We start from the raw sequence: 57108 nt of genomic DNA, 5'->3' as shown, positions 1-57108 counted from the left end.
CGTTGAGGTCGAGGGCGCCACGCTGAAGAACGGCCTGCTCTTCGTCGACCTCAAGCGCAACATTCCGGAAGAGCTGAAGCCGCGCAAGATCGCGATCACCTCGTCTTCGGACAAGGCCAAGCAGATCGAGGCCAAGGCCGCCGCGTAAGCCGCGGGCTCCATGTTAAGAAACGTCTCCCTCCCGAGACGAAAGCGGCGCCGAAGGGCGCCGCTTGTTTGTGACATTAATCCTGCGCCAGAAAATCAACGCGGCGACATTTCGCCGATGTTTTCTGGCTTTTTTGATCCTGCTTGGCCTCGAACTGTCGCTGGGGCCTTTGCTCGCCTGATCATTGCGAGAGGTGTTGGCCGAGACGGTCGATCTCTTGGGTGGTGGTGGCGAAGCTGGCGACGAAACGGTAGATTGCTTCCTTGTCGCCGAGATGGCCATCGAAACCCTGCGGCACGCCCCATTCATAGAATTTGGCGCCGGCGGTCTGCAGCTTTTCGGCAAGAGCGCGGTCGAAGATTGCGAACACTTCGTTGGCCTGCGGCAGCCAGGCGAGCCTGCCCGCCGGCGCGTCCTCGATCGTCTCGGCGAGATGTGCCGCCATCGCATTGGCATGCCGCGCCATCCTCAGCCAAAGGTCGTCGGTGAAATAGGCTTCGAATTGCGCCGAGATGAAGCGCGCCTTGGAAAAGGTCTGTCCGGCGCGCTGGCGAAGCAGGCGCAGATCCCCGCCGACTTCCGGGTTGAAGATCACCACCGCGTCGGCCATCCAGCAACCGTTCTTGGTGCCGCCGAAGGAGATCAAGTCGACGCCGCTCCTCCAGGTCATTTCCGCCGGCGTGACGTCGGTCGCGGCAATCGCATTGGCAAAGCGCGCGCCATCCATATGCAGCGGCAGCTTGTGCCTACGGCTGACCTCGGCAATCGCCTTGACGTCGTCGACGGTGTAGACGGTGCCCACCTCGGTCGCCTGGGTGATCGTCACGGCCATCGGCTGGCCGGCCGGCGCAAGATCCTGCGAATAGCGCTTGATGGCATTGTCGAGAGCCTGCGGGTTGATGCGCCCCAGGGGACCCGCAACCGGCGCCGTACGAGCGCCGCCGGTGTAGAAGCCCATCGCGCCGAACTCGTCGACATTCATATGCGCTTCGGAATGACAAAGGGCGATGCCGCCGACACGGTTCAACGCCGCCATCGAAAGCGCGTTGGCCGCGGTGCCGGTGGCGACGAAGAACACCTGAACTTCCCGCTCGAAGATCTCGCTGAAGCGATGGTAGACGGTGCGGTCCAGGTCGCCGTCGCCATACGCGGTCGCGATGCCGGCCGCGTGGCGGGAGAGGTTCGCCGAAATGTCGGGATGAACGCCCGCCCAGTTGTCGGATGCAAAGAACATCGAGAGGTCCGTATTGTGATTGGCGGAAAGCGGCGCGACTTGACTGCTTTGGCGCGCGAAGCGCAAGGGCCAATCTTTCGCAAAACGGTGAAGCCAGCCGGGCCGTAACGACTGACTAGAGGTTGCGTTTTTTGATCCCTTCGCGAAATTTTGTGTCGCGGCACGCCCGAGAATTTTGTGAATCGGTCTTGTGCAGGTGCGGGATTTCTGCCATAAAAAATTTAGGACAGTAGTGCTGTCTTATTTTGTCGCACAAAACAGGCTGGACTGGCATATCATCGCTGCCATTCCGGCCATTGTCGCGAGCGGCGGGTAGACGGCACCGCTCTGGCCTGTACGATACCGGATGCGAACCGGGCGTATGGCCGCATGGTTCGGCAAGAATTTCGCGAGACGTGCAGCAAGGACGAAGGGAGGCATCGTGCTTCCCAAGGCAAACCAGCGCCCCGAGGGAAATCACCGCGAAGGGTGCGGAACGGAGGACAGGACGATGACGGAACTGACGCCATCTGCGATCAACGGCCAGGCCGCGCAGACGAAAGCGGCAGCCGTCAAAACTGGTACCACCGCCAATGGTTTGATCGCGCAGGGCCTCTACGATCCGCGCAACGAGCATGACGCCTGCGGCGTCGGCTTCATCGCCAACATGAAGGGCGTAAAGTCGCACCAGATCGTCGAGGACGGTCTGGCGATGCTGGAAAACCTCACCCATCGCGGCGCTGTCGGCGCCGATCCGCTGGTCGGCGACGGCGCCGGCGTGCTGGTGCAGATTCCGGATCGGTTCTTCCGCGATGAGATGGCCGCAAACGGCGTCGAACTGCCGCCGGCCGGCCAATATGGCGTCGGCCACTGGTTCATGCCGCAGGACGCAGCACTTCGCGCCCATATCGAGGACATCATCGCCGAATCGGCCCAGTCCGAAGGGCTGCCGCTGATCGGCTTCCGCGACGTGCCGGTCGATAATTCGTCGCTGTCGAAGGCGCCGGAGATTGTCGCCTCCGAGCCGTTCCATCGCCAGGTGTTCATCGGCCGCACGGCCGAGATTCCGGACGACGAGGAATACGAGGCGAGGCTCTACCTGCTGCGCAAGGTGATCTCGGGCCGCATCTATGCCGAGAACGACAACAAGGATGTCGGCGCCTATTGCGTGTCGCTGTCGGCGCGCACCATCGTCTACAAGGGCATGTTCCTCGCCTACCAAGTCGGCGCCTATTACAAGGACCTCAAGGATCCGCGCTTCGACACGGCGCTGATCCTCGTCCACCAGCGCTTCTCGACCAACACCTTCCCGTCATGGAAGCTGGCGCATCCCTATCGCATGGTCGCGCATAACGGCGAGATCAACACGGTGCGCGGCAACAACAACTGGATGGCGGCGCGTCAGGCCTCGGTCGATTCCGAGCTGTTCGGCAACAACATCTCGAAGCTGTGGCCGATATCCTATGAAGGCCAGTCCGACACGGCGTGCTTCGACAATGCGCTCGAATTCCTGTTTCAGGGCGGCTATAGCTTAAGCCACGCCATGATGATGCTGATCCCGGAAGCCTGGGCCGGCAACAAGCTCATGGATTCCGACCGCAAGGCGTTTTACGAATACCACGCCGCGCTGATGGAGCCGTGGGACGGGCCGGCGGCGGTCGTCTTCACCGACGGGCGGCAGATCGGCGCGACGCTCGATCGCAACGGCCTGCGTCCGGCTCGCTACATCGTCACCGACGACGACCGCGTCATCATGGCTTCGGAAGCCGGCGTGCTGCCGGTGCCGGAGGAAAAGATCGTGCAGAAGTGGCGGCTGCAGCCCGGCCGCATGCTTTTGATCGATCTGGCCAAGGGCCGCATCATCTCCGACGAGGAGATCAAGTCGGAGATCGCGACCAGGCACCCTTACAAGACCTGGCTCGCCAACACGCAGTTGATTCTTGAAGAGCTGAAGCCGGTCGAGCCGCGGGCGCTGCGCAAGGATGTCAGCCTGCTCGATCGCCAGCAGGCCTTCGGCTACACACAGGAAGACACGAAGCTTCTGATGGCGCCGATGGCCACTACCGGCCAGGAAGCGGTCGGCTCGATGGGCACCGACACGCCGATCTCGGCGATGTCGGACAAGTCGAAGCTGCTCTACACCTATTTCAAGCAGAACTTCGCTCAGGTCACCAATCCGCCGATCGACCCGATCCGTGAGGAACTGGTGATGAGCCTGGTGTCCTTCATCGGGCCGCGGCCGAACATCTTCGACCTGATCGGCACATCGCGCCGCAAGCGGCTTGAAGTGCGCCAGCCGATTCTCACCAACGGCGATCTCGAGAAGATCCGCTCCATCGGACACACCGAGGACCGCTTCGACACCAAGACGATCGACATCACCTACGGTTCGAACGAGGGCGCTGCCGGCATGCAAGGCGCCATCGACCGGCTCTGCGAGCGCGCCGAGGCGGCGGTCGCGGGCGGCTACAACATCATCATCCTGTCCGACCGCCAGGTCGGGCCGGACCGCATCGCCATTCCGGTTTTGCTGGCGACGGCGGCGGTGCACCATCACCTGATCCGCAAGGGCCTGCGCACCGCGGTCGGACTGGTCGTCGAATCCGGCGAGCCCCGCGAGGTGCATCATTTCTGCTGCCTGGCCGGCTACGGCGCCGAGGCGATCAACCCCTATCTCGCCTTCGACACGCTGCTCGACATGCACAGGCGCGGCGAACTGCCGGAGGAGGTCGACGCATACGAGGTCGTCTCCCGCTACATCAAGTCGATCGGCAAGGGCATCCTCAAAGTGATGTCCAAGATGGGCATCTCGACTTACCAGTCCTATTGCGGTGCGCAGATCTTCGACGCCATCGGGCTCAAGTCGGACTTCGTCGAGAAGTATTTCACCGGCACCGCGACGCTGATCGAAGGCGTCGGGCTGGACGAGATCGCGACCGAGACTCTCAGCCGCCATACCGATGCCTTCGGCAACGACCCGGTGCTGCGCAACAATCTCGAGGTCGGCGGCGAATACATGTTCCGCATGCGCGGCGAGGCGCATATGTGGTCGCCGGATGCGGTCGCCAGCCTGCAGCATGCCGTGCGCCAGGGCTCCTGGGACACGTTCAAGGAGTATTCGGCGCAGATCGACAGCGCGACAGCTAGAGCGCAGACCATCCGCGGCCTGTTCGAGATCAAGCTGGCGGAAGAGACCGGCCGCAAGAAGGTCGCGATCGAAGACGTCATGCCGGCGGCCGAGATCGTCAAGCGCTTCTCGACCGGGGCGATGTCCTTCGGCTCGATCTCCCGGGAAGCGCACACGACGCTGGCGCGCGCGATGAACGCCATCGGCGGCAAGTCGAACACCGGCGAGGGCGGCGAAGAGGCCGACCGCTATCTGCCGCTGCCCGGCGGCGGCAAGAATCCGGAACGCTCGGCGATCAAGCAGGTCGCGTCGGGGCGGTTCGGCGTGACGGCGGAGTATCTGGTCAATTCCGACGTCATGCAGATCAAGGTGGCCCAAGGCGCCAAGCCCGGCGAGGGCGGTCAGTTGCCCGGACACAAGGTCGACGCCACCATCGCCAAGGTCAGACACTCGACGCCAGGCGTCGGCCTGATCTCGCCGCCGCCGCATCACGACATCTATTCGATCGAGGATCTGGCTCAGCTGATCTACGACTTGAAGAACGTCAATCCGGCGGCCGATGTCTCGGTCAAGCTGGTCTCGGAGGTCGGCGTCGGCACGGTTGCGGCGGGCGTCGCCAAGGCGCGCGCCGATCACATCACCATCTCCGGCTACGACGGCGGCACCGGCGCTTCGCCGCTGACCTCACTCAAGCATGCCGGCAGCCCGTGGGAAATGGGCCTCGCCGAGACGCATCAGACCCTGGTGCTCAACGGCCTGCGCTCCCGCGTGGCGCTGCAGGTCGACGGCGGGTTGCGCACCGGCCGTGACGTCATCATCGGCGCGCTGCTCGGCGCCGACGAGTTCGGCTTCTCGACCGCGCCGCTGATTGCGGCCGGCTGCATCATGATGCGCAAGTGCCACCTGAACACCTGCCCGGTCGGGGTGGCGACGCAGGACCCGGTGCTGCGCAAGCGCTTCAAGGGCACGCCGGAGCATGTCATCAACTTCTTCTTCTACGTGGCGGAGGAGGTGCGCGCGCTGCTCGCCGAAATGGGCTTCACCCATCTCGACCAGATCATCGGCGACACCGACCTTCTGGAGAAGCGCGACGTGATCCAGCACTGGAAGGCGCGCGGGCTCGACTTCTCGAAGATGTTCTTCAAGCCGGAGGCGCCGGCTGAGGCGCAGCACTGGACCGAGCGGCAGAAGCATCCGATCGACGACGTGCTCGACCGCAAGCTGATCGAGCTGGCAAAGCCGGCGCTGGAAGCCAAGCAACCGGTCAGCATCGAGCTGCCGATCCGCAATGTCGACCGCTCTGCCGGCGCGATGCTGTCGGGCGAAGTCGCCAAGCGCTTCAAGCACAAAGGCCTGCGCGAGGACACGATCCAGGTTAAGCTCACCGGCACGGCTGGCCAGTCTTTCGGTGCGTTTCTCGCGCGCGGCGTTTCCTTCGAGCTGGTCGGCGCCGGCAACGATTATGTCGGCAAAGGCCTGTCGGGCGGCCGCATCGTCATCCGGCCGCCGGAAGAGGCCAAGATCGTCGCGGCCGACTCGATCATCGTCGGCAACACGGTGCTCTACGGCGCGACCGAGGGCGAGGCCTATTTCGCCGGCGTCGCCGGCGAGCGCTTCGCGGTGCGCAATTCCGGCGTCGTTGCCGTTGTCGAAGGCGTCGGCGACCATGGCTGCGAATACATGACCGGCGGCATCGTCGTGGTCATCGGCAAAACGGGCCGCAACTTCGCCGCCGGCATGTCGGGCGGCGTCGCCTATGTGCTCGACGAGAAGGGCGATTTCGCCGAACGCTGCAACATGGCGATGGTCGAGCTGGAGCCCGTTCCGGAAGAGGACGACCTGATGGAGAAGCTGCTCCATCATGGCGGTGACCTCGACCATAAGGGACGCGTCGACGTCTCCGGAGACATGACAAGCCATGACGAGGAGCGGCTCTATCAGCTGATCTCGAACCACGTCCATTACACGGGCTCGGTGCGCGGCCGCGAGATCCTCGACAATTGGGCAAGCTTCCGGCCGAAATTCCGGAAAATCATGCCGGTCGAGTATCGCCGCGCGCTGATCGAGATGGAGCGCATGCGCATGAGCGTGGCGGCGGAATAGGCTTTGGGCACGGCCGGGGAGGTAATCGCCCGGCCGGCATCCTCACCAACAATCCTGACCTCGGACCAAGGTTGCCACGGCGTCCTTATGAGGTTAACGGGTGCGCCGACAAGCTAGACTTGCGAGCGCGCCTTCGGACAGCAGGGACTGGACTATGGGCAAGGTAACAGGGTTTCTCGAAATCGACCGGCAGGTGCAGAAGTACCAGCCTGCCTCGGATCGCATCCGGCATTTCCGCGAATTCACGCTGCCGATGTCGGACAAGGAGGTCGAGAAACAGGCCGCGCGCTGCATGGATTGCGGCATCCCGTTTTGCCATGGGCCGACCGGCTGCCCGATCCACAACCAGATCCCGGACTGGAACGACCTCGTCTACAATGGCGACTGGGACAGCGCGATCCGCAACCTGCATTCGACCAACAATTTCCCGGAGTTTACCGGCCGCATCTGCCCGGCGCCTTGCGAGGAAGCCTGCACGCTGAACCTCGAGGACATTCCGGTCGCCATCAAGACGGTCGAGCAGGCGATCGCCGACAAGGCCTATGAAACCGGCCACATCCGGCCCTACCCGCCGGAAAAGAAGACCGGCAAGCGGGTTGCCGTCATCGGCTCCGGGCCGGCCGGCATGGCCGCCGCCCAGCAGCTCGGCCGCGCCGGCCACGATGTGCATGTCTATGAGCGCGAGAGCCGGCCGGGTGGGCTGATGCGCTACGGCATTCCCGACTTCAAGATCGAGAAGCATTACATCGATCGCCGCATCGAGCAGATGCAGGGCGAGGGCGTGAGTTTCCATTGCGGCGTCAATGTCGGCGTCGACAAGCCGGTTGCCGAGCTCCTCGCCGAGCACGACGCCGTGCTCTATTGCGGCGGCTCGGAAACGCCGCGCCCGGCCAACATTCCGGGCGACGATCTCAGCGGTGTCTATGATGCCATGCCGTATCTCGTGCAGCAGAACCGCCGCGTCGGCGGCGAGCCGATCCAATCGGTGGCCTGGCCGTCACATCCGATCATCGCCGGCGGCCAGCATGTCGTCGTCGTCGGCGGCGGCGACACCGCGTCCGACTGCATCGGCACCGCCTTCCGGCAAGGCGCGGTGCGCGTGACGCAGCTCGACATCCGTCCGCAGCCGCCGGAGAAGGAAGACAAGCTCGCCGTTTGGCCTTACTGGGCGACGAAGATGCGCACGTCTTCCTCGCAGGCCGAGGGCGCGGAGCGCGAATTCCAGGTGGCGACCCTCGAATTCATCGGCGAGGACGGACAGCTGACCGGCGTCCGCTGCTGCGAGGTCGATGAGAAGCGCAAGCCGATCGCCGGCACCGAGTTCGTCATCCGCGCCGATCTCGCCTTCATCGCCATCGGCTTTGCCGGTCCGGCGAATGATGGGGTCATGAAGGAGCTGGACGGCGAGATAAAGGTGGTCACCGACAGCCGCCGCTCGCGGAACGTCGAGGCCGACGACCGCGACTACAGAACCAGCATAGACAGGCTCTATGCCGCGGGCGACGTCCGTCGCGGCCAGTCGCTGGTGGTGTGGGCGATCCGCGAAGGCCGCCAGGCAGCGCGCGCGATCGACGAGGCGCTGATGGGGTCTAGCGTACTCCCCCGCTGAGTCTACCTGCAGCCACGATGTGCTCTTCCGTTGCGGCCCTACCGACGCACCGCTGTCGAGGTCTCCGATGAAGCGGTCGGCGTCTTCGGCGGCCAGGAAAAATCGTCGGCTCGGCCGGGCGAGGCGACGGGCGCCTTGCCCTCGACGGTCAGCTTTTCGCCTGGAAGATTCGGATCGGCCTTGGCTGGCGGTGCGGCACCCAGCAGCTCGGTCCCGCCGTCGAGCGCGGGGTCGCTGAGCAGCATCGGCGCGGTGCGGTCGACGATGACAGGGGCCGCGGCAGGCTTCGACGCCTCGACCGGAGCGCCCGCCGGCGCGGAAACCGTGGTGACGCTTCCGGGTGCCGCCAGCCCGAGGATTTTGGCCAGCGGCTTTTCGGTGTAGAAGGCAAGCTTGCGCTTGCCGGCCTTGGTCACGTTGATGCCGTCGTCGGAGCGCAGGCGCACCGGCTGGCCGTTGATGTCCGGACCGGAGGTGACGAAGGCGCCGTTCTCGTCGACGAAGCCGTCCCAGACATCGACGAACTCGCCGCCATGGGTCTGTGCGGCTGAATGATAGATGTCGTTGAAGGCGAGCATGTCCGAGGTCATTTTTGCCGCCCCGAACGCCGGCATGCCGACCCACAGGAACGGCACCTTTGCATCCTGAATGGCCTTGCCCAGCGCATCGGTGCGGTGCTCGTATTCCTTGGTCCAGTTCTCGGAGCGCGGCTGCTCGCGGACGTCGCCGACGCGCATCTGCTGGCGGTCGTTGGAGCCAAGCATGACCACCACCACGGACGGCTTCTCCGTCTCGATCAGAGACTTGATCTCGACCGGCCAATTGTAGAAATCGTCACGCACGAAGCCCGACGAGCCGTTGCTGCGCGAAACGATCCTGACCGCCGGATTGTCGGCAAAGGCGACGTCCAGACCCTCGGCGAGCCCGCCCGCCAGGAAATCGCCGACCACCAGCACGACGCGCGCATCCGGCGCCTTTTCGACGACCGGCGCCTCCGGCTCGGCCGGCGGGCGCGGCTTGGGTTTTCTGGCCTTCGGCTTCGGCCTCACCGGCTGGACATTGGCAGGGGGTTCAATGCGCTCGCTGCGGCGCGGGAAAAGAAGATCGCGCAGCGACCAGCCGCGGTTTCCGTCTTCCTGCGCGAAAGCCGGGGAATGAAAGGCGCTCGAGCCGGCGACGGCAAGCACAGCGATGGCCAGGACGAGAATCGGCAGGCGGCGAACGATCAGCCAGACACGCGCGACCGTAACCAATGAAAGTCTCCATCCTTGGCGCATGACAACGTAAAAAGCCGGCAAGTCATGCGCAGGCCGCAGCGCTACAGCATCCTTTCCGCTTTTGAAAGGATGCTTGACGCCATGGGCGGCTCTATTGCTTCCGGAGCCATTTCAGCACTTCCAGGCTCGGATAGCCATCCTGGCTCAAGCCTACCTTCGCCTGGTAGGCCATGATGGCGGCTTTCGACCCCTCGCCGATCTTGCCGTCGAACTTGCCGTCATAATAACCGTGCTCGGAAAGCCGCTTCTGCAGTTCCTGCCGTTGCTCAAAGCTGAGCTTGGTGAAAGGCCGCTGCCAGTCCTGCACAAGCCCGGTGCCACCGGCGATTTCGTCGGCGAGCAGGCCGACGGCCAAAGCATATTTGTCGGCATTGTTGTAAGCCTTGATGACCGAGAAATTCCTGATCATCAGGAAGGCCGGTCCGCCCCTGCCGTCCGGCACCTTGAGCGTCGCCTTGTCGCTCAGGTTCCTGAACGGCTTGCCATTGGCCCTGGCGACCCCGAGAGCCTGCCACTGCGCCAGCGTCTTCGATCCGGCGGGCAGCTTGCCCGGCGGCAAGGTCACTTCATAGCCCCAGGTCTTGCCGGCCTGCCAGCCGTTCTTCCTGAGCAGGTTGGCGGCAGTCGCCAACGCGTCGGGTATCGAATTCCAGATGTCGCGCCGGCCATTGCCGTCCATGTCCACCGCGTAGTGCTGATAGCTGGTCGGGATGAACTGCGTCTGACCCATTGCGCCCGCCCAGGAACCCATGAGATGGCTTTCGTCGATGTCGCCGGTCTGCAGGATCTTCAGCGCCGCGATCAGCTGGGTTCGGGCATATTTCGACCGCTTCGGGTCGCCATAGGCTAGGGTCGCCAGCGAACGGATGACATTGCGCATGATGTCGTCGCGCTTGAGGATCTCGCCATAGTTCGATTCCATCGACCAGATGGCGAGAAGGATATGGCGATCGACGCCGAACCGCGCCTCGATCCGATCCAGCCATGGCTTCCATTTGCGCGCCATTGCCTGACCGTTGGTCACCGACTGGTCATGCACCCGGTTGTCGAAATAATCCCAGGCGGGGGCGGTGAATTCCGGCTGGGTGCGGGCCTTTTCCAGCACGACCGGGTCGGGCTCGATGCCCCTCATGGCCTTGTCGTAGACTGCGCCGGAAACGCCGCCCGAAACCGCGGTGGCACGGAAGTCCGCGACCCACTGGCGGAAACCCGCATCGGCGAAAGCGGGTCCGGCGGGCATCAGCAAGGCAAGCGTGAGGCCCGCGGCCGTCACAAATGCCGTCAGGCGCCTTGCGCTGTTGCGAACGGACATCCTTTTCCTCCTTCGTCAAAATTAGGAAGGATCATTCAACGCCGAAGCCGGTTAGTATTTAGTTTACCATAGGTGCCATTAGGAACGAAAAGAGAGGTCGGTGCTTCAACTTTCGATTTTCAGGCCAGCCGCTCGGGTAATTCAACATTCCGGCGCGAAAATGTTCGGGGGGATTGCAGAGCGGATGGCCGCGCGGATAATGGGCTTAAACGTATGGGTGGAGCATGAAGCGAGTTCGCAAGGCAGTTTTCCCGGTCGCCGGTCTCGGCACACGGTTTCTTCCGGCCACCAAGGCCATCCCGAAGGAGATGCTGACGGTCGTCGACCGGCCGGTCATTCAATATGTGGTCGACGAGGCGCGCGACGCCGGCATCGAGCATTTCATTTTCGTGACCGGGCGCAACAAGGCGGTCATCGAGGATCACTTCGACGTCCAGTTCGAGCTCTACGATACGCTCGCCCAGCGCGGCAAGGACGACCAGCTCGCCCGCCTGCAGCGGCTGCAGCCAGCGCCTGGCCAGACCAGCTTCACCCGCCAGCAGGTGCCGATGGGCCTTGGCCATGCCGTCTGGTGCGCGCGTGAACTGGTCGGTGACGAACCGTTCGCGCTGCTTTTGCCCGACATGATCATGCAGTCGGAAAAAAGCTGCATGAAGGATATGGTCGAACTCTATGCCGAGACCGGGAACAACATCATCGCCGTACAGGAATGCGATCCGGCCGAGGCCCATAAATACGGCATCGTCGGCCGTGGCGAGGACACCCATCACGGTTTCCGCATCACCGGCATGGTGGAGAAGCCTAAGGCTGGCACGGCGCCCTCCAATCTCTTCATCAACGGGCGCTACATCCTGCAACCGGAGATTTTCGGCATCCTCGAAAGCCAGGAGCGCGGCGCCGGCAACGAGATCCAGCTGACGGATGCGATGCTGAAGCTGGAGAAGCAGCAGCCCTTCTACGGCTATCACTATAAGGGGCGCACCTTCGACTGCGGCTCGCCGGAAGGCTTCGTCGAGGCCAATGTCGCCTTCGCGCTCTGGCGCAGCGACATGAATGCGAGCATGGCTGGGGTCATCCGCACGCTGCTGGATGAGGTGCGGCCGGCGGAGCGGGTCGGCGCCGCTTCCTAGGTGCTGGCTAAGCGGCGTTGATCCTTCGGATCTCCGCGTCCGCGTCGCTGGCGCGAGGATGACGAAGCGTCAGCGCTGCACCTTCAGGCCGAGATAGACGCTGTTGGCGACATAATCGCGACCGGGAAGGTTGCTGGTGAGCTTCTCCGTCCTGATTCTTGTGGTGAGGCCGGCATAGCGGTTCAGCCACCAGGTCAGGCCGGCCTCGGCGCTCAGGACCAGATCGTGGCCATCGGAGCCGGTGTAGTCGCGCCAGTCGAGCCCGAGCGCTGTATTCGCCGTCAGGTTGGCGCGGACCTGCCGCTCGCCGGTGAGCCGGCCCGAATAGAGGAGGTCGCCGCTCTCGTTAGCGATGGTCGTGGTCTCGACCGTGGTTCTTCCGGTCAGCCCGATGATGGTGCCGCGCTCGGGCGACCATCTGAGGTCGGCGTTGACGTAGGGCCCCGCAATCGCCGGCAGACGGTCGTCGTCGATGCCTTCGCGCAGCCAGCCGACGGAGAACTCGCCGGAGAGCTTCTCGCGCATGTCGAGCTCGAGGCCGGCACGCGCGCCGAGCCGCGTCGAGGAGCGCTCGAAACCGTTGCTGTCGAGGCGCAGATCGTAGATCCGCCGGCCGGCTTCCACCTCAAGGAATGGCGTCATGGCCGGTGAGACCTGGTAGCCGGTACGCAAGGTCGCAGAGTAGAGTGTCGAGTCGCGATCCTTCAGCGACAAGACGGTGCCGTCCGAGAGCTTGGCGTCGCCGTAGAAGTCATGCGAGACCGCGCCGGTCAGCGCGTAGCGCATCTTGCCGACATCCTTCTCGATGCCGAGGCTGCCGTCGACGGTCTGCCGCAGCGGCTGTGAGGTGACGCCGGCAATCGCATCCGGCGAGGACGCCGATTCCGGCACCGCTTCATAGCCGAGCTTGGCGATGGCGCGCAGTTCATTGTCGAGGTCGACATTGAGCTGGCCTTCGATCCGTCCCTGCGCATCGTTGATCTTCTGGCCCGAAAGCGTGTTGCGAAAAAGGCCGTAGCCGTCGACGACGGCCGAATTCTCGCGCCAGTCGGAGGTGGCGGAGAAACGCAGCGCGGTTTCGGACAGCACAGCCGACCTGCCGCGGGCGCTGGCATCGGCATTGGAAGTCGCGGTGAGGCCTTGCTCGAGTGTCGGACGGAAGACAAAGGTCCCGACCTTGATGCCGGGGGCGGCGAAGGCATCGTCCTCCAGCTTCACTTTCTGGCCCTCGATCGATCCTGTGCGCTCCGCGCCGGGATCGAGCTTCTGCCGGTCGACGCTGTCGATGGTGACGGCGCGGCGGTTCGCGCCGTCATCCTCGGTGGCCGCCGTTTCGGCCGGATCGCCGGTGGCGGCCTTGGCCGTGCTGTCGGCCGTCTGGCCAGGCTTCTTGTTGGCGTTTTTCTTGTCGGCCGCCTTGGCATCGCTTTTCGCGCTGGCACCCGCCGAGCCCTGCCTGGCAGTCGAAGGCCGACGTGGCGCGGCAATTGTCTGATTGTCGGCGAAGGGGTCGTCGGTGGCTTGCGGCTGGTTGAAGATGCTGCCCTCCGCGCCCCCGGTCTGGTCGTCGTCGGGCACCGCGCCTGGGCTTGCCGGCTCATAAGGGTTGGCGGGCGTCTGGTCCTCAGCCATTTGGGTCGCCGGAACCGCTTGATCCAGCGATCCCTGCGGGCGCAACTGTCTCGCCTTGCGTTGCTGGTCGGCCAGGATTGCCGATTCGGAGACCTCGCCGCGCAACTCGGTTTCCTGCGAAAATGCCGGCACTGTGCGCAGCAAGGCGACGATGCTTGCCGTCAGCAAAAGCGCTGCAACGGCAATGCACTTCCGGCCCTTTTTCGTATCTGGCTCGCCGCCGAACATCATCACCACTGCTTGCGCGGCGCAGGCGCGCCATACTTACCGGACCGTAAATGCGGATGGTTAACGGAGGGTTGAAACAGGCCAAGGGCCCTTGTCCGCGACGCACGCGAGACGGGAATTCCGTTGGACAGGCGGGCGACATGGCGCTAATGGCATCTGCCATGCACGCGGGGTCCTCAGAAAGAAAGCAGCCGGACAGGCAGGCAGCGATTGAATCGGCGCTGAGAACGGTGGCGACGGAGCAGGCCGGCATGGCCGCGCTTGCAGCCGCTCTCGGCAACGGCTTGTCCGAACCGTTCGCTGCCGCAGTGGATGCCATCGCGCGGATCGAGGGCCGAGTCATCGTCACCGGCGTCGGCAAGAGCGGGCATATCGGCTCAAAGATTGCAGCGACGCTCGCCTCGACCGGCACGCCTGCCTTCTTCGTCCATCCGGCCGAGGCCAATCACGGCGATCTCGGCATGATCGCCGGGGACGACGCCATCATCGCCATGTCTTGGTCGGGCGAGAGCAAGGAACTGATGGGCATCGTCGCCTATTCCAGACGCTTTTCGATCCCACTGGTCGCCATCACCTCGGGCGAGAATTCGGCGCTGGCGCGCGCCGCCGACGTCGTGCTGTTGCTGCCGGCCTCGCCGGAGGCCTGTCCGCACGGGCTGGCGCCGACGACATCGGCGCTGCTGCAGCTGGTCATGGGCGATGCGCTGGCGATCGCGCTGCTCGAGGCGCGCGGCTTCACGCCGGACCATTTCCGCACCTTCCATCCCGGCGGTCAGCTCGGCGCCAATCTGATGCAACTGCGCGAGATCATGCATGTCGGCGAGCGGCTGCCGCTGGTACCGTCGGGCACGGGAATGCGCGAAGCGATCGTTGAGTTGTCGCGCAAGGGTTTTGGCTGCGTGGCGATCACCGGCGCCGACGGTGCGCTGATCGGCATCATCACCGATGGCGACATCCGCCGCCACATTGCCGATGATCTTCTGTCGATGAACGTCGATGAGGTGATGACAAAGAAGCCGAAGACGGCTGCCCCCGACACGCTGGTGGCGACGGCGCTGCAGACGATCAATACGTCGGCCATCACCAGCCTGATGGTGGTCGAGGCCGATCGCCCCGTGGGGCTGGTGCATCTGCACGATCTGCTGCGCATCGGCGCCGCCTGAGACGGGCGAGACTCAGGACACGCAGGCCTGATTCCCAAACGGCTTCAGAATAGGAAACCCGCAAACTCAGACGGCCTCCACCGTCAGCTCCAAATCGGTGTCGGCGGCGCCGGTCACACGCACCTGGGTGCCGACGGGCAGGTCCGGGCCGGAGACACGCCACAGCGTGTCGCCGAGGCGGATGCGGCCGCGGCCATTCTTGATGGGCTCCGCCAATGTCGCCGTGCGGCCGACCATCTGAGCGCCGCGGCGGTTGAGCAGCGGCTGGTCCGCATTGACGGCACGATCGCCCACCAGCTTCTTGCCGACGAAGGCTGAGACCAGAGAGAGCACGAGGAAGGCGAGCACCTGGAGCTGCCAGGTCCAGAAGGCAGCGTCCCAAATCAGCAGCGATACCGCGCCGATGATCAGCGCGGCGATGCCGATCCACAGCATGAACACGCCGGGCGCCACGATTTCCATCACCAGCAGCACGAAGCCGAGGACCATCCAGTTCCACGGCCCGAGTTCCGAGACGATGCGATCGATCATTGACGTTCTCCCACCCAGATGGCGTGACTCAATTGTCCGACGGTCGCACGAGCGGCGTGCGCGCCCCCTGACGTTGCGGGCCGGAAGGGCCGTCGGCCTTGAACACTTCGCGGGCGATCTCGCCGATGCCGCCGAGCGAACCGATCAGCGATGAGGCTTCGAACGGCATGAGCACGATCTTGTTGTTGCTGGACGAGCCGATCCTGGCCAGCGCCTCGGTGTATTTCTGCGCGATGAAGTAGTTGATCGCCTGCACGTCGCCCTTGGCGATGGCTTCCGACACCACCTGGGTCGCCTTGGCCTCCGCCTCGGCGGAACGCTCGCGCGCCTCGGCATCGCGGAAAGCGGCTTCCCTGCGGCCTTCGGCCTCGAGGATCTGCGACTGCTTCATGCCTTCGGCGGCCAGGATCTGGGCGCGCTTGTCGCGCTCGGCGATCATCTGGCGGCTCATCGAATCCACCAGATTGGCCGGCGGGTTGATGTCCTTGATCTCGACGCGGGTGATCTTGATGCCCCACGGGTGCGCGGCCTCATCGACGACGCGCAGCAGCCGTTCGTTGATCGCATCGCGGTTGGACAGCAATTCGTCGAGATCCATCGAGCCCATGACGGTACGGATGTTGGTCATGGTGAGGTTGAGGATGGCGTTCTGCAGCCCGGAGACCTGATAGGCGGCCTGCGGGGCATTCAGCACCTGGTAGAAGGCGACGCCGTCGACGCCCACGATTGCATTGTCGCGGGTGATGATCTCCTGCGTCGGGACATCGAGCACCTGCTCCATCATGTTCATCTTGGCGCCTACGCGCTCGAAGATCGGGTTGATGATGTTCAGGCCGGGCGTCAGCGTCTTGGTGTAGCGGCCGAAACGCTCCACCGTGTAGTTGTAGCCCTGCGGCACCGTTCTGATGCCTTTGAAAAGAAGGATGATGACGAGGAATACAAGAACAATGATGGCAATATCGAAACCGCTAAACCCCATTTCGTTTCTCCCTCAAAAGGCGGCGACCTCGCGGAATCACTTAAGTGTGTTTCCGAAGCGTTACAATCAGGTGATCGCGAATATTGGTTAGCGAAGGCTGTTGCGAACCGGTTTCGACGCCTATTATTGGACGTCAGACCCAGCCTGACAGTTCCCGCCGCACCAGCGCCTCGATCACCGCCATGCCCTCGGCTCTGTCGTTGAGGCAGGGGATGTGGGCGAAGTTCTTGCCGCCGGCATGGTGGAATGTCTCGGCGGCCTCGCGGCCGATCTCGTCCAGCGTCTCGATACAGTCGACGGAAAAACCCGGATTGACGACCGCGATCGATTTGACGCCGTCCTTCGCCAGCTTCTCGACAGTGACGTCGGTGTAGGGCTGCAGCCATTCCTGGGCGCCGAAGCGCGACTGGAAGGTGGTGATGAGCTTCTTCTCGTCCCAGCCGAGCCTTGCCCTGAGCAGCCGCGTCGTCTCGAGGCAATGCGCCTGGTAAGGATCACCCTTGTCGGAATAGGGTTTTGGGATGCCGTGGTAGGAGGTGATCACCACCTCCGGCACGAAATCGAGCGTCGCCAGGTTTTGCTCGATCGAGCGGGCGAGGGCGTCGATATAGACCGGCTCGTCATAATAGGGCGGCACACTGCGGATGGCCGGCGCTTGCCTGATCTTCATCAGCGCCCGGAACAGCTGGTCGTTCGCCGTCGCCGTGGTCGTCGCCGAGTATTGCGGATAGAGCGGAAAAGTGAGGATGCGCTCGCAGCCCTGCTCGACCAGCCGGCGGACGACGCTGCCGGTCGAGGGATTGCCGTAGCGCATGGCCCAGTCGACCACGACGGTTGGCAGATCAGCAAGCGCAGTGGCGAGCTTCTCCGCCTGCGAGCGGGTGAAGGTGCGCAGCGGCGACTCGTTCTTCTCCCGGTTCCAGATCCTGGCGTAGTTGGCGCCGGACTTTGTCGGCCGCGTTGTGAGAACCAGCGCGTAGAGGATCGGATACCAGATCGCCTTGTTGAGCTCGATGACGCGCGGATCGGAGAGAAATTCTCTGAGATAGTGCCACATTGGCTTGAAATCGGTGCCGTCGGGCGTGCCGAGATTGATCAGCATGATGCCGATCTTGCCCGCCTTCGCCGGCGCGGCACCCGCCGGCGCCGGACCGGCGGTCTTGGCGGCTTTCGCATCGGCAGGATTGGCAAGCGTCATCGACGGTCTCCGGTTGTCGGTGCGAAAACTAGCGATGCCATGCCGGTTTTGGAATGCTGCGTCTGGACGCACCTTACCGCGTTTGCGTCTGAAAACGGAACACCCGTCCGGTCTCCCGGACGGGCGCCATGAACTTCCGGCGAAAGGTTACTTTGCGGCCGGCGGAATTGTCAGCGTTGCTCCGAGCGGCAGACGGCGCGGCCTGTAGTCCTTGTTGGCCTCGGAGATCAGCTTCCATTTGCTGCCGTCGCCATAGTTTTTCTTGGCCAGATCCCAATAGGTGTCGCCGGCGGCGATCACATGGCTGGTCTCTGGGCTGGCCTCCGGACCGGTCGCGGCCGGCTTGGCCTCGGCGGGCGCTGTTTCGGCCGGCTTGGCGGATTCGGTCGCAGGGGCGGCGGTCGCCGGCGCAGTCTCGGCAGGTTTTGCTGTCTCCGACGTTGCCGGTGCCGTCTCGGTCGGAACGGCCGGCGGCGTCCCGGCGATGTCGCCGGAATTGGACGGCAAAGCCGGCATGGCAGGCTCGGTGGCCGCCGGCGCCGTCTCGGCCGGCTTCGCGGGTTGGGCGGCAGGCGGCGTCGGGGCGGTCTCGGCAGGTTTTGCCGGCTCCGCGGCCGCTGTCGTGGCGCCGATCTCGGTGATGCGGCCGTCGAGCTTCGGTGTGTAGGGGCGGTGCGCGCCGAGATAGTCGGCCACCACCTGCTCCAGGCCCGGGCCGTAGTCATAGGCGTCCGTGGCCTTTTCGGCGAAGACCTTGTAGCCGTCGCCGCCCTGGCGGATGTAGTTGTTGGTGGCGACGAGATACTGCTTGTCCGGATTGATCGGCACCCAGGCGCCGTTCTCCATCACCTCGACCGATTTGACGCGGCCGGCATTGGGCGCGACCGACTTGTCGAAGGCATATTTCAAGCCGGCCACCTGCGGGAAGCGACCGGCGCCGTCCTCGACCTGGCTGACGCCGCTTTCGAGACCGGCGACCAGGTCCTTGCCGGAGATCTTGAAGGTCGCCAGCGTGTTCTGGAACGGCAGCACCGTCAGCACTTCGCCCATGGTCACGGTGCCCTGGTCGATCGAGGCGCGCAGTCCGCCGCCATTCGAGATGACGATCTCGACGCCCTGGCCCTTGACCCGATCGAGGACGGCGTCGGAGACGAGATTGCCCATTTCGCATTCGCGGGTGCGGCAGCTTTCACGACTGCCATCGATCGGCTTGGTGGTCTCCGCCACTTCCTTGTTCTTCAGCGCCTCGATCGGCGCGCCAAGCTCCTTGATGCGGGCGAGCACCGCCGGATCGGGCGTGATCGACTTGTCGAGAAAGATCGGGTCGCCGCTGGCCGACTTGACGACGCCGTTGTCGTCGAAAACGACCTTGAATTCGCCGAGATATTTCGAATAGGACGCCGCCTGCACCACCGGCACCTTGTAGCCGTCGGGGTTGTCGACCATCGTCGGATAGGGGCCTGCCGCCTTCGGATCGGTGTTCGACAAAAGCGTGTGGCTGTGGCCGCCGACCACCACGTCGACGCCGGGGATTTTCGCGATGACGTCGCGCTCGCGGTTGTAGCCAATATGGGTGACGGCGATGATCTTGTTGATGCCCTGCGCCTTCAGTTTCTCGACCTCGGCGGTGATCGACTTGACGTCGTCCGCGATGGCAATATTGGGGCCGGGCGAGGCGAGTTCCGGAGTGTCGTTGGTGACGGCGCCGACGATGCCGATCTTCTGGCCGCCGACCTCGACCACGATGGACGGCTTGATCTTGCCGTGGGCGCCGGACTTGTCGTTGGGCACGACGTTGGCGCTGACCACCGGGAACTTCGCCTTGTCGAGGTAAGGCACAAGCGCGCTTTCGCCGTCGTCGAACTCATGGTTGCCGAGCGTCACCGCGTCGGGCTTGAGCTGATTGAGGAATTCCTCCTCCGCTGCTCCCTTGTAGGTGATGTAGAACAGCGATCCCTGGAAGCTGTCGCCTGCATTGAGCAGCAGCACGTTCTGACCTTCGAGCTTCTTGCGCTCCTGTGCGATCGCCGTGACCAGCCGGCCGGCGCCGCCAATGCACTCGCCTTTGGTCTCCTCCTCCGTGGAACATGTCGACTCGTATTTGTTGTTGCCTTCGATGCGGCTATGCCAATCGTTGAAATGCAGGATGTTCAGCGTGTAGTCGGCAAAAGACGCTCCGGCCGAGAGGCCAAGTGCTGATGCGGAAAGGGCGGCAATGGCGGCAAATTTCTTCATTCTCGTCTCCCGGATGAGCTGACTTGAAGTGCTTAAAGCCCTCGCTTGGCTGGAAGGTAACAGTCAGCTTCGGGTCATGTTCACATCGCGTTTTGGCCGATGCAAGCGGAAATCGGGAGGGGATTTTGCCGGCACAAAAAAGGACGGCGGCTCGCGCCGCCATCCCCAACAAAGTCGATCTATGTCTGCGCTCAGGCCCGGCGCGTCAGCACGAAATTCTGACCACTGGAGCTGGTGCAGTTGAGCTGGCTGGTGGAGACCATCAGGCAGTTGAAGCTGACCGGCGTCTGGCGGATCAGCGAGGTGCCGTGGATCTCGACCGAGGTCGCGCCGGTCATGGTGTAGCTGCCCTCGGACAGCTTCTGGCCGGTATCGGTTGCGACGGTGGTGAAGCTGCCGGCCGCGAAAGTCGAGAGGCCGGTGCCCTTGGCGTCGATCCAGTTGCCCTCGACGCCCTTGGGCGCCGCTGCGATCGGCTCCGAAGGGCCGGTGGTGGTGCAGGCGGCAGCGGCCAGAAGGCTTGCCGCGGCGCCTGCCGAAAGCAATTTGCGCGCAATGGTCATTTAAGAATCCTCTCCTCTCGCATCGGCCGGAAAATCGATCTCCGATCTTCGGAAAAGCACGATGCGTGCATTCAAAGTGCTAGAGCGTACTTTGTGCGTCCGACAGGACGCGCGTCGCTCTGGGCCGACCGTCTTCAATCGCCCGATTTCCGGGCGATTGCAAGGTGGAGACGCGGGTAGGCTTGGCTGCTATCGCACCAGGATGTTGCGGAACTGCCACGGATCGTCCTTGTCCAGATCCTCGGGGAAAAGCCCCGGGCGATTATCGAGCGGCGTCCAGTCGGTGTAGTAGCCCCTGACCGGCCCGAGATAGGGAAGCTGCACTTCCAGGCAGCGCCGGTAATCCATCTCGTCGGCCTCCACGATGCCGGCCATCGGGTTTTCCAACGCCCAGACCATGCCGGCGAGCACCGCCGAGGTGACCTGCAGGCCGGTGGCGTTCTGGTAAGGCGCCAGCTTGCGCGCCTCGGCCAGCGACAGCTGCGAGCCGTACCAATAGGCGTTCTTGGCATGGCCGTAGAGCAGCACGCCGAGCTCGTCGACGCCGTCGACCAGCTCGTTCTCGTCGAGCACGTGATGCACCGGTTGCGCCTTGCCGGCGGCGCCGAACATCTCGTGCAGCGACAGCACGGCATCGTTGCAGGGGTGATAGGCATAATGGCAGGTTGGGCGATACTGAACCTTGCCCTTCTTGCCGCGCACAGTGAAGAAATCGGCGATCGAGATCGCCTCGTTGTGGGTCACCAGGAAGCCATATTGCGGGCCGGGCGTCGGGCACCAGGAGCGCACGCGCGTGTTGGCGCCCGGCTGCTCCAGGTAGATCGCCGCCTGCGAGCCGTGCTTGTGCTTCTTGCCGTTCTTCGGCATCCAGGTCTCATGCGTGCCCCAGCCGAGCTCGGCCGGCTGCAGGCCTTCCGAGATGAAGCCCTCGACCGACCAGGTGTTCCAGAATACATCCATCGGCTTCGGCTTCTTGGTGCGCTGGGTATCGCGCTCGGCGATGTGGATGCCCTTGACTCCGGCCTTCTTCATCAGCTTCGCCCAGCCCTCGCGGTCGTGCTCCGGCGGGACCACAAACTCGAGCCCGAGATCGTTGGCGAGGTTGACCAGTGCCTGCTTGACGAACCAGGAGACCATGCCAGGATTGGCGCCGCAGCAGGAGATCGCCGTAGTGCCGCCGGGAGCCTTCTCCTTCTCCTGGCGCACGCTCTCGCGCAGCGCGTAATTGGTGCGCGAGGCATTGTCGGCCTTGTCGTCGAAATAGAAGCCGAGCCACGGCTCGACCACCGTATCGATATAGAGCACGCCGAGCTTGCGGCAGAGCTTCATCAACTCGAGCGAGGAGGTGTCGACCGACAGGTTGACGCACATGCCCTGACCGCTGCCATTGGTGAGAAGCGGGGTCAGAAGCTTCTTGTAGTTCTTCCTGGTCACCGCGTCCTGAACGAAGGCGATGCCGCGCTCGTCGAGCAGCATGCGGTCGCTGTCGCGCGGGTCGATGACCACCATGCGCGACTTGTCGAACTTGAAATGGCGTTCGATCAGCGGCAGCGTTCCCCGTCCGATCGAGCCGAAGCCGATCATCACGACAGGGCCGGTGATTTCACCGTAAACGGGCCAGTTCTCGTTCGCCATTTTTTCGCACACTCCTTCAAACACGGGAAAGTCCGGCATTTTTCGCCGGTAGCCCTACATCACAGATCATTGTCACAAACCAGCAAAAACCGCCAACCGACGGCCAAACCGGCCTGGCGGTTTGGTTAAGCCACCATGGCCATGCCGGCGAGGTACGAAACCAGCCGGTCGCGGTCCGCGCTCAAACCCTTGTAGTCGAGCTGCGCCTGATCGAGAGCATTGAGCTGGTCGGCGAAGGAGGCCGCAAGCGCGACCTTGTCGGGGTGGCGGGCAAGCACCGCCAGCGGGTCGAGATGGATGCGAATGGTGAAAAGGATGTCGCGCGACACCGGCAGCTTGCGCAAGGTCTGACGCTCGACGCGAATGAAGGCATGGGCGTTGATGTCACCATCCGAAAAACGCGTCGGACGGTTCGTGGCACGGTCGATCCGCTCCCCGTTGGAAAGCGGATGATAGAGCGCGTCGCCCGCCTGGATCGACCAGTTGAACCGCTCGACCGCTTGGCCCTGCAGGCCGTCGAACATGCGGTTGATGAGGTCGGCAGGCCGCGTGCCGGGGCCGAAGCCGGGCACGGGCGCGTGGATCTGTTGCAGCGGCTTGCCGAATTTCTCCTGGAGCGACCAGGACGACGGAAAGCAGAGCGAGCCGGCGGCGAGCCGCCAGCCATCATCGCCGCGGCGCATCAGGATCAGGTCTTCCTGGATTAGCAGCGAGGCTGCGACCAGCGGGGCGTCGGGGCCGACATTGCTGCCTTCGGGGCCGGCTAACTCGATCCCGGCACCCTTGCGGCGGTAGGTTTCGGGATGTTTCGCCAGCAGGTGCGCTCCAAGCAGATCCAGCAACTCCTGCTGCGCCTCACGCGTGCCCTCCTCCTCGACAAAAACCCGGCTTGGGATTTCCGCGTAGAGACGGCGCTTCTCGGCGAGATGCGGCAAAAGAAACTCGTCGAGCTCGATCCATCGATCGAGATCGAGCGGTTTCAGCCCGATGGTGAAAAGCCTTGACGATCCGTCATAGGGCGTATGGGTCGGCTGGCGAACACTCATGCTTCCTTGAAGGCGTCCAGTTCGGTGGCGGTCAACCGCGCCGCGAATTCGGTGATTTCGTAGTCGGCCGCGCCTGCCTCGGAGAAAGGGTCGGCCGCCAGTCTGGCGTCAAGCACGTCGCGGGAACCGCGCGCGACGATGATGCCGCCGGTCCTTGGCCGTTTCGGTCCAGACGCAACAAAAATGCCTTCCGCGTAGCAGGCCTTCAGCCATTCGACATGCGCCGGCGCCAGCCGATCGATCTCGGTCAGCGGCACCTTGTAGTTCAGCGAAACGATGAACATTGCATTCTCCTGCTTGGCGTCATGCCAGCCTCGCCGGGATCAACCCACGTAGCGAATTGCCGACGAAGATCGCCTGCGCCGACTTCAGATCGTCGAAGGTGTAGATCGCTTCCGCTGCGCGGCCTTCGTCCAGAAGCTCGCCGCGCAATACTCCAGGCAGCAGGCCGCAATCAAGCCGGGGCGTCACCAGCATCCCGTCGCCGAAATCGGCGAACAGATTGGTGATCGTGCCTTCGCAGAGTTCTCCGCGCTCGTTGGCGAGCAGCACTTCGTCGGCGCGGGTGGCGAGGTATTCGGCGCGCGCCTGTTGGTAGGTTTCGCGGCGGTTGGTCTTGTGACGCAGCAACAAGTTACCGGAATCGAGGCGGACCCGCGCCAGCTGCAGACGCCATGCCCTACCTGCGGGAAGCTGCTCAAAGGGCTGCGCGGCTGCTGTCGCCTCGCCGTTGCGCTGCAGTGCAAGCCGGGTGCGCAAAGCGATCCGCTGCCCGCCGATCGCGTTCTTCAGCACCTCGCCGATCCGTTGCGGATCGCAGGCAAAGCCGAGCTCCGCGGCCGAGGCATAAAGCCGCGCAAGATGGCGCTCGAAGCGCAGGAAGCCCGAGCCAGGCTCCCAACGCATGGTCTCGATCAGCTCGAAGTCGGGACGGTTCCCGTCGCGAAGCGCGCTTTCAGAAGACACTCCCGGTACTCCTCCTCGGCGGTGGAATCGAAGACCACGCCGCCGCCGACATTGTAGACAGCCTCGCCGTCGGCAAAGAGCGAGATGGTGCGGATCGCCACCGAGAACCGCATCGTGCCGCCGGGCGCGACCCAGCCGATGGCGCCGCAATAGACGTCGCGCGGCACGCCCTCCAGATCGTGCAGGATCTCCATGGCGCGGATCTTCGGCGCGCCGGTGATCGAGCCGCAGGGAAAGAGCGCTGCGAAGACTTGGCGAATACCGATATCAGGCAGGAGCTTCGCCCGCACCCGGCTCACCATCTGGTGCACCGTCGGGTAGGTCTCGATGCGGAATAGCTCCGGCACTTCCAGCGTGCCGACCTCGCTGATCAGCGAGATGTCGTTGCGCAGGAGATCGACGATCATCCGGTTCTCGGCCTGGTTCTTCTCGTCGTTGCGCAGGAACGTCTTCAGCCGCGCGTCCTCGGCCTTGGTGGCGCCGCGCGGCGCCGTGCCCTTCATCGGGTGCGTCTCGATCATACCGTCCGCGTCGATCTCGAAGAAGAGTTCCGGCGAGCGCGACAGCACGATCGGATCGCCGAACGAGATCAGCGCGCCGTATTTCACCGGCTGGCGCCCGGTCAGCGCCTCGAACGCGGCAAGCGGATCGCCCGACCATTGCGCATGGACCGGAAAGGTCAGATTGCCCTGATAACAGTCGCCCTTGCGAATATGGTGGTGGAGGCGCGCGAAGCGGACGGCGTAGTCCTCGGCGGACCAGGATGCGCGGGCGTCGAAGATCGGTCCGTTGCTAGCGGGGCCTTCGTTCCGCGGCACAACCTGTTCGAGCGGCGCATCGAAGACACCGAGACAGATCAGCGGCGCGCGGCGGCCCTCTGGCAGCAACGGCACCAGTTTCGGCTCCAGCAGGTATCCTGCCTCATAGGAGAAATAGCCTGCCAGCCATTTGCCCGCGTCGGAGGCGGCCTGTGCCGCTTCCAGCGCCGGCGTGAATTCGTCCCCGGTTCGCGCCGTGATGACCTCATGCGGCCCGTCAAAGACGAGCTGGCGGCCGGTCTCGTCATTGCGGAATATTGCTGAGGGCAGGGACATAAGCCTCGGATGGGGTCGATTAAGTCGATCGCTCTACATGGGGGCGCGGCGAGGCGCAATCGAGAGAACGGCGTCGGACGCCGTAAAGGCATCTGGTCCAAAGCAAAAACGGCGCCCAATGGACGCCGCCTGCGCTGGGAAGGCACAGCGAGATCAGTTGTTGTTCGAGGTCGCCGCCGTGGGGAACCGGCTAGCGAATTCGGCCTCGTCACCCGCGGCCAGCAGTTTCGCCTGCTCGATCCATTTCTCGCGCGCGATGCGGCCGTCGAAATTGAGCACCTCCTCGACGCGCTTGACGTCGGCATCGGTCCAGGCGGCGATCTGGGCATAGGACGTGACGCCCTGCGCCTTGAGCAGCTTTTCATTGACCGGGCCGATGCCGATCAGGCGGCGCAGATTGTCCGCCTTGCCGGTGGTCGCCTTCGGGGCGGCGGCTTTCTTCGGAGCCGGCGCCTTCTTCGGGGCCGCGCCGGCCGTCTTTGCCGCTGCCGGCTTGGCCGCGGCGGATTTGGTCGAAGCCGATTTTGCCGCTGACGGTCTTGCAGATGAGGATCTGGCTGGGGTCGGGGTCGATATCAGCGCCGCCGGCGCAGGCGCGGAGGCTTTGTCGGTTCCCGCCTTGGCGGAAGAGGTCGGCGCTTCGCGCAGCTTGCGTTCGAGATCGGCGCGGCTGCGGCCGCATGCGTCGAGCTCGCCGCTCAGGCGGTAGGTATCGGCGCTAAACCGGTCGCGTTCGCTCTTGGCGCGACCGAGTTCGCCGCGCAGGCTGTCGAGCTCGCCACGCAGGCGGCCCCAGATGAACCAGCCAACCAGGACACCGACAACGAACGCCAGGAGCATATAGAAGAAAGTGCTCATTTCCCTCTCCAGTCCGATCGGGCCGCGGCGGCCTTGCCGCAGGGATCGTCAATCGTTCCGCGCTGGGCGGAACCGCCCCTCCAATCGCTGGCGGCTGGCCCTCCTCCGGCTGCGGCCCGACGGCCGCTATCGCTCTCGCTGAAGCAACGCTAGGGCCGCCTCCGGCCTTGCTGTCGCGTCCGGTTGAGCTTGGGGTCTGACGCTAGCACACGGCCTGCGCAAAGCTAATTGAAAAGTGCGGGCAGAGTTATTGAAGAACAGCACAAGTATGCGTTCCGGCCAAACTGTTCCGGTCTATGCCGCCAGGCGAGCACCCGTCATTTGTCGAGCGCCTCCAGCTCGTCGATCAGCGCGCCGATCACACCCAGGCCGATCTGCCAGAAGGCCGGATCCGTGGCGTCGAGGCCGAAGGGCGCCAGCAGTTCCGAATGATGCTTGGTGCCGCCGGCGCGCAGCATCTCGAAATACTTCTCCTGAAAGCCGCGCTCGGCGTTCTGGTAGACGGCGTAGAGCGAGTTGACCAGGCAGTCGCCGAAGGCATAGGCGTAGACGTAGAAGGGCGAGTGGATGAAGTGCGGGATATAAGTCCAGAAGACCTCGTAGCCATCGCGCAACTTGATCGCCGGCCCCAGGCTTTCAGCCTGAACCTCAAGCCAGAACTGGCCCAGCCTGTCCGAGGTCAGCTCGCCGTTGCGGCGCTCCGCATGCACCTTGCGCTCGAACTCGTAGAAGGCGATCTGGCGCACGACGGTATTGATCATGTCCTCGACCTTCTGGGCGAGCATGGCCTTGCGCTCGCGCTTGTCGGAGGTCTGGTCGAGCAGCGAGCGGAAGGTCAGCATCTCTCCGAAGACGGAAGCCGTCTCGGCCAGCGTCAGCGGGGTGGACGCCATCAGCGCGCCCTGGTCGGCGGCCAGCACCTGGTGAACGCCGTGGCCCAGCTCATGCGCCAGCGTCATCACATCGCGCGGCTTGCCCATGTAGTTGAGGAGCACGTAGGGATGCGCCGAAGGCACAGTCGGGTGGGCGAAGGCGCCGGGCGATTTGCCCGGCCTGACCGGCGCATCGATCCATTTGCGATCGAAGAATGTCCGCGCGATTTCCGCCATCTTCGGCGAGAAACGCTGATAGGCTGACAGCACCGTGTCCCTGGCGTCGTCCCAGCGGATCACCGACTGCGGGGTCTCGGGCAGCGGCGCGTTGCGGTCCCAGTGGTTCATGACGTCCATGCCGAGCCAGCGCGCCTTCATCTGATAGTAGCGGTGCGACAGGCGCGGATAGGCTTCGCGCACGGCCGCGGCCAAAGCATCGACCACGCCGCGTTCGACGCGGTTGGCGAGATGGCGCGAATCGGCGATGTCCTCGAAGCCGCGCCAGCGGTCGGAAATTTCCTTGTCCTTGGCGAGCGTGTTGGTGATGAGCGTGAAGGTGCGCAGGTTCTTGCGGAAGGTCGCGGCGAGCGCCTCGGAGGCGCGGCGGCGCACTTCGCCATCCGCGTCCTGCAGCCGGTTCAGCGCCGGCTCCAGCGTCAGCTCCTCGCCATCGACGTCGAAGCGCAGATCGGTCATCGTCTCGTCGAACAGGCGGTTCCAGGCGCCGCGTCCGGTGACCGACTTCTCATGGAACAACTGCTCGACCCGATCCTCGAGCTGGTACGGCTTGTCCTTCCTGAGATCGAGCACCCACGGGCGATAGTGGGCGAAGGCCGGGTCGGCCACGAGTGCTGCTTCGATCACCGAGTCGCCGATCAGGTTGAGCTCCAGCGCGAAGAACAAAAGATGTGCGCTGGCGTCCGTCATCTTCTCCTGGATGTCGCCATAGAGCTTGGCGCGCTGCGGATCGGCGGTGTTGCCGGCATAGACAAGTCCGGCATAGGAGACGATGCGGCCGATCAGTTCCTCCAGCGCCTCGTAGGCCCTCAGCGCCTCGCCGAGCCGGCCGGCGGCGCCACGCTCGGCTTCGGCGGCCAACGTGCCCTTCCAACGGACCTCGAAGGCAACGGCGTCGCTTGCCGCCCGGGCGATGTCACGCTTCAGCTCCGGCGCTTCCATGCCGGAATAGAGATCGGCGAGATTCCACTCCGGCAGATCGCCGAGCTCCGCCGCGGACTGGCCAGACGCCGTCGCCGCAAGCCGCTGACCAAACATCATGCGCATCGAGAATACCTTCTTCGAATCAACGGGAAAGGAGAAGCCGGTCAAATCCTAAGGAATTCGTTCACCGGGTTTTTTGAAACCTTATTTAGAACCCTGTGCCAAGATGATCCATGGGGATTTATCGGGCGGATAATTCAAAGAGTCATGACAGGTTCCGTACTCATAGTCGATGACGATCCCGTGCAGCGCAGGCTGCTCGAGGCGGCGGTGACGAAATTCGGCCACAGCGCCATCGTCACCGACGGCGGCGAGGCGGGCCTCGATGTGCTGGACGGACCGAACGCGCGCGATGTGTCGGTCGTCATCCTCGACCTGGTCATGCCCGGTCTCGACGGCATCGGCGTGCTGAAGGCGATGCGCGAGCGCGCCATCAATCTCCCGGTCATCGTGCAGACCGCGCAGGGCGGCATCGAAACCGTTGTCTCGGCCATGCGCCACGGCGCTTTCGATTTCGTCGTCAAGCCGGCCTCGCCCGACCGGCTGCAGACCTCGATTTCCAATGCTTTGAAGGTGGAAGCGGTCGAGGACGAGGTGAAGCGCTCGTCGCGGCGTCGCGGCGGCCATCTCACCTTCAAGGACTTGATCACCCGCAGCCCGGCGATGGACCGGGTGATCCGGCTCGGGCAAAAGGCGGCGGCCTCCAATATTCCGATCCTTATCGAAGGTGAATCGGGCGTGGGCAAGGAATTGGTGGCGCGCGCCATCCAGGGCAGCGGCGACCGCCGCTCGAAACCCTTCGTTACCGTCAATTGCGGCGCCATCCCCGACAATCTGGTGGAATCGATCCTGTTCGGCCATGAGAAGGGTTCCTTCACCGGCGCCACGGACAAGCACACCGGCAAATTCGTCGAGGCGCATTCGGGCACGCTGTTCCTGGACGAGATCGGCGACCTGCCGCTCGACGTCCAGGTCAAGCTGCTGCGCGCCGTGCAGGAGGGCGAGGTCGACCCGGTCGGCGGCCGTTCGACCGTCAAGGTCGACATCCGGCTGATCTCGGCGACGCATCGGAATCTTTTGCAGCAGGTCAAGGACGGCAAATTCCGCGAGGACCTATTTTATCGCCTGAACGTCTATCCGATCTTCGTGCCGCCGCTGCGCGACCGGCGCGAGGACATCCCCCATCTGGTCAGGCATTTCATGGAGAAGGTGGCGCCGGCCGATCCGCGTCATCGTCTCACCGGCATATCGGCCAAAGCGCTGGCGATGCTGCAGGCCTACGATTGGCCGGGCAACATCCGCCAGCTCGAAAATGCGGTGTTCAGGGCGTCGGTGCTCGCCGAAGGCGAGTTGCTGACCGAAGAGGAATTCCCGCAAATCCGCGCGCAGGTCGAAGGCACGGTGAAGCTCGATGCCGAGCCTGCGACTGCCGTGGCACCGGTCGCGGACGAGCCGCAGCCGGGCGATCAGGCTGTCTCCAATGGAGTGGCGTCAGGCTCGCACGAGGCCGAGGCGCGGGCGCGGCTGCAGCAGCGATTCGGCACGCTGAGGGCCTTGGACGAGCGCGGCAATGTGCGGGCGCTGGCCGATGTCGAGTTCGAGATGATCAAGCTTGCGATCGACCACTATAATGGCCAGATGAGCGAGGTGGCGCGCCGCCTCGGCATCGGGCGCTCTACACTCTACCGCAAGTTGAAGGAATATGGCATTGACCCCGAAGCGGGTCGGCTTGATCGACTTGCCTCTTGAGACGCAAGCCCAGCCCAGCCTACCGGTTTATATTCCGACTTAAATCGTCGCTTTTTCGTTTCTGAAGGCGCTTTTTCAGTCGATTGCGTGTTCGCGATCACGCATTTAACGCAATCGGTAACAGATTGTGTTTGGGCCAAAGCCGAATTCTCGATCTAAACCAGCGATTTACCACGAAACGTGGTGCATCATTTTTGACGGGATATCGCCACGGTGTTACCGCATTTCGGCTCCAATAAGCGATGATTAACCATTAGGATCGATATTCGGATGTGAGAACCACGCATCCGTTTGGGCAAATCCGGGGACAAACGGCAGCCTGCAAGGCCTTTTGATTTGAACCAAGTCGAACGACACACGAACGGGCGGCATTTTCACATGAGCGTCTGGCCACGGTGGCTGACGTTTGTGATTTTGGCCGTAGGGTTCCTTTCGGCAGCCGCCTCCGGCGCGAAAGCCGAAGTCCGTTCGCTGAAGCTCTATCACCTGCACACACACGAAAAGGCCGAGATCGTCTACAAGCGTAACGGTCGCTACGTTCCCGAAGGCCTGCGCAAGATTAACATCATCCTGCGCGACTGGCGCCGCAACGAGCCGACCAAGATGGATCCGCGGCTGCTCGATCTGGTGTGGGAGGCCTACCGGCAGAGCGGAGCGACCGACTACATCCAGGTCGTCTGCGGCTATCGCTCGCCATCTACCAATTCGATGCTGCGCAGCCGCAGCCGCGGTGTCGCCGAGAAAAGCCAGCACATGCTTGGCAAGGCGATGGACTTCTACATCCCCGGCGTGCCGCTGAAGAAGCTGCGCAACATCGGCCTCAAGATGCAGGGCGGCGGCGTCGGCTACTATCCGAATTCCGGTTCTCCGTTCGTCCACATGGATGTCGGCAATGTCCGCCACTGGCCGGGTATCAGCCGTCAGGAACTGGTCAGCCTGTTCCCGAACGGCAAGACGCTGCACGTGCCGAGCGACGGCCGGCCGCTGCCTGGCTATGAGCAGGCTCTGGCCGCCTACAAGGCGCGCAAGGGCGCCGGCACCCCCAATATCGAGCTGGCCAGCGCCGGCGGCTCGACTAAGCGGTCCGGCGGACTGTTTGCGGCCTGGTTCGGCGGCGGCGACGACGAGGCCGACGACACCGCCGATGTCGCGAGTGCCCAACCCGCGCCCCAGCCGAAGGCTGTGAAGCAGGTGGCGGCCGCCAAGAGCGGCAACAGCGGCAGCCTGCCGGGCATCGCGATCGTCTCGCCGCAGGATGCCAAGCGCGCCAACATCCCGCAGATCGCCGATGACAGCTCGGACGATTCGCAACCGCAGCAGGACACGCCCGAAACCATCATTGCCGCGCTGCCGCCGAAGGAGGTTCCTCTGCCCGCCTTCGCGCCGAGGCCCAAGGCCGATGTCGGCCAGCAGACGGCTGAAAACGTGCCGTTCGCCGTGGCGGACGCCTCGGCCACGGCTGAGCAGGCGGTGGCGACGGCGCATGCTCCGGCCAACGTACCGTTCGGCATGGCCGCCGGCGCGGCGCAGGCCGCAGCCGATCCCGCGCAGGGGGCGTTCAACAATATTCCGCTGCCGACGAGGCGGCCCGATCTGCCGAGGGAACTTGCGCCCAAGGACAAGGGCGTGCTTCTGGCGCTGGCGGAAACCGCCTCGCAGGACAAGAGCGCGACCGATGCCTTCTCGGTGCTGCCGACCGCGCGGCCCGACACGGGCAAGCCGGATGAGATCAAGGCGGTGCTCGAGCAGGCCAGCGCGACCACCGTGGCCGGCTCGAGCGGGGCCGAATACGAAGTCGCTTCGCTGACTGCGCCGGAGCCACGCTCGGCATTCAACGATCCGTCGGGTCTCGATGCAGCTTCGCCGCGTCAAGCCATTGCCGCACGCCCCGCCGGCACCGATCCGGCGCAGGCGATCGGCGCCGGCGTGAAGACGACGCGCAAGGAGGCCAGGGCGTCCGCCAACGACCTGAAGCCCGGCCCGAAGGCAATGGTGGTGGCAACGCCGCCGCAGGCAGCGCGCTGGGCGCTGGGCAGCGGCGACAACATCGCCACCGTTTCCGATCCGACCACGGCACCGCGCTATGCCTACAATATCGTGCACACGCCGCCGAGCGAGGTCTACACGGCCGGCTTCCAGACGGATGCGCAATTGCCGGACCCCAGCCGGTTCACCGGCAACGCGGTGAAGTTCCTTTCGGTCGCCCGCTTCCAGACGAAATAACGAGCCTGCCAATGCCGCAACAGCCGCGTTGAACAACAGCGCGGCTTTTGCTTTTTATCACGGCAGCATAGTTTGAACGGCGCGGGTTTCCCGCGTGGTCTTTTCCCGCTTCGTCTAACGGTAGGACGGCGCCCTTTGAAGGCGTGAATCGTGGTTCGAATCCATGAGCGGGAACCAGCCGGCGGCTGGTTTTCGGCCCGCACCGGCATGCGATCACGCACGCTTAAACTTCTCGTGAGACCGGAACGGGCGCGCTTTTTCAGGTTAGGATGCGTTCGTTCCAAACTGGGGATATTCATGAAGAAGATTCTATTGGCGTCAGTTCTCGCTTTGGCCGCGGCATCGGCTGCCGTGGCTCCAACGCAGGCCGAAACCGTTATCGTCAAGACCGGCAAGCATCACTGCAGAACCAAGGTGGTCACCCATTGGGTTCACCACCGCAAGGTCGTCGAGAAGGTCAAGGTCTGCCACTGACCGCATGTCCAGCCCTGGAGCGGTTCAGCGTTTGATAGACCGCTGAACCGCTCCAGGTGTTCTTTACACGATCCGCACGGAAGAACCGGTGCCCACTCTTCCTGGAATTGCGTTAGGCGAGCTTGCTCGCCTCGCGCGCCAGGGCTTCGATCTCATCCCATTTGCCGGCCTTGATGAATTCGTCGGGCGCCACCCACGAGCCGCCGACGCAGATGACGTTGGGGAGGCTCAGATAGTCGGCGGCGTTCTTGGCCGTTATGCCGCCGGTCGGGCAGAATTTCACGTCGGCGAGCGGCGAGGCGAAGGCCTTCAGCGATGCGATGCCGCCCGACTGTTCGGCCGGGAAGAATTTCAGGAAGCGCAGGCCGGCTTCGCGCGCAGCCATGATCTCCCCGGGGGTGATGGCGCCGGGCAGCAGCGGCACGGGGCTGTCCTTGGCCGCGTCGAGAAGCTGGCCCGTAATGCCGGGGCTGACGATGAATTTCGAGCCGGCGCGTCCCGCCTCGTCGAACTGCTTGGCATCGAGAATGGTGCCGGCACCGACAACCGCATCCTCGACTTCGGCCGCGACGCGGCGGATCGCTTCCAGCGCATCGGCGGTGCGCAGCGTGATCTCGATCGCCCTCAAGCCGCCGCGCGACAGAGCGCGGGCGAGCGGCACGGCGTCGGCGACATTGGCGATCTTGAGCACCGGGATGACCGGCTGGCCGTTGAGGAGCGACAGGAGCTTTTCGGTCTTGCTGGTCATTGGCTTGTCTCTCCGTTTCGGTCGATTTCAACCGATTAGCAGAAGGGGTATTCCCAGTCCACGAAGGCGGGCGTGTCGCAATGTCACGCGGCCCGTCCGCTCCGCCTTGAAACGGCTTTCAGCACGGTCTAGTGGCATGGGCATGACAACAACCAAGGAAACTCAGCCGGTCCGCGTTGCCGCGCTCTACAAGTTTGCGCGGCTCGACAATTACCAAGCGCTGCGCGCGCCGCTCGCCGCCTTCTGCTGCGGACGCGGCATCAAGGGCACTCTGCTTTTGGCGCATGAGGGCATCAACGGCACGGTCGCCGGCAGCGAGGCAGCGATCGCCGCGCTTATCGATCACCTAGAGGCGATCGAAGCGCTTGCCGACCTGGAAGTGAAATACAGCATTGCTGCTGACATGCCGTTCCATCGCATGAAGGTGCGGCTGAAGCGCGAGATCGTCACCATGGGCGTCGACGATCTCGATCCGGCGAGCAGCGCCGGCACCTATGTCGCGCCAGTCGATTGGAACGCGCTGATCTCGGACGCCGACACGTTGGTCATCGACACGCGCAACGCCTACGAGGTGTCGATCGGCACCTTCAAGGGCGCGGTCGATCCCAAGACCGCCAGCTTTCGCGAGTTCCCGGCCTGGGTCGAAGAGCACCGCGAGGAGCTCGAAGGCCGCAAGGTGGCGATGTTCTGCACCGGCGGCATTCGCTGCGAGAAGGCGACCGCTTACGTGAAGTCGCTGGGCTTCAGGCAGGTCTTCCATCTCAAGGGCGGCATCCTGAAATATCTCGCAGAGGTGCCGGCCGAAGAGAGCCTATGGCAGGGCGAATGCTTCGTCTTCGACGAGCGGGTATCGGTGTCGCATGGCCTGGCCGAGGGCGAAGCCGAACTCTGCCGCGCCTGCCGCCATCCGCTCACCGTCGAGGACCGGCTCTCGCCGAAATATACGGTCGGCGTCTCATGCCCGCATTGCTTCGAAGCGCGCTCGGACGAGGACCGCGCGCGCTACGCCGAGCGCCATCGCCAGGTGGAACTCGCGCATGCGCGGGGCGCCAAGCGCCACATCGGAAGCTGAGTAGCCCAGGTTTCGTCAAATCATCCGCCCGTTCATTGTAATGTCCATGCGCGGGGCCTACGTCTTGCCGATCCGAAACCCCGCCCGGGCGCATTCGGCCGGGCCAATTCTGGAGGCATTGATGCTCGACCCCAAGAAGCTGCTCGACGACCTTTTCGGCTCGCAAATTCCCGGCACGGGATCGACCGTTCGCGACAAGGCGGGGCAGGCGGTGCAGATGGCGAAGGACAATCCGCTCGCCGCCGGCGCGCTGGCGGCGGTGCTGCTCGGCACCGGCCCCGGTCGACAGGTGACGGGCGCTGCCATGAAGCTCGGCGGCCTGGCAGCCATTGGCGGCCTCGCCTACAAGGCCTACCAGAACTACAAGGCCGGCAATGTGCCGGCACAAGAACCCGTGGCCGGCGAGCCCGAGTTGCTGCCGCCGCCCAAGGACACCGCCTTCCATCCCTCGCAGGCGCCGCAGGGCGAGGCCGAATTCACGCTGACCCTGGTGCGGGCGATGATCTCCGCAGCCAAGGCGGACGGTCATGTCGATGACGAGGAGCGGCAGAAAATCGCCGACAAGCTCAAGCTCGCCGGCATCGGTGCCGAAGCGGAAAAATTTCTGCTGGATGAGCTTGAACGCCCGCTCGATCTCGACGTCCTGATCACCGGCGCCAAGACCGATGCGCAGAAGGTTGAGCTCTACACCGCCTCGCGCCTTACCATCGATCCCGACACCCGCACGGAGCGCGGCTATCTCGACCTGCTAGCCGGCCGCCTCGGCCTGCCGGACGCGCTGGTCGACCATGTCGAGGCGACGGTCTCGGCGGCGAAGGCGCCGGCTTGAACCGCGCCCGATCCGCGCCAGCAAATTGCCGGTTGGTAAACGGGCATGGGACGTGCTGCTGGCCGTTAATCTTTCGTTAACCCAGCAAGCGCATCATTCTAACCAGTCGGACCGGCTTATCCTCCTCCCAAGCGCGGTTCAGATGAGGGGCGGTCGCCAATGACCGCCCTTTTTGTCGGCTCCGCTTTCTTGCCGACAATAGCCGCTTGCCACGCCCTCTGTCATTTGCGATGCCACGTCTTCTTCCTGCAGTGACGGGGAGCGAGGACGATGACCGCCATGACAGAGAAAACAGCCATCGTAACCGGCGCCGGCACCGGCATCGGCAAGAGCGTCGCCACCACGCTGCTCAAGGCAGGCTGGAACACCGTGTTCTGCGGCCGCCGCAAGACGCTGCTCGAGGAGGCGATCGCCGAGGCCGGGAAGACAAGCGCCAGGGCGCTTGCCGTTGCATGCGACATCAGCAAGGCCGGCGAGGTCGACGACATGTTCGAGACGGTGGTGGAGGCGTTCGGGCGCGTCGACCTGCTCTTCAACAATGCCGGCATGGGCTACAAGTCGACGCTGATCGACGAGATCCCGGTCGAGGTCTGGAACGATGTCGTCGGCGTCAACCTGACCGGCTCGTTCCTATGCGCCCGGGCCGCCTTCGGCGTCATGCGCCGGCAAAAGCCGATGGGTGGGCGCATCATCAACAATGGCTCGGTGTCGGCCTATGCGCCGCGGCCGGGCTCAGCGCCCTACACGGCGACCAAGCATGCCATCACCGGCCTGACCAAGACCCTGGCGCTCGACGGCCGACCCTATGACATTGCCTGCGGCCAGATCGACATCGGCAACGCATTGACCGAGATGGCGCAGGCGATGACCGTCGGCGTGCCGCAGGCCAACGGCTCCATCGCCGCCGAAGCGGTGATGGATGTCCAGCGCGTCGCCGACGCGGTGCTTCACATGGCGAGCTTGCCGCTCGACGCCAATGTGCTGTTCATGACGGTGATGGCGACGAAGATGCCGTTCGTCGGCCGCGGATGAGGGGCTGAGGCTTCTATTTCGTCAAGAACACTTCGATCCGCTCCAGCGCTCGTAATATGTTCTCCTCGGAATTGGCGTAGGAAAGCCGGACATAGCCTTCGCCGAGCACGCCGAAATCGGGGCCGCCGATCAGCGCGACGCCGGCATCCTCCAACAGCGCCGAGGCAAGCTTCTTGGCCTTCCAGCCGGTCTTCGAAACATTGGGGAAGGCGTAGAAGGCGCCCTTCGGCGCGATGCAGGAAATGCCGGGGAGCGCGTTCAGCCCTTCGACCACTATCTTCCTGCGGTTGTCGAAGGCGAGCATCATCTTTTCGACATCGTCCTGCGGGCCGTCTATCGCGGCGATGCCGGCATACTGGCTCGGCGCGTTGACGCAGGACCAGCAGTTGACCGCAAGCTTGCGCACCTTGTCGTAGAGATAGGCCCCTTTTTCGCCGTTTGGCCAGATCGACCAGCCCATGCGCCAGCCGGTCATCGCCCAGGTCTTGGACCAGCCGTTGAGCACGATCAGCCTGTCGCGGAGTTCCGGAAAGTTGAGCAGCGAGCGGTGGGTCTCGCCGTCATAGGTCATGACATCGTAGATTTCGTCGGAGAGGATCGCGACCTCAGGGTGCTTCTCCAAGCCCTTCACGAGTTTGGCGATCTCGTCCCGCGCGGTCACGCCGCCGGTCGGATTGGCGGGCGAGTTTAGGATCAGCAGCCTCGTCTTCGGCGTGATCAGCGCCAGCGTCTCTTCCGCCGAGAAGGCAAAGCCGTTCTCCTCGCGGATCGGCACCGGGATTGGAGCAGCACCCGTGAACTCGATCATCGAGCGATAAATCGGAAAGCCGGGATCGGGATAAAGAATCTCCGCCCCCGGCTCGCCGAACATCAGGACCGCGGCGAACATGGTCGGCTTGCCGCCGGGCAGGATCATCACGTTCTCGGGCGATACTTCGACCCCGGTGGTGGTCAGGGTTCGGCGCACGACCGCCTCTCGAGTGGCTAAAAGGCCGTTGGCAGGCGTGTAGCCGTGGTGGCCGTCGCGCAGCGCCTTGATCGCCGCCTCGACGATATGCTGCGGCGTCTTGAAGTCGGGCTGGCCGATGCCGAGGTTGATGATGTCGCGGCCCTGATGGGCAAGCGCCGTTGCCCGCGCGAGCACCGCAAAGGCATTTTCCTCGCCGAGACGATCGAAGGCCGCGATGGTGTGGAGCATTTTTCCCGTCCCTGTGGTTCTTTCTGTGGGCGAGCGTTTTTGTGAGCGTGCGCCAGGAAAAGTCAAACGGATTGGAGCGGTCGGTGTCGGAAAATCTGAAGAATTGGCAGGCACGCCCGCGCCCCGAACGCAAGGCGCTGGAAGGTCGCTATGTCCGGCTCGAACCGCTGAGCGCGTCAAAGCACGGCGACGGGCTCTATGAAGCGTCGTCGGTGTCGGATGCCGGAGGCCGCTTCGCCTGGCTGCCGGACTATCCGCCCGAGAGCCGCGCCGCCTTCCAGCCATGGCTGGACAAAGTCGAGGCGAGCGAGGATCCGCTGTTCTTCGCCGTCATCGACAAGGCGAGCGGCAAGGTCGCCGGACGTCAGACGCTGATGCGCATTGATGCCGCCAACGGCGTCATCGAGATCGGCAACATCTATTGGGGGCCGCTGATCTCGCGCAGGCCGCAGGCGACGGAAGCACAGTTCCTGTTTACCAAATATGCCTTCGACGAGCTCGGCTATCGCCGCTACGAATGGAAATGCAACAACCGCAACGAGCCGTCGAAACGTGCGGCGGAACGTTTCGGCTTCAAGTTCGAAGGCATTTTCCGCCAGCATCTTGTGGTGAAGGGCGAAAACCGCGATACGGCGTGGTATTCGATCATCGACAAGGAGTGGCCGGCGCTGCGCAAGGCCTATGAGGCCTGGCTCGATCCGGCGAATTTCGATGGCGAGGGCCGCCAAAAGCGACGGCTCGAGGATTTCCGCGCCGAGTCCGGCGCGTAGCAGGAGTTGCGCGATGGCGCATGATCACGGCTCACACGCCCACAGCCACGGCGCCGATCACGTGCACGGGTCGACCGACAAGAAGCGCGTTCTCGTCGCGGGCTGCCTGACAGCGGGCTTCATGATCGCGGAGGCGCTCGGCGGCTTGCTCACCGGCTCGCTGGCGCTGCTTGCGGATGCCGGCCATATGCTGGCGGACGCGATCGCGCTCGGTCTCGCCTGGTATGCCTTCCATCTCACCGGACGTCCCGCCACCGGGCGTCTCACCTACGGCTTCGCTCGCGTGAAGACGCTGGTGGCCTACACCAACGGCATCGCCATCTTCGTGATCGCGCTGTGGATCGTCTACGAGGCCTGGGGGCGGCTGATGCACCCGGCGCCGGTGCTGGGCGGGCCGATGCTGGTGGTGGCGGTCGCCGGCCTGCTCGTCAACGTCGCCTCCTTCTTCGCGCTGCATGGCGGCGACCGCGAGAGCCTCAACATGCGCGGCGCCATACTGCATGTGCTGGGCGACCTGCTTGGCTCGGCCGCGGCAATCGCTGCGGCCCTCATCATCCTCGCCACCGGCTGGACGCCGATCGATCCGATCCTCTCCGTGCTGGTGGCGCTGCTGATCCTGTCGACGGCGTGGTCGCTGATGCGCGAGGCTGCCCATGTGCTGCTCGAAGGCGTGCCGGCAAGCCTCGACCGCGACCTCATCGCCAAGGATCTGGAAGCCACAGTCAAGGGCGTGCGGGAGGTGCATCACATGCATGTCTGGTCGCTCGACGGCGCCAGCAACATGGCGACGCTGCATGCCTGCCTGAATGACGGCGTCGATGCGCATGCGGCGGTGAGCGCCATCAAGAAGCGGCTTGCCGCGAAGCACGGGATCGATCATGCAACGGTGGAGCCCGAGTTCGGCCTGTGCGCCGACAGCAATGACGAGCACGATCATCACCATGATCACGACCATGCGCATGATGCGCCTCGCGATCGCCGCCACTATCACTGAGCCGGTGATGAGCTTCGGATCGACGGACGGCGCCTGATGGATCGCGAGACGCGCAACGCGGCGATCGCCGCGGCCTGGATACTGCTCCTGTTCGGCCTCGCCGCCTATTTCCTGCCGACCATCATGCTGGCCGCTGGCAAGGTCTCGACGGTCCTTGCGGTCGTCATCGCCGCGCTCTTCATGGTGGGGCTGTTCGTCGTCCTGTGGCTGCGCGGACGCAGCCAACGCAAGAAGGGTCTATGAGATGAGAGTTCTGATTACCGGCGCCGCTGGCATGGTTGGCCGCAAGCTGATCGCAAGGCTGGCCAAGGACGGTGTGCTGCGCGGGCGCAAAATAACCGCGCTCGATCTGCATGATATCGTGCCGCCGCAGGCGCCGACGCTCGCCGGAGTCGATGTCTCGATCCACACCGGCGATCTTTCCACGCCCGGTGCGACGGCCAAGCTCGTTGCTTCCCGCCCGGACGTGATTTTCCATCTCGCCGGCATCGTTTCCGGCGAGGCGGAGGCCAATTTCGACCTCGGCTACCGTGTCAATCTCGACGGCACACGCGCTTTGTTCGACGCGGTGCGGGTGGCGGGCTTCGCGCCGCGTCTTGTCTTCACCTCGTCGATCGCGGTGTTCGGCGCGCCGTTCCCGGATGTCATCCCGGACGAGTTCCATCCGACGCCGCTCACCTCCTACGGCACGCAGAAGCTGATTAGTGAGGCGCTGCTTGCCGACTACTCGCGGCGCGGATTCTTCGACGGCATCGGCATCCGGTTGCCCACCATCTGCGTGCGGCCGGGCAGGCCGAACAAGGCGGCGTCGAGCTTCTTCTCAGGGATTATCCGCGAGCCGCTCAGCCGCCAGGAGGCGATCCTGCCGGTGCCGCGCTCGGTGCTGCACACGCATGCCAGCCCGCGATCGGCGGTGAATTTCCTGATCCATGCGGCCGAAATCGATGGCGATAAGGTCGGGCCGCGGCGCAATCTCACCATGCCCGGCGTGGCGGTCACGGTTGGCGAGCAGATCGAAGCGCTCGGGCGCATAGCCGGCGCCGAGGTGGTCAAACGGATCCGCGAGCAGCCCGACGAAACGATCTGGGCGATCGTCAGAGGCTGGCCGACGCGCTTCGAGGCGCGCCGCTCGCGGGAACTGGGTTTTGTCGCCGAGAAGAATTTTGACGAGATCATCCGCGCCCATATCGAGGACGAACTCGACGGAAGGATCGGATGACAGTTTCGGTCGGCTTCAGACGCCGCCCGTCAGGCTGGCCGACAAGAGCAGCAGGCCAACGAGGAAGATGAAGGCGGCGCCGCCGATCTCGACGATCGAATGGATGCGGTTGCCGATGCGTCCGTCGCCGGCGAAATAGACAGCCCAGTTCTTGGCCGTCACCGCGATCGTCGCCAGCGCGGAGACGGTGATCGCGGTGCCGATCGACATGGCGAGCACCGAGAGCAGGCCGCCGAGCCAGAGGCCGTTGAGGAGCGCGAAGCTCAGCACGATGAGCGCGCCGGAGCAAGGGCGGATGCCGACGGCGGCCACCGCCGACCAGGCGGTCTTCCAGTCGAAGCGATCGCCCGAAAGCAGCGCCGGATCCGGCGCGTGCGAATGGCCGCAGGTGTCGCAGACTTCTCCCGGGCCGTGGTGATGATGCCCAGCGTGAGCATGGTCGTGCGCCGCGTGGTCGTGATCATGCGCCTTGTGATCAGTCACCTCATCGCTGTGCGCATGCGAATGCGCGGCATGATCATGGTCGTGATGCGCGTGCGAGTGCGTCGAGTGGGCATGCGCGGAATGCGAATGGGAGTGGGAATGACCGGCATGGGAATGCGCGTGAGCATGCGAGTGCCCGCCACGCGAGTGGCCGGCATGGGCCGCCGACAGGCTGTAGGCCGGACCGGCGCCGAACCGCCGAAGAATGGCCGGGCCCGTCTTGCGCCACAGTAGCCAGGCGCCGAACAGCGTCACCAGCACATAACTGGAGATCTCAAGAAACCATGCCGCGTCGGTCATCGACACCGCCGTGCCGCGCAGCACGAAATAGGCAAGCATCATGACGACGACCGCGGTCAGCCCCTGCAGCAGCGCCGAGACGAAGGACAGCATGATCCCGCGCTTCAGCGCCACTTCGTTGGCGACCATGTAGGACGAAATCACCGCCTTGCCGTGGCCGGGCCCGGCGGCGTGGAAAATGCCGTAGGCGAAGGACAGGCCGACCAGCAGCCAGAGCTTGCTGCCGTCCTGGCGCATGGCTTTCATCGCGGCCGCCAGCGAATGGTAGAATTCCTGCTGCCTGAGATTGATCCACATCAGGATATGGGCGAACGGACCCGTCGTGCTCGGCGCCATGCCGTCATTGGTGCCGATGCCGAGCGAGCTCTGGGCATGAGCGACGCCGGGTAGATGCGTCATGACCAAAGTGGCGGCCGCGAGGCCGAGCGCCAGGCGCAGCGACGGTTTCATCACCGATTATCCTTCCGGCGGACAGTTCAGTTCGAGCTTGGTGGCGAAGATCTTGCTCATGTCGGTGCCCGTCGGATCGTTGAAGAACGCTTCCGTTAGGGTCTTCTGGTTTTCCTTGATCGCTTCGTCCGGATCGGGACGGATCACCTTCTTGGTGCAATTCGCGGGCAATCCCTCAACGGTGAGGTTGGCGTCGTCGGTGAAGTCGATCGCCGTGTAGAAGGTCGGATCGTAGACGCCGATGTCGATCTTGCCGGCGAGCTTGATCGGCGTCTTCGGCTGCGACTCGAACAGAATGATCAGCTGGTCGTTGTCAAAGCTCGCCATCAGATGCGGCGGAGGGACCATGGGCACGTCCTTGCCGTCCTGCGTGACCAGCTGGAAATAGTTGAACTCGGCCAGCGAGGAATGGACGGTGTCGGCCACTTCCTTGAGCTCTTTGTCGTCAAGCTTCAGATCGGAGTTCTTGTCGAACTCCATCATCACTGTACTCGAAAACAGATCGTCGAAGCGCCAAAGGTGGCGCAGCGCCGTCACACTTTGGTGATCCGCGCTGAGGATGACGTCGAGGCGAGCCTCGGCGAAGACGTGCGGGTGCACCTGGGCGGGCTCTACCGCGGCAAAGGTGGCCACAATTGCCGAAGCCAGTACGATTGCTTGCCGTTTCAGGTGCATTCCGGGCCGCGATTCCATCGACTTTGGGAGTGGGCTCCGAGAGTTAACAGAAAGGGGGCGAAATTGGGACGCGCTCTCGGAGAGCGTTGCGCTCTTTCCAGATCGCTCGATGCGCTTTTAGGCTCTGTTTCTGCGCATGTCCTTGTGCCGAAAACGGTTCCCACCTTCGGGGGACGTGCTTCACGCAGCGTCGCGCGTCCTGAACCAGTGCACCAGGAAATCGACGAAGACACGGACCTTGGCGGGCAAATAGCGGCGATGCGGATAGACCGCGAAGATGCCACTGCCCGAGAGGATGCGGTCGTCGAGCACCGTCACCAGCTTGCCCGACGCGACTTCGGGCGCAGCGATGAAATCCGGCAGGATGGTGAAGCCCAGGCCCGACACGGCGGCTGCTCTCGCCGCCATCGGACTGTTGACCTCGATCGGCCCCGACACGGTGACGCTCACCGAATCCTCGCCGTCTCCCTTGAAGCGCCAGTTGGCCAAAGAGCGGCCGTTGGTGTCGACGATGCAGGGCATGTTGGAAAGATCCTGCGGGCGGGTCGGGGTGCCGTGCTTTGCGAGCAGGTCCGGCGACGCGCAGAGCTTGATCGAAAACGGCCCGAGGCGCCGCGCGATCAGCGACGAGTTCTCCAGCCGCGAAATGCGCACGGCGACATCGAAGCCTTCCTCGACCAGATCGACGAAGCGGTCGTCGAGATGGATGTCGAGAACGATGTCCGGATGTTGCTTGGCAAAATCGATCAGCGACTGGCCAATCGGCGCGTCGGCGAAGGTGCGCGCAGCCGAGAGCTTGATGCGGCCGCGCACGTCGCCGGAAGATTCGCGCACGGCATCGGCCAGGCTGTCGACCTCGCGCACGATTTCGGAGGCGCGCTGATAATAGGTGTGACCGGCTTCGGTCAGCGAGAACTGCCGCGTGGTACGGTTCAACAACAGCGCGCCGAGTTCGTCCTCCAGCTCGCGCACATATTTCGACAGCAGCGCCTTGGAACGGCCGATCTTGCGCGCGGCGGCCGAGAAGCCTTCGGCCTCGACCACGTCGATGAAGGCGCGCATGCGGGTCAATGTATCCATGATCAGACCTTTCGGGCCGCATCCAGAATCGTGCGGCCGAGCCCTATCAGGGCGACGTCGCTGCCGAAAGGGCCGAGCAGCGACAGGCCGAAGGGCGCGCCGTCGACGGAACCGAGCGGCAAGGTGATCTGCGGGAAGCCCGACAACCCGGCCAGGCACAAAAGATGCAGCGCCCTTTCGCGATAGGCCTGGAACTGCTCCGGCGTGCTGGTCTTCAGTGGCGCTGCGCCCGGCACGGTCGGCAGAACAAGAAAGCCGTCGTTGCCGAGCAGCTTGCCGAACTCGGAACGGAAGGCTGCCCGACGCGCCGTTTCGGCTTCGACCGTCTTTGGGTCGATCGTGCGGCCGAAGCCGAAACGCTCGTCGACACCCGGACCCAGCCCGTGACCGCCTGCCGAAATCCAGCCGCCATGCACCTGCCAGGCCTCGAAGGCCTGCAGCCGGCGAAAGCACCAGTAGAGATCATCTGGGGACGAGGCGAAGGCGTGTTCGGTTTCGGTCGGCTCGCCGACGACGGCTGCTGTCTGTGCCTTCACCCGCGCATATTCGGCGGCTTCCGTCGGCCCGGAAACAAAGGCATCGAGCCAGCCGATCGACAGCGGGCGGTTGAGCGGATGCTGGTGTGGATCGCGTCCGAGCAGAAGCTTGCCGGCCATTTCGTAAGCTTCTATGTCGCCGGCGAACCAGCCGAAGGTGTCGAAGCTCGGCGCGAGCTTCATGGCGCCCTCGAGCGATACCCGGCCGTGACTGGTGCGCAGCCCGATCAACCCGCAGAAGCTCGCCGGCGCGCGGATCGAGCCGCCGGTGTCGGAGCCGACGGCGATGTCGGCAAGGCCGCCGGCGACCGCTGCCGCCGAACCTGACGAGGAGCCGCCGGTCACGCGATCCGGAGCGGCTGCGTTCACCCGAAAGGCGAAATGCGAATTCTGGCCGAACAGCGAGAAGGCGAGCTCGTCGGTTTGTGTCTTGCCGACGAATCGCGCACCGGCATCGAGAATCAACTGCACAGCCTCGGCCGTCCGCGAGGCGGCGTGAGCCTGTTCGAACTTGCGCGGGTTGCCGCAGCCGGTGCGATAGCCGGCGACGTCATAGATGTCCTTCACGGCTAGGCGCAGGCCGGCCAGCGGGCCAAATTCCGCATTGGCCACGGGCATTTGGCGCAGATCGAGGAAGGCGTTGAGAGGGCCGTGGGTGCCTGGCATTGTTCGATTTCCGAATACGGTCCACAAACATTGTTCGATACCGCAATTTTTACAACCGGCGCTGACGATTTTTATTGATTGTGAAACCCTTCGCTCTTATATCGCGCTTGCCCAAAGTCGCACGTGCCTGTGGGTGTCCGCCGATCCTCGAATGGTGAGGGCAATCGGTAAGGTAACTGGAGCCAACCCCTCCAGTCGGTCAGTGGCCAACCACAAGACCGAGGACACCTTGAAGCAACGACGGTGCGGGCCTTTCTGGTGTCTGCCGGTCGTCCAAAGACCGGGGTTACTGAAGAGGCACACCTTCATTGCCGGCAGTGCGGACGGGTCCTCCCATCCAAGCCAAGGCAGACAAAGCGAACCGAGGCCGGGCAAGGCCAGGTTCACCGCCGCGAGACGGCGATCCGTGGTTCCGGGGTCTCCACCGGCTGGTTCCATGGATTTTCCGTCCCGCCTTTGTCCACCGCGAGTTCGCGAGGCCGAGCGCCCGCGTCCCGCAGCCTTTGTGCGCGCCGAAAGGCGCAGATGGAGAGACCTCGATGGCCACCCAGCGCATCCTTGACTTTCTCGCCACCCGACGTCCGAACGGCCCCTGCCTCGTCGTCGACCTCGATGTCGTGCGCGACAATTTCCGCGCCTTCGAGAAGGCGTTGCCCGATTCCAAGATCTACTATGCGGTGAAAGCAAACCCGGCGCCGGAGATCCTGCGCCTGCTTGCTGCGATGGGCTCGTCCTTCGACACCGCATCGGTTGCCGAGGTCGAGATGGCGATGGATGCCGGCGCGCCGGCGGATCGCATTTCCTTCGGCAACACCATCAAGAAGGAGCGCGACATTGCGCGCGCCTACCAGCTCGGCATCCGCCTCTACGCGGTGGATTGCGTCGAGGAGGTCGAGAAGATTGCCCGCGCCGCTCCGGGCTCGCGCGTGTTCTGCCGCGTGCTGACCGACGGCGAGGGTGCCGAATGGCCGCTGTCGCGCAAGTTCGGCTGCGTGCCGGCGATGGCCGTCGACGTGCTGCGTCACGCCAAGAGCCTCGGCCTCGACGCCTATGGCGTGTCGTTCCATGTCGGCTCGCAGCAGACCGATCTCTCGGCCTGGGACCGCGCGCTGGGCGATGCCAAGAAGGTGTTCGCCACGCTCGCCGAGGAAGGCATCGTCTTGAAAATGGTCAACATGGGCGGCGGTTTCCCGACCCGTTACCTGAAGGACGTACCGGCGGCGCAGGCCTATGGCCAGGCGATCTTCTCGGCGCTGCGCAGGCATTTCGGCAACGCGCTGCCCGAGACGATCATCGAGCCGGGCCGCGGCATGGTCGGCAATGCCGGCGTCATCAAGTCGGAAGTCGTGCTGATCTCGAAGAAGGCCGACAATGACAATGTGCGCTGGGTGTTCCTCGACATCGGCAAGTTCGGCGGCCTAGCGGAAACCATGGACGAGGCGATCCGCTATCCGATCGTGACGCCGCGCGACGGATCGGAGACCGCACCCTGCGTGCTCGCCGGCCCGACCTGCGATTCGGCCGATGTGCTCTACGAGAAGACGCCTTATCCCCTGCCTCTGTCGCTCACCATCGGCGACGAGGTGCTGATCGAAGGTACTGGCGCCTACACGACCACCTATTCGTCGGTCGCCTTCAACGGCTTCGAGCCTCTCCGATCTTACGTGATCTGAAGGCGCGAGCCTTCAGATCAACCGGCGTGGGTGACATCGCCCGCCGGGGCTCGCTTGTGGAACAGATCTCCGCTCGTGAAGGATCGCGGAAATGGACTTTGCAGATTTCATCATCGAGGGCGCTGCGCGCCGGGTCTCCCCCCTCGAGGGGGAGATGGCCGCGCAGCGGTCAGAGGGGGGCGTCGCGCGTGGAGCGCCAGCGCCGCTTCTCGTCACGCTGGGCGCCGGTGTTACATGCGCAACGACCCCCTCTGTCGCCTTTGGCGACATCTCCCGCTCGAGGGGGGAGATTGCGCCGGCCTTCGTCATCGTTGCCGAAGGCATCGGTGATATGCAGGCGCGCGAAGCGCTGCTCGACCGCGCCATGGGGCCGAAGCGCAGGAAGAAGTCGTCCGAGAAACTGCGGCGTGGCCGCCGGCCGTCGGAAGGCCTGGCCTTTGTCGCGCGCGACCCGTCGGGCGCGGTCGTCGGCACGGTTCGGCTGTGGGACGTGACGCTGGGCGAGGGCGGTCCGGCAGCGCTCCTGCTTGGGCCGCTGGCAGTCGAGCCGGGCCTGAAGAGCGGCGGCATCGGCTCAGCGCTGATGCGGCACGCGACCGCCGAGGCTGCGCGGCTCGGTCACGGCGCGATCCTGCTCGTCGGCGATGCGCCATATTACGGGCGGTTCGGTTTTTCGGCCGACCGCACCGGCTCGCTCGCCATGCCTGGGCCCTATGAGCGGCACCGCCTGCTGGCGCTCGAGCTGAAGGAGGGCTCGCTCGACGCGGCCGCGGGCACGATCAGGGCCGCCGGCCGCAAGGTCAAGGCGCTGGATTTCGTCGCCTGACACTTCGGAGGCATACCGATGCGGCGCCGCGCGTTCAAAAACGCGGCGCCGCATCGCTCTTCCAAAAAGTAGTTGGCTGCCGGTCAGCCGAGCAACTGGCTGAGCGCCATGGCGACCGTCATGTCGCCCTCAACCTTTAGCTTGCCGGCCATGAAGGCCATGGTCGGGTTGAGATCGCCGGCGATCAGTGAATCGAGATCGTCGAGCGAGAGCTTGATCGTGCAGTCGGTCGGGGCATCGGCGGTCGAAACGGTCGCGCCGTCGATAACGATGACGCCGTCGCTGCCGGTGTCGAACTTGACCGAGTGCTCGAAGCCGGCGCTTGCCACGCGCGACCTGATCTTGTCGGCAATCTCCTGAACGCCCATGGCGGTTCTCCTCGTTTGGTTGCGTTTGACGCGCACCGGCCTTGGCCGCTGGGCGAGGCGCCGCGTCGCGCGGGAGCGCGGCGACAGCCACCGGCGCATATAGCTTCGGGTTGACGTTTACGTCAAAGTGGCCGCCATGCGGCATGTCGCATCACCGGACAAGCATGTGAACCCCTGGCGGTGCCAAGTCGATCCAGAGCCGATCAATGCTCCGGCTGGAACGGCTTGGTCATCGCTTGCGCGGTCTCGCCGGCTGTCTTGCGGCGGCGGATGGCGTTGTCGCGGATTTCGTCCTTGGACAGGAAGTTGACCTGGTCGATCAGCACGTCATGCACCAGCTCGACGCCGACGCGGGCGTTGACGGTCTCGCGGATCGCTTTGCGGAAAGCATCGAGATCGATCGTGTCCTTCTTGGTGAAATCGATCTGCGGATTGGAATAGAGGTAGGAATAGACCTGATCGGTGATGATCGCCGGCGCCGGGATCGACAGTTTCTTTATCTGATCCGGCTCCACCGTGTAGACGAGTTTGGTGAGAAAATAGCCGTCGATCTTGGCATCGCGGACGAGCGGTACCGAAATGATGTCGGTCTTGACGTAGTCGAGACCGCCCAGCATCGGCTTCGGCGGCTCACCGACGCCGCGCTCGCCCGCCGCCTGGAACGAATAAAACACCGCGCCGAGGGTTACGGCGCAGATCCAAAGCGCTGCGGCGAGGAATTTGATCACCGGATCCTACCTTGCTCCGCGGTCATCTCGTTCAAGCCCGGGCATATCCGAATTCGCCTGCCGAATAGGTGCCGTCGGCATCGGCGCGCTGAATGGCGTTCTTCAACAGCGTGGCAACCTCGTTGACGGCATTGAGATGGGCAAGAATAGCCGCCTCGTTCTTTGCCAGCTTCTGGCGCAACCGCGCCAGCCCTTCGCGATGCTGCTCGAGGAACTCGATCTCATTGGCGCCCTTCAGCGCGCGGGTCAGTTCGTAGAGATAGCGGCTTTTGCGGGCATTCGAGGCCTTGAGGTCGTAGCTGGTGCCGCTGCGGATACCCGCCGTCTCCTCGTCCACCGCCTCCTCGATCCGGCCAATGATGGCGGCGAGGTTGCCAGGCCGTGCAGCTGCGATCGGTGCTTCCGCGGCGGTGGTTCGTGCAGGCAGGTTGGAAAGGTCCGTTTGGTCGGCCATGTAGGTCCCTAGATCTTGATGTCCGTTTTTATGGTTGTGTCGTCACCGGTCATAGACCGGGCGGCCTTACGCTCGAGCTCGTCGACCAGGGAGGTCGAAAGCCTGGTCTGCTGGTCGATCTCGGCTTTCTCCGGTCCGCCCCCAACGGGCCCGACCGGCACCTTGTGTTTGCCGTCCAGATAATGGTCGGCAAGCATCGATCTCGCGATGCCGATCCCGCCATGCGCGGCCATGACATCGGCTACCTTTTCGGCAAGCTGCGATTTCCACATGTCGCCGGCCAGACCCTTGCCGTAAACGCCCTCGGTGTCCTTAGGCATCATGTTCTGGATGAAAGTGGTCAGCACCATCGCCTCGAAGCGCTGGAACTTTTTGGCTGGATTTGCCGCCTCGCCCCTGTCGGCAGCGGCGCGCGAGAGCACCGAGCCCGCCTCGACCGAGGCAGTCTGGTCGATCGAGAAGGTCTCCCCGGCACCGCCAGCCCGCCTCGCGAGTGCTGCCCGCGCGGCCTCGACGTCGGCCGGCTCCGCCGCACGGGCGACGTCCATCACGATGTCGCTGGGAGGTGAAATCGCCAAGAAAGCACTGCCTTTTGCCGGTTTTTGTCCGTTGCACAATGACGCAACAAGCTTGTGGCAGGCTTGCGGGGATGGCGAGGTGCAGTGCAGCGCTCAAATCTTATTTTAGCAGGTATTAATATTTTAACGGTGTTGCCCCGCCGCCGGCGCAATTCGGGGTTTTGAAAACGACTAATTAACCCCGCCCCCTCATCCTCGAGACCACGCCTTGGAGACGTTGATCGTGAAAAGCGATGTCGTGCTGATCGCATTTCTGCTGTCGGTTGCCAGCCCATTTGCCGCCCAGGCCGGAACGGCAATGCAAACCAAAGGCAAGGCGTTCGCACCGCCGGCCTTCTATTCGTTCTGCAGCCGCCAACCCAGCCTCTGCAGCACGGCCGGCGGAACAAAGGTCGTCGCCCTGCGGCCTCAGCTCAGCGCGCAATTGAACGAGATCAACCTTTCGGTCAATTCACGCATTACCGAGGTCAGTGATCGAGCCGTTGTCGGCAAGAACGACGACTGGCGCGTGCCGACCGTGTCCGGCGATTGCGAGGATATCGCGATACTGAAGAAGCTCGAACTGATGAAGCGCGGCTGGCCGGCCTCGGCGCTGCTGTTGACCGTGGCAAGCTATCACGGCGAGGGACACACGGTGCTGACGGTGCGCACCAACGAGGGCGACCTGGTGCTCGACAACCTCACCAGCGCGGTCCGTGATTGGTCCAGCACGCCCTACAACTATTTCGCCCGGCAGGCGCAGGGCAATGGCAGGCGCTGGGAGCGGATCGGGGCGGCCAAGTCGGTCGGCACGACGGCGACCGGCACCTGACAGCCTCGCTCGCCGCCCGCCGGATCCACCGCTCTATCTCCTTGGTTTGACGCAAGTCCGGACGGGAGGCCACGGCGAAGTCGCCGAGCCCAACCGTTTCATGCTTTTCCTGATTGCCCTAGTCATGTCCCCGCTTCTGGGCAATGAGGTCCAGCCGCTCGCGGTCTGAGCGTTCGCGGTCGTCGCGGCGGCGAGCGTCCCTATAGGCGCGCTCGACCATGTTGGTCCGCGCGGTCGCGGCGGCGATCAACGTCGCCTCCTCCCGGGCGCTTTCAAGATTCTGTTTTTGTTGGCCGAGCGCGTTCGCAATCCGGCGATGGTAAAGTTCCGGGAACAGGCCGGCCAGCGAGCTATCAGCGTCGAAATGCCCGATGAGTTCCTTTGCTTCCGATTCGGCCGCCGCGGCCGCGGAGAGGAAGCCGGCATGACGGGTTTCGTGCAGCGCCTTCAACTGCTCCTGCACCTTGACCAACTTCTTCAGTCTGTCCTTGCGCGAGGCCATCGCGGCTACCTCGCTAGCGTCAGGTCGACAAAGCCGTCGACGAACAACGACAGCAAGGTGCCGATGGCAAAGTAGAAGATGATCAGCCCGCCGGCGATGACGAAGGGCAGCGAGATGAAATACACCGGGATCTGCGGCGTCAGCTTGTTGACGAAGCCGATCGTCAAATTGACCAGAATGGCGTAGGCGACGAAGGGACTGCCGAGCCGGATGACCAGGAAGAAGGCGTCCGACACCGTGTCGGTGACGTCGACCAGCGCCGCCTGCGGGTTGAAGAATACATTGACCGGAGCAACCGTGTAGGAGGCGACCAGCGCGCGCACGATCTCGTGGTCGAAGTCGAAGACGAAAAGCAGGAGCAGCGCCGAGAACGAGATGATGGCGGCGAGGGCAGCCTGCGGCTCCGGCTCCTCGATCGCCGGGCCGCCTGAGCCGCCATAGCCGATCATCATGGCGATGGCCGAGCCCATGAAGCGCAGCGCTTCCATATAGAGCCTGGTCATGGCGCCGATCAGCCCGCCGACCAGAAGCTCGGAAACGATCATCGGCACCAGCACCTGTGGGCGCGGATCCACATAGGGATAGATGCGGTCCCAGAGGAAGGCGAGCAGGCCGCCGGTGGCGGCGATCGACACGAACAGCCGGACCTGGAGAGGCACGCGGGCGCTCGACAGGCCGGGCATCAGCATGAAACAGGCGCCGATGCGGCAGAAGGCAAGGAAGGCGGCGATGACGACGCCTTGCGAGAGCGCGTTCACGAGATCGTTCCGAGCACCTTGATCTCGACGCCCTTGGCGATCTCGACGTGGCTGAGCACGGGCAGCGTGGTGAACAGCCGCTCGATGATCATGCGCACATAAGGCCGCGCGTCCGGCGCGGTGACCAGCACGAAGCGCTCGCCGGCTTCGAGATGCTTGCGGATCGCCTTGGTGGCGTCCTGGCCGAATTCCTCGAGCTGGCGCGGATCGATGTCGAACTCGCGCACCTCGCCCTTGGCATCGCGCTTGAGGCTCTGGTGAAAGGCGAGGTCCCATCGGTTGCCGAGGCGCAGCACCTTGAGCATGCCGCCCTCGGAGAGATCGCCGCAGATCTGCTGCGCCATGCGGATGCGGACATGCTCGACGATCTGCTCGGTGCGGCGCACATGCGGCGCGATCTCGGCGATGGCCTCGATGATCAGGTGCAGGTTGCGGATCGAGACGCGCTCGGCAAGCAGAAGCTTCAGCACCGCCTGCAGGCCGGGATAGGAGATGTGCGAGGTGCAGATCTCGTCGGCGAGCTTTCGGTATTCGGGGTCCAGCCGTTCGAGCAGCGCCTTCATGTCCTTGTAGGACAGGAGCTGCGGCAGGTTGTTGCGGATCACCTCGGAAAGGTGGGTGAGCAGGACCGACATGTTGTCGGCAAAGGTGTAGTTCTCGCGCTTCAGATCTTCGGCGAAGGTTTCCAGCACCGAATAGGCGCGCATGCCGAAAGCCGGCTCGCGGATTTCCTCACCGGGGATGTCCGGCACGCCGCGGGTGCCAAGCAGCACCATGATTTCGCCCACGCGCATCTGGTATTCGGCAACGACGGTGCCGTGGACCTTGATCTGATAGCTCTTCGGCGGGATGGCGAAGTCGTCGGCAACGCGCACCTCCGGCACCACGAACCCATATTGCTGGGCGAATTTCTTGCGCATCTTCGACATGCGGAACACCAGCTCCTGATGTGCGACCAGCAGCCTGGTCGAGAGCTGCTTGCCGATCAGCAGCTCGATCTCGGCAGTCGCAAGCGAGGCCTTGACCGAATTCTTCTCCTCCTCGACCTTGTCGGCCCTCTCCTTGTTCTTCTGCGCTTCGGCTGCCGCCAGCGCGCGGTTGTGGCGCAGCGGGATGACGTAGCCGAGGCCGGCCATGGCGCCGGCAAGGGCAAAGAACGGGAATAGCGGCAGACCGGGCATAAGGCCGAGGATGACGAGCAGCGAGGCCGCGACATAGAGCGCGCGCGGATGCGCGCCGAGCTGGCCGAACACCGCCTGATTGGCGGAGCCCCGCGTGCCGCCCTTGGAGACGAGCATGCCGGCGGCGAGCGAGACGATGAGGGCCGGGATCTGGGTGACGAGGCCGTCGCCGACCGACAGCTTGATGAAGACGTCGGCCGCCTGGCCGAGGCCCATGCCGTGGCGCAGATAGCCGATGGCGATGCCGCCGACGATGTTGATGGCGGTGATGATGAGGCCGGCGATGGCGTCGCCGCGCACGAATTTCGACGCGCCGTCCATCGAGCCGAAGAAGGAGGATTCTTCTTCCAATTCGCGGCGGCGAAGCTGCGCCGTCTTCTCGTCGATCATTCCGGCGGAAAGGTCGGCGTCGATCGACATCTGCTTGCCGGGGATGGCGTCGAGGGTGAAGCGCGCACCGACTTCGGCGATGCGGGTGGCGCCCTTGGTGATGACGATGAAGTTCACCACGATCAGGATCATGAAGACGATGAGGCCGATGACGAAGTCGCTCGACATCACCAGCTTCGAGAAACCCGAGATGACGTAACCGGCGGCATGCGTACCCTCATTGCCATGCGACAGGATCATGCGCGTGGTGGCGATGTTGAGCGAGAGCCTGAGCATCGTGGCGATGAGCAGCACGGTCGGGAAGGAGGAGAAATCCAGCGGCCGCTGGATCCAGAGCGCCACCATCAGGATCAGCACCGAGAGCGCGATCGAGAAGGCAAGGCCGATGTCGATAAGAAAGGCCGGGATCGGCAGGAACAGCACCGCCAGGATGACGACGATGCCGAGCGCGAAGAAAACGTCGCGGCCGTTCTTGGCCGCCAGGCCGGACGGGATTGTTTCGCTGATCGCCATATCGTCCTCGAATCCAGACTTGCCCAGCGCAAAGGCAGGCTCCCGACCTTAACCGGTCAAGCTTGCGCGAAGGTGGGAGAGGGGCTACGGGATTTGAGCCGGCTGGCGAAAGGAAAGGCGCATGCTCCTCATCATCGGCACGATTCGGCTGCCACCCGACAGGCTCGAGCAGGCAAGGCCGGCGATGGGACGAATGATTTCAGCGAGTCGCGCCGAAGCCGGCTGCCTCGCATATTCCTATGCGCAGGATGTTCTCGATCCCGGCCTGATCCATGTCTCGGAAGCCTGGCGGGATCGTGCGGCGCTCGAGGCGCATTTCAAGTCAGCGCATATAGCCGAATGGCGCGCGAGCTGGGCGGAACTCGGCATTGGGGATCGGAAGCTGGCGCTCTATGAAGCGGGCGAGGGTACTGCGATCTAACCGGCCGTGTCCGCGATCGAGACGGCGACCAGCCAGCGCCGGACGGCGCGCTCTTCGTTGGCCGAAAGTGCGGCGGTCAGCTCGCGTTCAAGCCGCTGCACCCGCTCGCGACATTTCTTCAGCAAGGCACGGCCGCTGTCGCTAAGATCAAGGTGCTGGATGCGCCCGTGCACCGCATGCGGCTTGCGGACCACGGAACCGGCCTTTTCCAGATTGCCGACGATCACGCTCACCGTCTGCGGCGTCAGCACCGCGAGCCGGGCGAGGTCGGCATTGGAGATGCCTGGATAGGCCGACAGCATGGTCAGCGTCGCGAATTGCGGCTGCGTGACGCCGAACTCATCCAGCGCCCGCTCGACCCGCAGCCTGTAGGCGCCGGCGGCCTGGCGCAGCAGGTAGCCGAGATAACCTTCCTCGCCGCGCTTGCCTTTGCCAGGGGCCGGAATTTCCGGTTTCTGCTTGCGCACGATGTAAGAGCTCTTATATGTTGTTCGAACTCTGATATTATCGCAAGATGGAATGGAAGACGATGGGCTATCGCATCTTTCTTGCTGGTGGTTCCGGCGCGATCGGCCGCCGCCTGATCCCGCAACTGGTCGCTGCCGGCCATCAGGTAGCTGCGACAACGCGCCGGGCCGAGAAGGCCGAGGCGCTCCGCGCGATCGGGGCCAGCCCGGTGGTGATCGATGTGTTCGATGCCGGCGACCTGCTTGCGGCGGTCGCCGAGGTGAAGCCGGAGGTCGTGATCCATCAGCTTACCGATCTGCCGGCCGGACTCGATCCCAACAAGATGGGCGAGGCCATCATCGGAAACGCGCGCGTCCGCGACGAGGGGACCCGCAATCTGGTCGAGGCCGCGGCGTCGGCCGGCGCCCGTCGCCTGATCGCGCAGAGCATCGCCTGGGCCTATGCGCCCGGACCCGAGCCGCATGCCGAAACCGATCCGCTCGACAGCGGCGCGGAAGGCGGCCGCGGCATCAGCGTCGGCGGCGTGATCGCGCTCGAACGCCAGGTTCTCGAGGAGCCCATGACGGGCATCGTGCTGCGCTATGGGCATCTCTACGGGCCTGGTACCGGAGCCGACGCTGCCGCCGACCCGGCGCTGCATGTCGATGCCGCCGCTTATGCGGTGCTGCTTGCCGTCGAGCGCGGTGCGCCGGGCGCCTTCAACATCGCCGAGCCGAACGGCCATGTCGCGACCGACAAGGCGGTCAGCGAACTCGGCTGGCGGCCCGACTTCCGTCTGGCTGTGTGAGGCAGACGGAGGAATTGCCGCCAAAGGACAGACCTGGTTCGAGCCGCCGGGCACGGTGCATCGTTCGCGGAGAAGGCGAGCGCAATGGAGCCGGCGGAGCTGCTGGCGACCTTCGTCGCGAGGGACGATTGCGGGCCGCTGACCATCTTCGATCAGTGACATTTTCCCGTTCTCGCAGCGAGGGTAGCCGGCCCAACCGTCGCTAATCGACGCAACGCCAAAATGGCGCCACAAGGGGTCGGCATTGCGGTTGCCACTCCATGCCGTCGGGCGTATCAGGCGCGGCAGCATCCATCCTCCGCATACCGGCGAGCCGCTCCGTTGCCTGCCATAAACGAACCGCAAGTCTACGCCCGCCGGCTTCGGGCGGTGCTGATCAATTCCATTCCCGTGCTCGAGGCGCGCGGCATCGTCATTGTGCTGATGGCGGGGATGGTCGGCATGATCGCGGGCGCCCTGGTCACCGGCATGAGCGCGCTGGTGCAAGCCATGCACTTCCTGCTCTTTGACGTGCAGCCGGGCGGGCGTCTTTCAGCGATGTTTTCGCTGGCCAGTCCGGTGCAGGCGATGTTTCCGGCGATCGGGGGACTGCTGCTCGGCCTTTCGGTGATCTGGCTGAGAAGGCGGAAGTTCAGAACGCCTGTCGACCCGATCGAAGCCAACGCGCTCTACGGTGGGCGCATGTCGCTCACCGATACGTTCATCATTGTCGGCCAGACCATGATCTCCAGCGGCTTCGGCGCCTCGGTCGGTCTGGAAGCCGGTTATACGCAGGTTGGTTCCGGCATCGCCTCGCGGCTGGCGCGCGCCTTCCGGCTGCGCCGCAACGACGTGCGCATCCTGGTCGGCTGCGGCGCCGCCGGCGCGATCGCTGCCGCCTTCGACGCGCCGTTGACGGGTGCCTTCTACGGCTTCGAACTGGTCATCGGCATCTACTCGGTGGCCAATGTGGCGCCGGTCATGACGGCGGCGATCGCCGCCTCGCTGACGGCTGAGATGTTCGGCGGCGTGCCGTTTCCGCTCGAACTTTCCGGCCTGCCGACGCTGACCGCCAGCCAGTATGTGCCGTTCCTGCTGCTGGGACTGCTCGGCGGGGCGGCGTCCATCGCGATCATGCATCTGGTGAGCCTTATCGAGCGCGTCTTTGTGCGGCTGGCGATCGACGCTTCCGTCAGACCTTTCATCGGCGGCATCGTTGTCGGGCTGCTCGGGCTGGTCACGCCGCAGGTGCTGTCCAGCGGACACGGCGCACTCCACCGCGAGTTCGCCATGAACTACGCGCTTCCCGTGGTGGCCAGCGTCTTCGTGCTGAAGCTTGCTGCCTCGGCGATCTCGCTCGGCTCCGGTTTCCGCGGCGGTCTGTTCTTCGCCTCGCTGTTCCTGGGGGCGCTGCTCGGCAAGGTCTTTGCCGGCGTCATGGCGATGGCTGCGCCCTCAACCGCGCTCGATCCGGCGGTCGCCGCTGTCGTCGGCATGACGTCGCTTGCCGTCGGTGTCGTCGGCGGCCCGCTGACCATGACTTTTCTCGCGCTGGAATCGACGCGCGACCTGACGCTCACCGGCGTGGTGCTGGCAGCGTCGATCATGTCGGCCATCCTGGTCCGCGAGACCTTCGGCTACTCCTTCTCGACCTGGCGCTTCCATCTGCGCGGCGAGACGATCCGCAGCGCCCACGACGTCGGCTGGATGCGCAGCCTCAATGTCGGGTCGATGATGCGCAAGGACGTCCGTACTATCGATGCTTCGATTACCTTGGCCGAGTTCCGCAAGGAGATCCCGCTCGGCTCGGCGCAGCGCGTCATCGCCGTCGAAGGGGGCCGGCACTATGTCGGCGTGCTGCTCGTGGCCGAACTGCACAGCGACCTCTCAGACGGCGAGACTCCGGTGCAGGCGCTCGCGCAGTTCAAGGATGCGGTGCTGGTGCCGTCGATGAACGTCCAGTCCGCCGCCGAGACCTTTCAGCGCGCCGGCGCTGAAGAGCTAGCGGTCGTTGAGGATTTCGACGACCGCAT

The 57108-nt window shown here is 64.2% G+C and carries 51 protein-coding genes and 1 tRNA gene (2 of these 52 running past the window's edge); 22 read left to right on the top strand and 30 right to left on the bottom strand.

What is annotated here, in order from left to right; translation table 11 throughout:
- Positions 1 to 148, top strand: partial view of an Hsp20 family protein gene (locus tag CK218_RS02170; RefSeq protein ID WP_095826718.1) — the 3' end only. The gene continues 320 nt to the left of window position 1, outside the view; the window shows 148 of its 468 coding nt (coding positions 321-468); its start codon lies off the left edge, out of view; the stop codon is at positions 146 to 148.
- Between the two features lie 181 nt (positions 149 to 329).
- Here CK218_RS02170 and CK218_RS02165 read toward each other — a convergent pair whose 3' ends face one another.
- The gene (locus tag CK218_RS02165) at positions 330 to 1382 is read right to left on the bottom strand and encodes a low specificity L-threonine aldolase (protein ID WP_095826864.1); all 1053 of its coding nucleotides are present in this window, start codon (positions 1380 to 1382) and stop codon (positions 330 to 332) included.
- 490 nt (positions 1383 to 1872) lie between these two features.
- Here CK218_RS02165 and gltB point away from each other — a divergent pair, with 490 nt between their 5' ends.
- Both gltB and CK218_RS02155 read left to right on the top strand, forming a co-directional pair.
- A complete protein-coding gene (gene gltB / locus CK218_RS02160) occupies positions 1873 to 6591 on the top strand; it encodes a glutamate synthase large subunit (protein ID WP_095826863.1) in 4719 nt (1572 codons plus the stop codon).
- 154 nt (positions 6592 to 6745) lie between these two features.
- Positions 6746 to 8200 (top strand): glutamate synthase subunit beta, encoded by a 1455-nt coding sequence (locus CK218_RS02155; RefSeq protein WP_095826717.1) that lies wholly within the window; start codon positions 6746 to 6748, stop codon positions 8198 to 8200.
- A 38-nt stretch (positions 8201 to 8238) separates the two neighbouring features.
- Here CK218_RS02155 and CK218_RS02150 read toward each other — a convergent pair whose 3' ends face one another.
- Both CK218_RS02150 and CK218_RS02145 read right to left on the bottom strand, forming a co-directional pair.
- The gene (locus CK218_RS02150; RefSeq protein WP_095826716.1) at positions 8239 to 9453 is read right to left on the bottom strand and encodes a DUF459 domain-containing protein; all 1215 of its coding nucleotides are present in this window, start codon (positions 9451 to 9453) and stop codon (positions 8239 to 8241) included.
- Positions 9454 to 9568: 115 nt separating this feature from the next.
- Positions 9569 to 10789, bottom strand: a complete 1221-nt coding sequence (locus CK218_RS02145) for a lytic murein transglycosylase (RefSeq protein ID WP_067325921.1) — start codon at positions 10787 to 10789, stop codon at positions 9569 to 9571.
- Positions 10790 to 11013: 224 nt separating this feature from the next.
- Here CK218_RS02145 and galU point away from each other — a divergent pair, with 224 nt between their 5' ends.
- Positions 11014 to 11919: a UTP--glucose-1-phosphate uridylyltransferase GalU gene (gene galU / locus CK218_RS02140; protein ID WP_067325925.1), complete on the top strand. Its 906-nt coding sequence runs from the start codon at positions 11014 to 11016 to the stop codon at positions 11917 to 11919.
- A 69-nt stretch (positions 11920 to 11988) separates the two neighbouring features.
- Here the strand turns inward: galU and CK218_RS02135 are convergent, their stop codons facing one another.
- On the bottom strand, positions 11989 to 13779 hold the full coding sequence (locus tag CK218_RS02135) for an outer membrane beta-barrel protein (protein ID WP_095826862.1): 1791 nt from the start codon (positions 13777 to 13779) through the stop codon (positions 11989 to 11991).
- A gap of 161 nt (positions 13780 to 13940) precedes the next feature.
- On the opposite strand from CK218_RS02135, the gene CK218_RS02130 reads away from it, so the two are divergent.
- Positions 13941 to 14942 (top strand): KpsF/GutQ family sugar-phosphate isomerase, encoded by a 1002-nt coding sequence (locus CK218_RS02130; RefSeq protein ID WP_095800646.1) that lies wholly within the window; start codon positions 13941 to 13943, stop codon positions 14940 to 14942.
- Between the two features lie 66 nt (positions 14943 to 15008).
- Here CK218_RS02130 and CK218_RS02125 read toward each other — a convergent pair whose 3' ends face one another.
- The 12 genes from CK218_RS02125 to CK218_RS02070 form a co-directional block, all read right to left on the bottom strand.
- Positions 15009 to 15473, bottom strand: a complete 465-nt coding sequence (locus tag CK218_RS02125; protein WP_067325928.1) for an NfeD family protein — start codon at positions 15471 to 15473, stop codon at positions 15009 to 15011.
- A gap of 28 nt (positions 15474 to 15501) precedes the next feature.
- Positions 15502 to 16452, bottom strand: a complete 951-nt coding sequence (locus CK218_RS02120) for an SPFH domain-containing protein (RefSeq protein ID WP_067002512.1) — start codon at positions 16450 to 16452, stop codon at positions 15502 to 15504.
- A 133-nt stretch (positions 16453 to 16585) separates the two neighbouring features.
- Complete coding sequence (gene hemH, locus CK218_RS02115; RefSeq protein WP_095826715.1) at positions 16586 to 17650, bottom strand: ferrochelatase; 1065 nt, start codon at positions 17648 to 17650, stop codon at positions 16586 to 16588.
- A gap of 147 nt (positions 17651 to 17797) precedes the next feature.
- Entirely contained in the window at positions 17798 to 19885 is a 2088-nt protein-coding gene (locus CK218_RS02110) for a 5'-nucleotidase C-terminal domain-containing protein (RefSeq protein WP_095826714.1), read from the bottom strand.
- 191 nt (positions 19886 to 20076) lie between these two features.
- Positions 20077 to 20448: a hypothetical protein gene (locus CK218_RS02105; protein ID WP_067002507.1), complete on the bottom strand. Its 372-nt coding sequence runs from the start codon at positions 20446 to 20448 to the stop codon at positions 20077 to 20079.
- Positions 20449 to 20637: 189 nt separating this feature from the next.
- Entirely contained in the window at positions 20638 to 22083 is a 1446-nt protein-coding gene (locus CK218_RS02100) for a homospermidine synthase (RefSeq protein WP_095781121.1), read from the bottom strand.
- Positions 22084 to 22208: 125 nt separating this feature from the next.
- Positions 22209 to 23129, bottom strand: a complete 921-nt coding sequence (locus tag CK218_RS02095; protein ID WP_095826713.1) for a DUF3445 domain-containing protein — start codon at positions 23127 to 23129, stop codon at positions 22209 to 22211.
- The gene (locus tag CK218_RS02090) at positions 23126 to 23413 is read right to left on the bottom strand and encodes a YciI family protein (RefSeq protein WP_067002501.1); all 288 of its coding nucleotides are present in this window, start codon (positions 23411 to 23413) and stop codon (positions 23126 to 23128) included. The genes CK218_RS02095 and CK218_RS02090 overlap by 4 nt, the downstream gene beginning before the upstream one ends.
- Positions 23414 to 23432: 19 nt before the next feature.
- The gene (locus CK218_RS02085; RefSeq protein ID WP_095826861.1) at positions 23433 to 24095 is read right to left on the bottom strand and encodes an aminotransferase class IV family protein; all 663 of its coding nucleotides are present in this window, start codon (positions 24093 to 24095) and stop codon (positions 23433 to 23435) included.
- Positions 24044 to 25189, bottom strand: a complete 1146-nt coding sequence (locus CK218_RS02080) for an aminodeoxychorismate synthase component I (RefSeq protein WP_095826712.1) — start codon at positions 25187 to 25189, stop codon at positions 24044 to 24046. Before CK218_RS02080 ends, CK218_RS02085 begins: the two co-directional genes overlap by 52 nt.
- A 153-nt stretch (positions 25190 to 25342) precedes the next feature.
- The gene (locus tag CK218_RS02075; RefSeq protein WP_095826711.1) at positions 25343 to 26047 is read right to left on the bottom strand and encodes a proton-conducting membrane transporter; all 705 of its coding nucleotides are present in this window, start codon (positions 26045 to 26047) and stop codon (positions 25343 to 25345) included.
- A gap of 317 nt (positions 26048 to 26364) precedes the next feature.
- A complete protein-coding gene (locus CK218_RS02070; protein ID WP_179294414.1) occupies positions 26365 to 28203 on the bottom strand; it encodes a M3 family oligoendopeptidase in 1839 nt (612 codons plus the stop codon).
- Positions 28204 to 28347: 144 nt separating this feature from the next.
- Here CK218_RS02070 and CK218_RS02065 point away from each other — a divergent pair, with 144 nt between their 5' ends.
- The 4 genes from CK218_RS02065 to CK218_RS30475 all read left to right on the top strand — a co-directional run bounded on the left by CK218_RS02065 (position 28348) and on the right by CK218_RS30475 (position 32586).
- Positions 28348 to 29889, top strand: coding sequence for a sigma-54 dependent transcriptional regulator (locus CK218_RS02065; protein WP_095826710.1), 1542 nt, complete (start codon positions 28348 to 28350; stop codon positions 29887 to 29889).
- A 378-nt stretch (positions 29890 to 30267) separates the two neighbouring features.
- A complete protein-coding gene (locus CK218_RS02060; protein ID WP_095826709.1) occupies positions 30268 to 32112 on the top strand; it encodes a DUF882 domain-containing protein in 1845 nt (614 codons plus the stop codon).
- Between the two features lie 103 nt (positions 32113 to 32215).
- Positions 32216 to 32289 (top strand) — tRNA-Gln (locus CK218_RS02055).
- A 120-nt stretch (positions 32290 to 32409) separates the two neighbouring features.
- Positions 32410 to 32586 (top strand): hypothetical protein, encoded by a 177-nt coding sequence (locus CK218_RS30475; RefSeq protein ID WP_082980697.1) that lies wholly within the window; start codon positions 32410 to 32412, stop codon positions 32584 to 32586.
- A 112-nt stretch (positions 32587 to 32698) separates the two neighbouring features.
- Here the strand turns inward: CK218_RS30475 and CK218_RS02045 are convergent, their stop codons facing one another.
- Positions 32699 to 33334 (bottom strand): 2-dehydro-3-deoxy-phosphogluconate aldolase, encoded by a 636-nt coding sequence (locus CK218_RS02045; protein ID WP_095826708.1) that lies wholly within the window; start codon positions 33332 to 33334, stop codon positions 32699 to 32701.
- A gap of 142 nt (positions 33335 to 33476) precedes the next feature.
- Between CK218_RS02045 and CK218_RS02040 the strand changes: the two genes are divergently transcribed.
- The 3 genes from CK218_RS02040 to CK218_RS02030 all read left to right on the top strand — a co-directional run bounded on the left by CK218_RS02040 (position 33477) and on the right by CK218_RS02030 (position 36267).
- Positions 33477 to 34406 (top strand): rhodanese-related sulfurtransferase, encoded by a 930-nt coding sequence (locus tag CK218_RS02040; protein ID WP_095826859.1) that lies wholly within the window; start codon positions 33477 to 33479, stop codon positions 34404 to 34406.
- 121 nt (positions 34407 to 34527) lie between these two features.
- Positions 34528 to 35235 carry a tellurite resistance TerB family protein gene (locus tag CK218_RS02035; protein WP_067002750.1) on the top strand — a complete coding sequence of 236 codons (708 nt, stop codon included), beginning with the start codon at positions 34528 to 34530 and terminating at the stop codon, positions 35233 to 35235.
- Between the two features lie 279 nt (positions 35236 to 35514).
- Positions 35515 to 36267, top strand: a complete 753-nt coding sequence (locus tag CK218_RS02030; RefSeq protein WP_082953977.1) for an SDR family oxidoreductase — start codon at positions 35515 to 35517, stop codon at positions 36265 to 36267.
- A gap of 13 nt (positions 36268 to 36280) precedes the next feature.
- On the opposite strand, the gene CK218_RS02025 is transcribed toward CK218_RS02030, so the two are convergent.
- Positions 36281 to 37465, bottom strand: coding sequence for a pyridoxal phosphate-dependent aminotransferase (locus CK218_RS02025; RefSeq protein ID WP_095826707.1), 1185 nt, complete (start codon positions 37463 to 37465; stop codon positions 36281 to 36283).
- An 83-nt stretch (positions 37466 to 37548) separates the two neighbouring features.
- Here CK218_RS02025 and CK218_RS02020 point away from each other — a divergent pair, with 83 nt between their 5' ends.
- Genes CK218_RS02020 through denD form a run of 4 tightly spaced genes read left to right on the top strand, consistent with a single transcriptional unit; the run spans position 37549 to position 40448 of the window.
- The gene (locus CK218_RS02020) at positions 37549 to 38235 is read left to right on the top strand and encodes a GNAT family protein (protein WP_067002748.1); all 687 of its coding nucleotides are present in this window, start codon (positions 37549 to 37551) and stop codon (positions 38233 to 38235) included.
- A 13-nt stretch (positions 38236 to 38248) separates the two neighbouring features.
- The gene (locus tag CK218_RS02015) at positions 38249 to 39229 is read left to right on the top strand and encodes a cation diffusion facilitator family transporter (RefSeq protein ID WP_095826706.1); all 981 of its coding nucleotides are present in this window, start codon (positions 38249 to 38251) and stop codon (positions 39227 to 39229) included.
- Between the two features lie 36 nt (positions 39230 to 39265).
- A complete protein-coding gene (locus CK218_RS02010) occupies positions 39266 to 39472 on the top strand; it encodes a hypothetical protein (protein ID WP_095777137.1) in 207 nt (68 codons plus the stop codon).
- A gap of 1 nt (position 39473) precedes the next feature.
- Positions 39474 to 40448, top strand: a complete 975-nt coding sequence (denD, locus tag CK218_RS02005; RefSeq protein WP_095777138.1) for a D-erythronate dehydrogenase — start codon at positions 39474 to 39476, stop codon at positions 40446 to 40448.
- A 15-nt stretch (positions 40449 to 40463) separates the two neighbouring features.
- Here denD and CK218_RS02000 read toward each other — a convergent pair whose 3' ends face one another.
- From CK218_RS02000 to CK218_RS01985, 4 genes are all read right to left on the bottom strand, one after another.
- On the bottom strand, positions 40464 to 41681 hold the full coding sequence (locus tag CK218_RS02000; protein ID WP_095826705.1) for a nickel/cobalt transporter: 1218 nt from the start codon (positions 41679 to 41681) through the stop codon (positions 40464 to 40466).
- A gap of 6 nt (positions 41682 to 41687) precedes the next feature.
- Entirely contained in the window at positions 41688 to 42356 is a 669-nt protein-coding gene (locus CK218_RS01995) for a DUF1007 family protein (protein WP_095826858.1), read from the bottom strand.
- 180 nt (positions 42357 to 42536) lie between these two features.
- Positions 42537 to 43436, bottom strand: a complete 900-nt coding sequence (locus CK218_RS01990; RefSeq protein WP_067002475.1) for a LysR family transcriptional regulator — start codon at positions 43434 to 43436, stop codon at positions 42537 to 42539.
- A gap of 2 nt (positions 43437 to 43438) precedes the next feature.
- Positions 43439 to 44638, bottom strand: coding sequence for an amidase (locus tag CK218_RS01985; protein WP_095826704.1), 1200 nt, complete (start codon positions 44636 to 44638; stop codon positions 43439 to 43441).
- Positions 44639 to 45177: 539 nt separating this feature from the next.
- Here CK218_RS01985 and odc2 point away from each other — a divergent pair.
- Positions 45178 to 46311 (top strand): ornithine/lysine decarboxylase, encoded by a 1134-nt coding sequence (odc2, locus tag CK218_RS01980; RefSeq protein WP_067002471.1) that lies wholly within the window; start codon positions 45178 to 45180, stop codon positions 46309 to 46311.
- A gap of 331 nt (positions 46312 to 46642) precedes the next feature.
- A complete protein-coding gene (locus tag CK218_RS01975; protein WP_067002746.1) occupies positions 46643 to 47137 on the top strand; it encodes an N-acetyltransferase in 495 nt (164 codons plus the stop codon).
- An 83-nt stretch (positions 47138 to 47220) separates the two neighbouring features.
- On the opposite strand, the gene CK218_RS01970 is transcribed toward CK218_RS01975, so the two are convergent.
- The 4 genes from CK218_RS01970 to CK218_RS01955 form a co-directional block, all read right to left on the bottom strand.
- Positions 47221 to 47505 (bottom strand): SCP2 sterol-binding domain-containing protein, encoded by a 285-nt coding sequence (locus CK218_RS01970; RefSeq protein WP_067002744.1) that lies wholly within the window; start codon positions 47503 to 47505, stop codon positions 47221 to 47223.
- Between the two features lie 203 nt (positions 47506 to 47708).
- A complete protein-coding gene (locus CK218_RS01965; protein ID WP_067002470.1) occupies positions 47709 to 48233 on the bottom strand; it encodes a hypothetical protein in 525 nt (174 codons plus the stop codon).
- Positions 48234 to 48264: 31 nt separating this feature from the next.
- The gene (locus CK218_RS01960; RefSeq protein ID WP_067325992.1) at positions 48265 to 48687 is read right to left on the bottom strand and encodes a hypothetical protein; all 423 of its coding nucleotides are present in this window, start codon (positions 48685 to 48687) and stop codon (positions 48265 to 48267) included.
- 8 nt (positions 48688 to 48695) lie between these two features.
- A complete protein-coding gene (locus CK218_RS01955) occupies positions 48696 to 49265 on the bottom strand; it encodes a rod-binding protein (RefSeq protein WP_245434833.1) in 570 nt (189 codons plus the stop codon).
- Between the two features lie 223 nt (positions 49266 to 49488).
- Here CK218_RS01955 and CK218_RS01950 point away from each other — a divergent pair, with 223 nt between their 5' ends.
- Entirely contained in the window at positions 49489 to 50076 is a 588-nt protein-coding gene (locus CK218_RS01950) for a transglutaminase-like cysteine peptidase (protein ID WP_245418651.1), read from the top strand.
- Positions 50077 to 50194: 118 nt separating this feature from the next.
- Here CK218_RS01950 and CK218_RS01945 read toward each other — a convergent pair whose 3' ends face one another.
- Genes CK218_RS01945 through flhA form a run of 3 tightly spaced genes read right to left on the bottom strand, consistent with a single transcriptional unit; the run spans position 50195 to position 53420 of the window.
- On the bottom strand, positions 50195 to 50578 hold the full coding sequence (locus tag CK218_RS01945) for a hypothetical protein (protein WP_095826702.1): 384 nt from the start codon (positions 50576 to 50578) through the stop codon (positions 50195 to 50197).
- 5 nt (positions 50579 to 50583) lie between these two features.
- Positions 50584 to 51336 carry a flagellar biosynthetic protein FliR gene (fliR, locus tag CK218_RS01940; RefSeq protein ID WP_067326000.1) on the bottom strand — a complete coding sequence of 251 codons (753 nt, stop codon included), beginning with the start codon at positions 51334 to 51336 and terminating at the stop codon, positions 50584 to 50586.
- Positions 51333 to 53420 carry a flagellar biosynthesis protein FlhA gene (flhA, locus tag CK218_RS01935; protein ID WP_095826701.1) on the bottom strand — a complete coding sequence of 696 codons (2088 nt, stop codon included), beginning with the start codon at positions 53418 to 53420 and terminating at the stop codon, positions 51333 to 51335. The genes fliR and flhA overlap by 4 nt, the downstream gene beginning before the upstream one ends.
- 121 nt (positions 53421 to 53541) lie before the next feature.
- Between flhA and CK218_RS01930 the strand changes: the two genes are divergently transcribed.
- Positions 53542 to 53841 carry a putative quinol monooxygenase gene (locus CK218_RS01930; protein ID WP_067002458.1) on the top strand — a complete coding sequence of 100 codons (300 nt, stop codon included), beginning with the start codon at positions 53542 to 53544 and terminating at the stop codon, positions 53839 to 53841.
- On the opposite strand, the gene CK218_RS01925 is transcribed toward CK218_RS01930, so the two are convergent.
- Complete coding sequence (locus CK218_RS01925; RefSeq protein WP_095823405.1) at positions 53838 to 54308, bottom strand: MarR family transcriptional regulator; 471 nt, start codon at positions 54306 to 54308, stop codon at positions 53838 to 53840. The genes CK218_RS01930 and CK218_RS01925 overlap by 4 nt on opposite strands.
- A 62-nt stretch (positions 54309 to 54370) precedes the next feature.
- Here CK218_RS01925 and CK218_RS01920 point away from each other — a divergent pair, with 62 nt between their 5' ends.
- Both CK218_RS01920 and CK218_RS01915 read left to right on the top strand, forming a co-directional pair.
- Entirely contained in the window at positions 54371 to 55096 is a 726-nt protein-coding gene (locus CK218_RS01920) for an NAD(P)-dependent oxidoreductase (RefSeq protein WP_095826857.1), read from the top strand.
- Positions 55097 to 55417: 321 nt separating this feature from the next.
- Positions 55418 to 57108: the 5' portion of a chloride channel protein gene (locus CK218_RS01915; RefSeq protein WP_179294413.1), read on the top strand. It continues 91 nt past the right edge of the window; the window shows 1691 of its 1782 coding nt (coding positions 1-1691); the start codon lies at positions 55418 to 55420; the stop codon falls past the right edge of the window.

The sequence above is a fragment of the Mesorhizobium sp. WSM3879 genome (assembly GCF_002294915.1).
Taxonomy (GTDB): Bacteria; Pseudomonadota; Alphaproteobacteria; order Rhizobiales; family Rhizobiaceae; genus Mesorhizobium.
The sequence above is the reverse complement of the archived record's forward strand: the minus strand, read 5'-3'. Positions and strand labels throughout refer to the sequence as shown.

Bases quoted from the DNA above. Each gene is read 5' to 3' on its own strand.
- CK218_RS02165 (WP_095826864.1), bottom strand. From the start codon at position 1,382: ATGTTCTTTGCATCCGACAACTGGGCGGGCGTTCATCCCGACATTTCG.
- gltB (WP_095826863.1), top strand. From the start codon at position 1,873: ATGACGGAACTGACGCCATCTGCGATCAACGGCCAGGCCGCGCAGACG.
- CK218_RS02155 (WP_095826717.1), top strand. From the start codon at position 6,746: ATGGGCAAGGTAACAGGGTTTCTCGAAATCGACCGGCAGGTGCAGAAG.
- CK218_RS02145 (WP_067325921.1), bottom strand. From the start codon at position 10,789: ATGTCCGTTCGCAACAGCGCAAGGCGCCTGACGGCATTTGTGACGGCC.
- galU (WP_067325925.1), top strand. From the start codon at position 11,014: ATGAAGCGAGTTCGCAAGGCAGTTTTCCCGGTCGCCGGTCTCGGCACA.
- CK218_RS02135 (WP_095826862.1), bottom strand. From the start codon at position 13,779: ATGTTCGGCGGCGAGCCAGATACGAAAAAGGGCCGGAAGTGCATTGCC.
- CK218_RS02130 (WP_095800646.1), top strand. From the start codon at position 13,941: ATGCACGCGGGGTCCTCAGAAAGAAAGCAGCCGGACAGGCAGGCAGCG.
- CK218_RS02125 (WP_067325928.1), bottom strand. From the start codon at position 15,473: ATGATCGATCGCATCGTCTCGGAACTCGGGCCGTGGAACTGGATGGTC.
- CK218_RS02120 (WP_067002512.1), bottom strand. From the start codon at position 16,452: ATGGGGTTTAGCGGTTTCGATATTGCCATCATTGTTCTTGTATTCCTC.
- hemH (WP_095826715.1), bottom strand. From the start codon at position 17,650: ATGACGCTTGCCAATCCTGCCGATGCGAAAGCCGCCAAGACCGCCGGT.
- CK218_RS02110 (WP_095826714.1), bottom strand. From the start codon at position 19,885: ATGAAGAAATTTGCCGCCATTGCCGCCCTTTCCGCATCAGCACTTGGC.
- CK218_RS02105 (WP_067002507.1), bottom strand. From the start codon at position 20,448: ATGACCATTGCGCGCAAATTGCTTTCGGCAGGCGCCGCGGCAAGCCTT.
- CK218_RS02100 (WP_095781121.1), bottom strand. From the start codon at position 22,083: ATGGCGAACGAGAACTGGCCCGTTTACGGTGAAATCACCGGCCCTGTC.
- CK218_RS02095 (WP_095826713.1), bottom strand. From the start codon at position 23,129: ATGAGTGTTCGCCAGCCGACCCATACGCCCTATGACGGATCGTCAAGG.
- CK218_RS02090 (WP_067002501.1), bottom strand. From the start codon at position 23,413: ATGTTCATCGTTTCGCTGAACTACAAGGTGCCGCTGACCGAGATCGAT.
- CK218_RS02080 (WP_095826712.1), bottom strand. From the start codon at position 25,189: ATGTCCCTGCCCTCAGCAATATTCCGCAATGACGAGACCGGCCGCCAG.
- CK218_RS02075 (WP_095826711.1), bottom strand. From the start codon at position 26,047: ATGAGCACTTTCTTCTATATGCTCCTGGCGTTCGTTGTCGGTGTCCTG.
- CK218_RS02070 (WP_179294414.1), bottom strand. From the start codon at position 28,203: ATGCGCATGATGTTTGGTCAGCGGCTTGCGGCGACGGCGTCTGGCCAG.
- CK218_RS02065 (WP_095826710.1), top strand. From the start codon at position 28,348: ATGACAGGTTCCGTACTCATAGTCGATGACGATCCCGTGCAGCGCAGG.
- CK218_RS02060 (WP_095826709.1), top strand. From the start codon at position 30,268: ATGAGCGTCTGGCCACGGTGGCTGACGTTTGTGATTTTGGCCGTAGGG.
- CK218_RS30475 (WP_082980697.1), top strand. From the start codon at position 32,410: ATGAAGAAGATTCTATTGGCGTCAGTTCTCGCTTTGGCCGCGGCATCG.
- CK218_RS02045 (WP_095826708.1), bottom strand. From the start codon at position 33,334: ATGACCAGCAAGACCGAAAAGCTCCTGTCGCTCCTCAACGGCCAGCCG.
- CK218_RS02040 (WP_095826859.1), top strand. From the start codon at position 33,477: ATGACAACAACCAAGGAAACTCAGCCGGTCCGCGTTGCCGCGCTCTAC.
- CK218_RS02035 (WP_067002750.1), top strand. From the start codon at position 34,528: ATGCTCGACCCCAAGAAGCTGCTCGACGACCTTTTCGGCTCGCAAATT.
- CK218_RS02030 (WP_082953977.1), top strand. From the start codon at position 35,515: ATGACAGAGAAAACAGCCATCGTAACCGGCGCCGGCACCGGCATCGGC.
- CK218_RS02025 (WP_095826707.1), bottom strand. From the start codon at position 37,465: ATGCTCCACACCATCGCGGCCTTCGATCGTCTCGGCGAGGAAAATGCC.
- CK218_RS02015 (WP_095826706.1), top strand. From the start codon at position 38,249: ATGGCGCATGATCACGGCTCACACGCCCACAGCCACGGCGCCGATCAC.
- CK218_RS02010 (WP_095777137.1), top strand. From the start codon at position 39,266: ATGGATCGCGAGACGCGCAACGCGGCGATCGCCGCGGCCTGGATACTG.
- denD (WP_095777138.1), top strand. From the start codon at position 39,474: ATGAGAGTTCTGATTACCGGCGCCGCTGGCATGGTTGGCCGCAAGCTG.
- CK218_RS02000 (WP_095826705.1), bottom strand. From the start codon at position 41,681: ATGAAACCGTCGCTGCGCCTGGCGCTCGGCCTCGCGGCCGCCACTTTG.
- CK218_RS01995 (WP_095826858.1), bottom strand. From the start codon at position 42,356: ATGCACCTGAAACGGCAAGCAATCGTACTGGCTTCGGCAATTGTGGCC.
- CK218_RS01990 (WP_067002475.1), bottom strand. From the start codon at position 43,436: ATGGATACATTGACCCGCATGCGCGCCTTCATCGACGTGGTCGAGGCC.
- CK218_RS01985 (WP_095826704.1), bottom strand. From the start codon at position 44,638: ATGCCAGGCACCCACGGCCCTCTCAACGCCTTCCTCGATCTGCGCCAA.
- odc2 (WP_067002471.1), top strand. From the start codon at position 45,178: ATGGCCACCCAGCGCATCCTTGACTTTCTCGCCACCCGACGTCCGAAC.
- CK218_RS01975 (WP_067002746.1), top strand. From the start codon at position 46,643: ATGCAGGCGCGCGAAGCGCTGCTCGACCGCGCCATGGGGCCGAAGCGC.
- CK218_RS01970 (WP_067002744.1), bottom strand. From the start codon at position 47,505: ATGGGCGTTCAGGAGATTGCCGACAAGATCAGGTCGCGCGTGGCAAGC.
- CK218_RS01960 (WP_067325992.1), bottom strand. From the start codon at position 48,687: ATGGCCGACCAAACGGACCTTTCCAACCTGCCTGCACGAACCACCGCC.
- CK218_RS01945 (WP_095826702.1), bottom strand. From the start codon at position 50,578: ATGGCCTCGCGCAAGGACAGACTGAAGAAGTTGGTCAAGGTGCAGGAG.
- flhA (WP_095826701.1), bottom strand. From the start codon at position 53,420: ATGGCGATCAGCGAAACAATCCCGTCCGGCCTGGCGGCCAAGAACGGC.
- CK218_RS01930 (WP_067002458.1), top strand. From the start codon at position 53,542: ATGCTCCTCATCATCGGCACGATTCGGCTGCCACCCGACAGGCTCGAG.
- CK218_RS01920 (WP_095826857.1), top strand. From the start codon at position 54,371: ATGGGCTATCGCATCTTTCTTGCTGGTGGTTCCGGCGCGATCGGCCGC.